At 50.3% G+C, this 57,671-nt stretch carries 53 protein-coding genes and 1 other annotated feature (1 of these 54 running past the window's edge); of the genes, 43 read left to right on the top strand and 10 right to left on the bottom strand.

Annotation, left to right across the window (positions count from 1 at the left end; all coding sequences use genetic code 11):
- Positions 1–84: 84 nt before the first annotated feature.
- On the top strand, positions 85–1,215 hold the full coding sequence (locus LI114_RS07760) for an AAA family ATPase (RefSeq protein ID WP_227220190.1): 1,131 nt from the start codon (positions 85–87) through the stop codon (positions 1,213–1,215).
- Positions 1,216–1,231: 16 nt separating this feature from the next.
- Entirely contained in the window at positions 1,232–3,010 is a 1,779-nt protein-coding gene (locus tag LI114_RS07765; RefSeq protein ID WP_227220191.1) for a DUF2357 domain-containing protein, read from the top strand.
- Positions 3,011–3,042: 32 nt separating this feature from the next.
- Here the strand turns inward: LI114_RS07765 and LI114_RS07770 are convergent, their stop codons facing one another.
- Positions 3,043–3,264 carry a hypothetical protein gene (locus LI114_RS07770; RefSeq protein WP_227220192.1) on the bottom strand — a complete coding sequence of 74 codons (222 nt, stop codon included), beginning with the start codon at positions 3,262–3,264 and terminating at the stop codon, positions 3,043–3,045.
- A 361-nt stretch (positions 3,265–3,625) separates the two neighbouring features.
- Between LI114_RS07770 and LI114_RS14305 the strand changes: the two genes are divergently transcribed.
- The 5 genes from LI114_RS14305 (at position 3,626) to LI114_RS07795 (ending at position 8,283) form a co-directional block, all read left to right on the top strand.
- On the top strand, positions 3,626–3,811 hold the full coding sequence (locus LI114_RS14305; RefSeq protein WP_227220193.1) for an NUDIX domain-containing protein: 186 nt from the start codon (positions 3,626–3,628) through the stop codon (positions 3,809–3,811).
- 618 nt (positions 3,812–4,429) lie between these two features.
- Positions 4,430–5,233, top strand: coding sequence for a class I SAM-dependent methyltransferase (locus tag LI114_RS07780; protein WP_227220194.1), 804 nt, complete (start codon positions 4,430–4,432; stop codon positions 5,231–5,233).
- A 167-nt stretch (positions 5,234–5,400) separates the two neighbouring features.
- Positions 5,401–5,814: an EamA family transporter gene (locus LI114_RS07785; RefSeq protein WP_227220195.1), complete on the top strand. Its 414-nt coding sequence runs from the start codon at positions 5,401–5,403 to the stop codon at positions 5,812–5,814.
- Positions 5,815–6,022: 208 nt separating this feature from the next.
- On the top strand, positions 6,023–6,805 hold the full coding sequence (locus LI114_RS07790; protein ID WP_227220196.1) for a ZIP family metal transporter: 783 nt from the start codon (positions 6,023–6,025) through the stop codon (positions 6,803–6,805).
- A 152-nt stretch (positions 6,806–6,957) separates the two neighbouring features.
- Positions 6,958–8,283, top strand: coding sequence for an alpha-amylase family glycosyl hydrolase (locus LI114_RS07795; protein ID WP_227220197.1), 1,326 nt, complete (start codon positions 6,958–6,960; stop codon positions 8,281–8,283).
- Between the two features lie 208 nt (positions 8,284–8,491).
- On the opposite strand, the gene LI114_RS07800 is transcribed toward LI114_RS07795, so the two are convergent.
- A complete protein-coding gene (locus LI114_RS07800) occupies positions 8,492–9,700 on the bottom strand; it encodes a trans-sulfuration enzyme family protein (RefSeq protein ID WP_227220198.1) in 1,209 nt (402 codons plus the stop codon).
- Between the two features lie 198 nt (positions 9,701–9,898).
- Here LI114_RS07800 and LI114_RS07805 point away from each other — a divergent pair, with 198 nt between their 5' ends.
- The 7 genes from LI114_RS07805 to yihA all read left to right on the top strand — a co-directional run bounded on the left by LI114_RS07805 (position 9,899) and on the right by yihA (position 16,427).
- Positions 9,899–10,441: a GNAT family N-acetyltransferase gene (locus tag LI114_RS07805; protein WP_227220199.1), complete on the top strand. Its 543-nt coding sequence runs from the start codon at positions 9,899–9,901 to the stop codon at positions 10,439–10,441.
- A gap of 192 nt (positions 10,442–10,633) precedes the next feature.
- A complete protein-coding gene (locus LI114_RS07810; protein WP_227220200.1) occupies positions 10,634–11,692 on the top strand; it encodes an RING finger protein in 1,059 nt (352 codons plus the stop codon).
- 157 nt (positions 11,693–11,849) lie between these two features.
- On the top strand, positions 11,850–12,140 hold the full coding sequence (rpsF, locus tag LI114_RS07815) for a 30S ribosomal protein S6 (RefSeq protein WP_022128592.1): 291 nt from the start codon (positions 11,850–11,852) through the stop codon (positions 12,138–12,140).
- 69 nt (positions 12,141–12,209) lie between these two features.
- Positions 12,210–12,728 carry a single-stranded DNA-binding protein gene (locus tag LI114_RS07820; RefSeq protein ID WP_022128591.1) on the top strand — a complete coding sequence of 173 codons (519 nt, stop codon included), beginning with the start codon at positions 12,210–12,212 and terminating at the stop codon, positions 12,726–12,728.
- Between the two features lie 49 nt (positions 12,729–12,777).
- The gene (gene rpsR, locus LI114_RS07825) at positions 12,778–13,014 is read left to right on the top strand and encodes a 30S ribosomal protein S18 (protein ID WP_022128590.1); all 237 of its coding nucleotides are present in this window, start codon (positions 12,778–12,780) and stop codon (positions 13,012–13,014) included.
- A 186-nt stretch (positions 13,015–13,200) separates the two neighbouring features.
- Complete coding sequence (gene lon / locus LI114_RS07830) at positions 13,201–15,684, top strand: endopeptidase La (RefSeq protein ID WP_227220201.1); 2,484 nt, start codon at positions 13,201–13,203, stop codon at positions 15,682–15,684.
- Between the two features lie 2 nt (positions 15,685–15,686).
- The gene (yihA, locus tag LI114_RS07835; protein ID WP_022128588.1) at positions 15,687–16,427 is read left to right on the top strand and encodes a ribosome biogenesis GTP-binding protein YihA/YsxC; all 741 of its coding nucleotides are present in this window, start codon (positions 15,687–15,689) and stop codon (positions 16,425–16,427) included.
- 48 nt (positions 16,428–16,475) lie between these two features.
- Here yihA and LI114_RS07840 read toward each other — a convergent pair whose 3' ends face one another.
- A complete protein-coding gene (locus LI114_RS07840; RefSeq protein ID WP_227220202.1) occupies positions 16,476–16,655 on the bottom strand; it encodes a DUF6774 domain-containing protein in 180 nt (59 codons plus the stop codon).
- A 179-nt stretch (positions 16,656–16,834) separates the two neighbouring features.
- Between LI114_RS07840 and LI114_RS07845 the strand changes: the two genes are divergently transcribed.
- A complete protein-coding gene (locus LI114_RS07845; RefSeq protein ID WP_227220203.1) occupies positions 16,835–18,097 on the top strand; it encodes a replication-associated recombination protein A in 1,263 nt (420 codons plus the stop codon).
- Positions 18,098–18,196: 99 nt separating this feature from the next.
- On the opposite strand, the gene LI114_RS07850 is transcribed toward LI114_RS07845, so the two are convergent.
- The gene (locus LI114_RS07850; RefSeq protein ID WP_227220204.1) at positions 18,197–19,120 is read right to left on the bottom strand and encodes a S1 RNA-binding domain-containing protein; all 924 of its coding nucleotides are present in this window, start codon (positions 19,118–19,120) and stop codon (positions 18,197–18,199) included.
- A 440-nt stretch (positions 19,121–19,560) separates the two neighbouring features.
- On the opposite strand from LI114_RS07850, the gene LI114_RS07855 reads away from it, so the two are divergent.
- The 19 genes from LI114_RS07855 (at position 19,561) to prfB (ending at position 39,001) form a co-directional block, all read left to right on the top strand.
- Positions 19,561–20,601, top strand: coding sequence for a fibronectin type III domain-containing protein (locus tag LI114_RS07855; protein ID WP_227220205.1), 1,041 nt, complete (start codon positions 19,561–19,563; stop codon positions 20,599–20,601).
- A 128-nt stretch (positions 20,602–20,729) separates the two neighbouring features.
- Positions 20,730–22,121: a tRNA (N6-isopentenyl adenosine(37)-C2)-methylthiotransferase MiaB gene (gene miaB / locus LI114_RS07860; RefSeq protein WP_227220206.1), complete on the top strand. Its 1,392-nt coding sequence runs from the start codon at positions 20,730–20,732 to the stop codon at positions 22,119–22,121.
- A gap of 43 nt (positions 22,122–22,164) precedes the next feature.
- Positions 22,165–22,572 (top strand): YlbF family regulator, encoded by a 408-nt coding sequence (locus LI114_RS07865; protein ID WP_227220207.1) that lies wholly within the window; start codon positions 22,165–22,167, stop codon positions 22,570–22,572.
- Positions 22,573–22,602: 30 nt separating this feature from the next.
- Positions 22,603–25,212 carry a DNA mismatch repair protein MutS gene (gene mutS, locus LI114_RS07870; RefSeq protein ID WP_227220208.1) on the top strand — a complete coding sequence of 870 codons (2,610 nt, stop codon included), beginning with the start codon at positions 22,603–22,605 and terminating at the stop codon, positions 25,210–25,212.
- Between the two features lie 57 nt (positions 25,213–25,269).
- Positions 25,270–27,405, top strand: coding sequence for a DNA mismatch repair endonuclease MutL (gene mutL / locus LI114_RS07875; protein WP_227220209.1), 2,136 nt, complete (start codon positions 25,270–25,272; stop codon positions 27,403–27,405).
- Between the two features lie 10 nt (positions 27,406–27,415).
- Positions 27,416–28,384 carry a tRNA (adenosine(37)-N6)-dimethylallyltransferase MiaA gene (gene miaA, locus LI114_RS07880; RefSeq protein WP_227220210.1) on the top strand — a complete coding sequence of 323 codons (969 nt, stop codon included), beginning with the start codon at positions 27,416–27,418 and terminating at the stop codon, positions 28,382–28,384.
- A gap of 79 nt (positions 28,385–28,463) precedes the next feature.
- Positions 28,464–28,706 (top strand): RNA chaperone Hfq, encoded by a 243-nt coding sequence (gene hfq / locus LI114_RS07885; RefSeq protein WP_227220211.1) that lies wholly within the window; start codon positions 28,464–28,466, stop codon positions 28,704–28,706.
- A gap of 15 nt (positions 28,707–28,721) precedes the next feature.
- Positions 28,722–29,987: an HlyD family efflux transporter periplasmic adaptor subunit gene (locus LI114_RS07890; RefSeq protein ID WP_227220212.1), complete on the top strand. Its 1,266-nt coding sequence runs from the start codon at positions 28,722–28,724 to the stop codon at positions 29,985–29,987.
- Positions 29,947–30,660, top strand: coding sequence for a YggS family pyridoxal phosphate-dependent enzyme (locus LI114_RS07895; RefSeq protein ID WP_227220213.1), 714 nt, complete (start codon positions 29,947–29,949; stop codon positions 30,658–30,660). Before LI114_RS07890 ends, LI114_RS07895 begins: the two co-directional genes overlap by 41 nt.
- Before the next feature lie 5 nt (positions 30,661–30,665).
- Positions 30,666–31,295, top strand: a complete 630-nt coding sequence (locus tag LI114_RS07900; protein WP_227220214.1) for a cell division protein SepF — start codon at positions 30,666–30,668, stop codon at positions 31,293–31,295.
- Complete coding sequence (locus LI114_RS07905; RefSeq protein ID WP_227220215.1) at positions 31,295–32,074, top strand: RNA-binding protein; 780 nt, start codon at positions 31,295–31,297, stop codon at positions 32,072–32,074. The genes LI114_RS07900 and LI114_RS07905 overlap by 1 nt, the downstream gene beginning before the upstream one ends.
- A 12-nt stretch (positions 32,075–32,086) precedes the next feature.
- Positions 32,087–32,872 (top strand): DivIVA domain-containing protein, encoded by a 786-nt coding sequence (locus LI114_RS07910; protein WP_227220216.1) that lies wholly within the window; start codon positions 32,087–32,089, stop codon positions 32,870–32,872.
- A gap of 70 nt (positions 32,873–32,942) precedes the next feature.
- Positions 32,943–33,467: a signal peptidase II gene (gene lspA / locus LI114_RS07915; RefSeq protein WP_227220217.1), complete on the top strand. Its 525-nt coding sequence runs from the start codon at positions 32,943–32,945 to the stop codon at positions 33,465–33,467.
- A complete protein-coding gene (locus tag LI114_RS07920) occupies positions 33,457–34,368 on the top strand; it encodes an RluA family pseudouridine synthase (protein ID WP_227220218.1) in 912 nt (303 codons plus the stop codon). The genes lspA and LI114_RS07920 overlap by 11 nt, the downstream gene beginning before the upstream one ends.
- Positions 34,369–34,380: 12 nt before the next feature.
- Positions 34,381–35,211, top strand: a complete 831-nt coding sequence (locus tag LI114_RS07925; RefSeq protein WP_227220219.1) for an HAD-IIB family hydrolase — start codon at positions 34,381–34,383, stop codon at positions 35,209–35,211.
- A gap of 22 nt (positions 35,212–35,233) precedes the next feature.
- Positions 35,234–36,073: a transketolase gene (locus tag LI114_RS07930; RefSeq protein WP_227220220.1), complete on the top strand. Its 840-nt coding sequence runs from the start codon at positions 35,234–35,236 to the stop codon at positions 36,071–36,073.
- A gap of 18 nt (positions 36,074–36,091) precedes the next feature.
- Positions 36,092–37,030 carry a transketolase family protein gene (locus tag LI114_RS07935; protein ID WP_227220221.1) on the top strand — a complete coding sequence of 313 codons (939 nt, stop codon included), beginning with the start codon at positions 36,092–36,094 and terminating at the stop codon, positions 37,028–37,030.
- A gap of 107 nt (positions 37,031–37,137) precedes the next feature.
- A complete protein-coding gene (locus LI114_RS07940) occupies positions 37,138–37,776 on the top strand; it encodes a sporulation protein YunB (protein ID WP_227220222.1) in 639 nt (212 codons plus the stop codon).
- Positions 37,777–37,864: 88 nt separating this feature from the next.
- A complete protein-coding gene (gene prfB, locus LI114_RS07945) occupies positions 37,865–39,001 on the top strand; it encodes a peptide chain release factor 2 (RefSeq protein WP_022128567.1) in 1,137 nt (378 codons plus the stop codon).
- Positions 39,002–39,063: 62 nt separating this feature from the next.
- Here the strand turns inward: prfB and LI114_RS07950 are convergent, their stop codons facing one another.
- From LI114_RS07950 to LI114_RS07960, 3 genes are read right to left on the bottom strand one after another with little or no spacing between them, the layout of a single operon-like run.
- Positions 39,064–40,050, bottom strand: coding sequence for an ATP-binding protein (locus LI114_RS07950; RefSeq protein ID WP_227220223.1), 987 nt, complete (start codon positions 40,048–40,050; stop codon positions 39,064–39,066).
- Positions 40,047–41,084, bottom strand: coding sequence for a DnaD domain protein (locus LI114_RS07955; protein WP_227220224.1), 1,038 nt, complete (start codon positions 41,082–41,084; stop codon positions 40,047–40,049). Before LI114_RS07955 ends, LI114_RS07950 begins: the two co-directional genes overlap by 4 nt.
- 56 nt (positions 41,085–41,140) lie before the next feature.
- Positions 41,141–42,295, bottom strand: coding sequence for a nucleotidyltransferase family protein (locus tag LI114_RS07960; protein WP_227220225.1), 1,155 nt, complete (start codon positions 42,293–42,295; stop codon positions 41,141–41,143).
- Between the two features lie 193 nt (positions 42,296–42,488).
- Between LI114_RS07960 and LI114_RS07965 the strand changes: the two genes are divergently transcribed.
- Complete coding sequence (locus tag LI114_RS07965; RefSeq protein ID WP_227220226.1) at positions 42,489–43,688, top strand: acetate/propionate family kinase; 1,200 nt, start codon at positions 42,489–42,491, stop codon at positions 43,686–43,688.
- Between the two features lie 67 nt (positions 43,689–43,755).
- On the opposite strand, the gene LI114_RS07970 is transcribed toward LI114_RS07965, so the two are convergent.
- Genes LI114_RS07970 through LI114_RS07980 form a run of 3 tightly spaced genes read right to left on the bottom strand, consistent with a single transcriptional unit; the run spans position 43,756 to position 48,863 of the window.
- Complete coding sequence (locus LI114_RS07970) at positions 43,756–45,993, bottom strand: DEAD/DEAH box helicase (protein WP_227220227.1); 2,238 nt, start codon at positions 45,991–45,993, stop codon at positions 43,756–43,758.
- A gap of 12 nt (positions 45,994–46,005) precedes the next feature.
- On the bottom strand, positions 46,006–47,325 hold the full coding sequence (locus LI114_RS07975) for an ATP-binding protein (protein ID WP_227220228.1): 1,320 nt from the start codon (positions 47,323–47,325) through the stop codon (positions 46,006–46,008).
- Positions 47,322–48,863, bottom strand: a complete 1,542-nt coding sequence (locus tag LI114_RS07980) for a TerB N-terminal domain-containing protein (protein ID WP_227220229.1) — start codon at positions 48,861–48,863, stop codon at positions 47,322–47,324. The genes LI114_RS07975 and LI114_RS07980 overlap by 4 nt, the downstream gene beginning before the upstream one ends.
- A 148-nt stretch (positions 48,864–49,011) precedes the next feature.
- Positions 49,012–49,223 (top strand) — a binding site (T-box leader).
- A gap of 61 nt (positions 49,224–49,284) precedes the next feature.
- On the opposite strand from LI114_RS07980, the gene ilvA reads away from it, so the two are divergent.
- From ilvA to LI114_RS08020, 8 genes are all read left to right on the top strand, one after another.
- Positions 49,285–50,484 (top strand): threonine ammonia-lyase, encoded by a 1,200-nt coding sequence (gene ilvA, locus LI114_RS07985; RefSeq protein ID WP_227220230.1) that lies wholly within the window; start codon positions 49,285–49,287, stop codon positions 50,482–50,484.
- 12 nt (positions 50,485–50,496) lie between these two features.
- Positions 50,497–50,946, top strand: coding sequence for an NUDIX domain-containing protein (locus LI114_RS07990; RefSeq protein WP_227220231.1), 450 nt, complete (start codon positions 50,497–50,499; stop codon positions 50,944–50,946).
- Between the two features lie 43 nt (positions 50,947–50,989).
- Positions 50,990–51,364, top strand: a complete 375-nt coding sequence (locus LI114_RS07995; protein ID WP_227220232.1) for a RidA family protein — start codon at positions 50,990–50,992, stop codon at positions 51,362–51,364.
- Between the two features lie 79 nt (positions 51,365–51,443).
- Positions 51,444–52,724, top strand: coding sequence for a chloride channel protein (locus tag LI114_RS08000; protein WP_227220233.1), 1,281 nt, complete (start codon positions 51,444–51,446; stop codon positions 52,722–52,724).
- A 175-nt stretch (positions 52,725–52,899) separates the two neighbouring features.
- Positions 52,900–53,913 carry an aldose 1-epimerase gene (locus LI114_RS08005; protein ID WP_227220234.1) on the top strand — a complete coding sequence of 338 codons (1,014 nt, stop codon included), beginning with the start codon at positions 52,900–52,902 and terminating at the stop codon, positions 53,911–53,913.
- Positions 53,910–54,599, top strand: coding sequence for a hypothetical protein (locus LI114_RS08010; RefSeq protein WP_227220235.1), 690 nt, complete (start codon positions 53,910–53,912; stop codon positions 54,597–54,599). Before LI114_RS08005 ends, LI114_RS08010 begins: the two co-directional genes overlap by 4 nt.
- A 38-nt stretch (positions 54,600–54,637) precedes the next feature.
- Positions 54,638–55,231: a hypothetical protein gene (locus LI114_RS08015; protein WP_227220236.1), complete on the top strand. Its 594-nt coding sequence runs from the start codon at positions 54,638–54,640 to the stop codon at positions 55,229–55,231.
- Positions 55,232–55,318: 87 nt separating this feature from the next.
- Positions 55,319–57,671: the 5' portion of a GH36-type glycosyl hydrolase domain-containing protein gene (locus LI114_RS08020; RefSeq protein WP_227220237.1), read on the top strand. 107 nt of this gene lie beyond the right edge of the window; the window shows 2,353 of its 2,460 coding nt (coding positions 1–2,353); its start codon is at positions 55,319–55,321; the stop codon falls past the right edge of the window.

Raw genomic sequence — 57,671 nt, forward strand, 5'->3', positions numbered from 1 at the left:
CTTTCTATTTTACTTCTTTGAGGTTGGAGTGTCAAGTTTTATTATACTATATCATTAGCATTTGATCCATTTATTTCAAATGAAATGATGAGGCAAGCAGCCTCATGGGAAACAAAAGAAGAAGATAGGCAATATAAAGAAAAGATAGACAGAATAAATTCAGTTACGCCTTCCGCATTAAGTGATGCTGATCTCATAGACTATATTGTAAATTATGTCAAGTCAAGACGTGAGTATAGCCGAAATGACATAATCAATATTTACATCAGTATTGCCCAAAACTTTATCACTATTTTCTCAGGTGAACCTGGCACAGGAAAAACGTCTATGTGCAATATCGTTGCTGAAACTCTTGGTTTGTTACATTATGGAGAAGAGTTAAACCGTTTTGTTTCTGTATCAGTAGAACGTGGTTGGTCTTCCAAGAGAGATCTTATCGGATACTATAATCCTCTAACAAGAAAATATGATAAGAGCAATGGCAAAATATATGATGCACTTCGAGTGCTTGATGTAGAAAGAGATAAATCCAAGTATCCGTTTATAATTATGCTTGATGAGGCAAATCTCAGTCCAATAGAGTATTATTGGGCAGATTTTATGCGTCTTACGGACAGATCATCATTGAATGATATGTACATAAATATAGGTGCAGAGCGGGAATTATATGTTCCTGAAACGCTTAAATTTGTTGCTACAATCAACACGGATCAAACTACTGAAACGCTGTCTCCACGTCTTATTGACAGAGCCTGCATCATAAAATTGCCAAAAGTTGAACCTAAAAATAATGATGATGCTTCATCTGTGTCAACAGAGATAATCACATGGGACAATTTCGTCAAGACGTTTTCAAAGACGGCAGAGTTGAATCCTATTACACAAAAAGGAATAAAAGAAATATACAAGCTATTCAATGACTATGGAATGAGCGTTAGCCCCCGTACACAATTAGGCATAAAGAATTATGTGGTGTCAGCACAAGAAATTATGGAGGACGAGCCTAACACACTTGCAAGAGAGAAGGCTCTTGACTTTGCGGTAGTACAAAAGTTGCTGCCTAAAATCAATGGTTATTATTCCGTTTATGAACGCTTCTTTGACTCACTGAAACAGTTGTGCAAGGAGTATAACCTTAGCATGACTGAAGATGCTGTCATGAAGATAATTGATGCTCAGGAGCGGAATATGGGTTACTGTCAGTATCTGATTTGAGTGAGGAGGGATTTCTTTGGATACAATAACACTAAAACTGACACCAAAGTATCATGAAGAAATAGAATTAATACTCAAAACAGACAAAGAAAGCGATTATTTTGATATACCAAATGGCAAAGAGGTAGTATATAATGACAATATTTATTCGTTTTTATTGTCAGGTGCTACTTCTATGCCATCAAAGGTATATATTAACGATGAAGCATATGATACTGAATTCTGCGGTGGAGGTGCAGAAGGGATTCGATTCAGTTTAAAAGGGTGCGACAGACCTTTCTTGCAGAGTTTCGGAGCTATTAAGATAGAAATGTGGTTAGACGGAAAACAGTATTACTCAAAAAGTATTGCTGTACTGGTGTCAGATTCTGAAATTAACAATGGCGTTGTAAATATGATAGAATATATATACGACAATTGTGAGGATTATCTTTATGAAGAACACAAGCATTCTTCAATAATGTCAGGTATCAAAGTCAATCAAACCATATCTCTTGAGGCAAAAATAGCATTTTTGGAAAAAACAGTTGAAATTTATAAAAAATCATATCAGTATCTGAAAACCAATCCATACTGTAAGCTTGAAAGGACAGAAGCAGTAGATTCATTCGACAAACTACAATCTGTTTCACAGAAAACTATACAATATATCACCAATAATATTGACGAACTTGCAGTCGTTAATTACGACACAGGAATAAGGTATAATAATCAATATTATCAACCAAACAGAGTTCTGGTGGAGAGAAACTCATATTCATATGATGTTTATGAAAACCGTATTATTATTGGTTTCTTAAAAACCCTCGCCTCAGAGATCAATTTAATGATTAAAAGTCTACTGGAAAAAACATATCTAAAAAGCAAAACTTCTGCACATGATGGATATATCGATTCCATGTATCAAATTTTTTCAAGAAGTATCAAACGAATCAATGGATATATAGAATCTCTCAAATCTCTGCAAAATAAATATCAACAATTGTATTATTTTTACACCAAACTATTCAGCATTTCAGCTGACACAGTTAGAACACTGCCTGTTTTTACTCCTGTGTTTCGTTCTATAAACGCTTATAGACAGGTGTATACAGTTATAAATAAGTGGTTTTCCGTTGGTAATTATGATCTTGGAAAAGACGAGTTGCTGTTAAGCTTTATTTCTACAAGTAAAATATACGAATACTATTGTCTGATAAAAATGTTGCACCATATAACCGAGAACACTGAGTATGCTTTAATAGAATCCAAACGTATTTCATATTATGTGAATAATAGTTACTATGAGAATACAAAATATAATAATACATTTATTTTAAATAATGGTGCTACTAAACTTACATTGTATTTTCAGCCTGTTATCTATAGTGATGGCAGAGCGTTCAATGGATTATATTTATTTCGAAACACATCATCAAGTGCTAAAAAAGATAACAATAACCGTGGAAAAACCTATACTCCTGACTATATTTTAAAAATCGAAAATAATGATAAAGCTGATTATATTATAATAGATGCAAAATTCAGTACACCTGATAATATTCGTTCTTATCAATTACAAGAATTGGTATACAAGTATTTGTTTTCTATTAGTACATTAAATGAAAAAGATCAGATAAAAGGATTATATATTCTTTGTGGAAAGAAACTTGGGAATGATGTTGAGGATATTATTCACGATTTAGCACAAAGGCTCGGACACAATGTTACTCCTTTTGCCGATATATTAGTTATGAATGGCGTTAAAACAGATGACTATTCTATGACTAGCAAGATATTTAATCATGTGATATAAACGGCTGCACCCGAAAGCACAGCCGTTGAACATCAAATATAAACCATACACTCAAACACGATCTCTCTCGCCATACCGACAAAGCAATTCTCCAGCCTGAGCATCTTCTCAGCAGCGCCACTGAGAACAGCTTTCTGATAGCAACTGTCGGTCTGCTTCCAATTAACAAGTTTGGAAATCTTGTCAGGATAATGAATATCAGTATCGAAGTGAGTAATCGTCACAGTATTGGTGTCAAGTCTCCAAATTGGCACAGTCTTTTTTCTGAGGAGTATGTGATCTATTTACTCTTGTATCTGCTCCTAAAATTATCCTCCATATCGAAATATCATACAAGGGTATGTCGAATGTTTTTTGTCCGCTATTTGTCCGCTAAGGGTGCAAAAACTTAGCCAAAAACAGCGTAAACGAATTTTTGTGTATTGTTCTGAAATGCCGTATTTTCGGGCTTTTCTGCATATCTCGACAAGTCATGAAAAGTGCGCCGAGATTTTCAATTCCCGTACGGGTCATTTTATCAAACGCAGATGATTTTTATATCGTCTGCGTTTTTTGTTGCCGTAAGATCAATTGACGTAATTGTTGACAAAGGTTCACCGAGCTGAACTGCTCGAAGTGAATGATCAAGCAGGAGATAATGGCTGCGTTTTGTTTGCCGGAAACGAGCCGGAGGATTACTATTATTCGATCGGCGGCGGGGTGCACATGGGCGAGAGCGCCGAGGAACCGGTCAAAAGAGAGGTGCTTGAAGAAACGGGCGTTTTCTACGCGGAACGCAGGAACTTCAAAGCAATAGCATGACATTTGGTGTGAAAGAAAATATAGCTTGGCTTCCGATAAAAGATCTGCATAAATACAAGGCGTTCCCGAGCTTTATGAAAGACTATCTGAGCAGGGAACACACTGGTATCGAGCATATCGTTACTGATGAAAGAAAATGATATAGTATATTATATATTGGCAGAAAAGTAAATTTAAAATATATTTTAGAGAGTGCAATAGCGTGGAGAAATATAACGATTTAAGTAAAACGATCTCGCATGTGATCGTTTTAAGTCACTATTCTGTTTGCTATGCTGACGCCGCACACTTGACTATCACAGTAAAATGTGCTATAATGATTTTGTGAAATTGCAGAGTTATTTTGCCAAATGTAGTTAGCTTAAGCTAACACAAGCAATGCGTATCTGAAAAAATCACGAGGTATCGTAAATATTAGCACTGCAAGTTGTACTTTTTTCTGCTGTGCTTTCTTATGGTTATGCTTGCGGTCAGAAATGACGATCCAAACTGCCGTTATATCTATCCGAAGGAATATACTGGTGAGGCGGTGAAGCGCGGGCTTGCCGGACGCGAGGAAGTCACGAAGGGGAGCAAACGCTTCATGATACCTTGTAAACTGAAAACGGAGATGTTCTAATGAGTGAAAAAATCAAGCCTGTGCTCAATGGCGCGGCAGAAACCATGCTCCAGAGCTTTTACGCTCGGGCGATGTACAGTAAAGATCCGAAACATAAATTTCATGACGCAAAAGCTGAGGAAATAGTTGCCAAACTCGACTATGATTTTAGCAATGCGCAGAATGACGCGGCGATGAGCGGAGGAGTTGTCGCGAGAACTATCGTTTTTGACGAGCTGGTCGGCGACTTTATAGCGAAAAATCCCGACTGCACGGTCGTAAACATCGCCTGCGGACTGGATACGCGTTTTTATCGCATGGACAATAGCAGGATAACCTGGTATAATTTAGACTTGCCCGAAACCATCGAAGTGCGCGATTCGGTCTATCACGAAACGGGCAGGGTATCGACGGTGGCTTGCTCAGCTTACGACCCAGCGTGGTCACAAATGATCGAGAAGCGCGGCAAAATGTTATTCGTTATCGAGGGACTTTCGATGTACCTCACCGCCGAGCAGGTGCGCGATATGCTCGCAATAATACGCGACAATTTCGACAATGCGACAGTGATGATGGAGTGTCTGTGCCCGAAATTTGTCAAAAAAGAGAGCCTGGAGCGCTCGATTCAGGCAACGGGCGCGAAATTCAAATGGGGCGCGAACAGCTTCGACGACCTCGGCGAGGCGGGAAGAGGCTTTCGCCGTGTGAAGGACGACAATATCCTGCGCGGAATGTGGACGCTCAGCCCCGCGTACAAACTCGTGACGTGGATACCGATCATGAAGACTTTTGCGCAGAAAATTCTGGTATTTGAAAAAACGTGACCGGTATTAACCTTACTTGATAATTAGTGATGATTGCTGCATGCCGAAGCAGTCCATTTTTCTGTACACGTAAGCAACGCTTGACAATTCGCATTTGCGGTGTTATACTATTATGAGTGCATAGCGGTTTGCTGTTTGTACAAACTATTTCTAGCGGAGATGTAATTATGTGGCTTGTATACGCATTGCTGTCAGCCATTTTTGCGGCGCTGACCTCTATACTTGCTAAGGTCGGAATCGACGGCGTTAATTCAAATCTCGCGACGGCGATACGCACTGTTGTGGTGGTCATGATGGCGTGGCTGATGGTGCTAATTACCCATTCTCAGGGCGGTATCTCTGAAATTGGCAGAAAAAGTTGGCTGTTTCTAGTGCTTTCGGGCTTGGCGACGGGCGTTTCGTGGCTCTGCTACTACAAGGCTATCCAGCTCGGCAGCATTTCAAAGGTCGTGCCGATAGATAAGCTCAGCGTTGTCATCACACTTGTGCTCGCGTTTATCTTTCTACATGAGGAATTTACTGTTAAATCAGTAATTGGCTGTATACTTATAGCGGCAGGCACATTGCTCATGGTACTCTAAACTACCCAAAATTGATTACGATAATCAGGCTTGCGAGCTTGGAAAATCGCTGTGATTTTATATCATAGGAGCAGACATACTGCACAAAAGCAGTGCGTCTGCTATTTTTTATAGACTATGTAAATTTGCGCATTGACAAACGACCTGCATTATGTTATGATGTAATTGGGTTAGTGTATGCAAACCAATTTGACGGAAAGGTAATAACATGAATTTTGAAATTTTTCGCGGTATTCTCATACCCTTTCTCGGCACATCGCTCGGCGCGGCGTGCGTGTTTTTCATGCGCAAAACGCTGCATTTCGGCGTTCAGCGCGCGCTGACAGGCTTCGCGGCGGGCGTGATGACAGCCGCTTCGGTCTGGAGCCTGCTTATCCCCGCGATGGAGCAAGAAAGCGGCATGGGCAGGCTGGCGTTTATTCCCGCGGCGGTCGGCTTCTCGCTCGGCATACTTTTCTTGCTGACGTTAGACCATATCGTGCCACACCTGCATATGAATTCCACCGAGCCAGAGGGCAAACGCAGCCGTTTAAAGCGCACGACAATGCTCGTTCTCGCCGTCACTCTGCACAATATCCCCGAGGGTATGGCGGTCGGCGTAGTGTACGCGGGGCTGGCGGCGGACAATGTCGCGATCAGCTCGGCGGGGGCGCTTGCGCTTTCGCTTGGTATCGCGATACAAAATTTCCCTGAGGGAGCGATAATCTCACTGCCGCTCCGTGCGGAGGGCATGAGCAAGCCAAAAGCGTTCGCCTGCGGGGTGCTGTCGGGCGTAGTTGAGCCGATCGGCGCGGTGATAACAGTGCTGCTCGTCGCTCTGATATTGCCTGTTTTGCCGTATCTACTCAGCTTCGCGGCGGGCGCGATGATCTACGTCGTCGTTGAGGAACTTATCCCCGAAATGTCCGAAAAGCCGCACTCAAATATCGGAACTGTCTTTTTCGCGGTAGGCTTCGTGGTAATGATGTCGCTCGACGTTGCACTAAGCTGATTTGTGCATATTAAATAAAACTGTTGAGAAAAATAAGTACAGATTTGATAATTGTATCTAAAGTAAAAGTGTGCTATAATAGTTAAGGTGACGAAAACTTTTCTCAGTCTGCAAAATTTTTCGCCGCCAAGACCACGAAGGGAATGATTACAATGGGAAACAACAATACAAATTGGGGCTATGAAGCCGTATTTTACCAGATATATCCGCTCGGATTTTGCGGCGCGCCTTTTGAAAACGATGGCGTGCAGGAGCACCGCATCTTGAAAGTGCTCGACTGGGTGGATCATATAAAGGAACTCGGCTGCAACGCAGTTTACTTTTCGCCAGTTTTTGAGTCGGACACACACGGCTACAACACCCGCGATTATTCGAAGATCGACTGCCGACTCGGCACGAACGAGGACTTCAAAAAGGTCTGCGACGCACTGCATGAGCAGGGAATAAAGGTCGTGCTCGACGGCGTTTTCAATCACGTCGGCAGAGGCTTTCCGCAGTTCCGCGACGTTGTCGAGAAGCGCTGGGATTCGCCCTATAAGGACTGGTTCAACATCAATTTCGACGGTAACAGCAACTACAACGACGGTCTGTGGTACGAGGGCTGGGAGGGTCATTACGACCTCGTCAAGCTTAACCTGCGCAATCCAGCTGTCGCCGACCATATTCTGAACGCCGTTAAGGGATGGATAGAAGAATTTGGTATAGATGGTATTCGCCTGGACGTTGCCTACTGCCTTGATTTCGACTTCCTCAAGCGCCTGCGTTCGTTCACCGACAGCCTTAAAGAAGACTTTTTCCTCGTCGGCGAGCTGCTTCACGGCGATTACTCACGCTGGGTAAATCCTGAAATGCTGCATTCTGCTACCAATTATGAGTGCTACAAGGGTCTGTACTCCAGCTTCAATTCGATGAATATGTTCGAGATCTGTCACTCGCTGAAAAACCGTTTCGGCCCTGAAAACTGGTGCCAGTACCGCGGAATGCACCTCCTTTGCTTCGCCGATAACCACGATGTTACCCGCGTCGCGAGCATCCTCACAGAGCCGCGCCACCTGCCGCTCATCTACACGCTGCTATTCGGAATGCCCGGAATTCCCTGCGTTTACTACGGCAGCGAGTGGGGCGCAAAGGCTGAGAAAAAGGATGGCGACCCCGCGCTTCGTCCCTCGTTCGATAAGCCCGAGAGCAACGAGCTTACCGCGCACATCGCCGCGCTCGCAAAGGCTCACCGCGAAACTAAGGCGCTCTGCTACGGCGACATCAAGATACCTGTTCTTACCAATAAGCAGTGCGTTCTCCAGCGCGATTTTGAGGGTCAGCGCGTGTTTGTCGCGATAAATGCCGACGATCAGCCGTTCACTGCGCATTTCGACGCAGGCTACGGACTTGCCGATGACCTCGTTACCGGCGAAACTCACGACTTTGGCGGCGGCAGCGAACTTGCTCCTTACTCCTCGCATATTTGGCTCTGCAAGTAAAGTGTACAGATTCTTGTACAGATAATTTGCTTACTTTTTAGTACAAATATTTGTACAATTAAAAACACGGTAGTGCACTAGTACGAATTTCAGTACAGTTAATTTGAATTGTAGCAAGTCCAATAAATCGTACAATTAAATTGAAGCATAAAAAAAAACCGCAGTCGATGAAAAACTGCGGTTATTGCTTTTATATAAGAATATGAACTTAGTCTACGGTCTCCAGACCCTCTGCCTTGAACGCCTGACGGAGGTCGTCAATGAGGTCTTTCTTGTCCTCGATACCGATAGCTACGCGGTAGAATCCGCCGTGGAATTCCTGCGGATAGAGGTACATTCTCTCGTCGTCCTCGCCGAGGAACACGATAAGGCTGGCGTCATGTCCCAGCGATACAGCCGATGTGAAAATATTAAGATGAGTTACGACTCTGTTGTAGAGATCGTGCTCGCCCTTCAGACCAAATGAAAGCACACCACCGAAGCCGTTCTTCATCTGCTTTACAGCAAGCTCGTGACCCTTATGGCTCTTCAGACCGGGGTACGCAACGAAGCTTACGCAAGGCTGCTTCTCGAGCCACTCGGCGATGGCGAGCGCGTTGTCGTTGTGCACCTGCATTCTCAGCGGGAAAGTAACCGCGCCGCGCATGATGAGCCATGCGTTGAACGGGCTGATAACGCCGCCAATATTTACCTGTGCCTGATAGCGGATCTTGTCCATGTCCTCGTGGTTGCCGATTATTGCGCCGCCCATCGAGTCGCCGTGACCGTTGATGTATTTGGTAAGGCTTTCCACAACAAAGTCAACGCCGTACTCCAGCGGACGGGTGTTGTAGGGCGAAGAGAACGTGTTGTCCGCCGAAACGAGAATTCCGTGCTCGTGCGCCAGCTTTACGATGCCTTCGATGTCGCAGATGCAGAGGGTCGGGTTGCCGGGAGTCTCAAAATGGATAAGCTTGGTATTCGGCTTAATTGCTGCCTTTACCTTTTCGAGGTCTGTGCAGTCAACTATCGAGGTTTCGATGCCCCATTTTTCAGTCCAAAGCTCGTTGAAAATGCGGTAAGTGGCGATATATGTAACGGTGGAGAAGATAACGTGGTCGCCCTTTTTCAGCTTGGTGAAGAAAAGCGCGGAAAGCGCCGCAACGCCGCTCGCCAGAACTACGCAGTCCTCGCCGCCCTCAAGATTAGCGATCTTTTTCTCCAGCAGACCCTGATTTACGCCGCCGTTGCGGGTGTAGATCTTGTCCTCGGAAGCCGACCAGTTCATGGTAGAAGGGTCGTAGGGAAGCAGGAAGCTGTTCGCCATGTTGATAGCAGGCTCTATAGCGCCCGTGCCGGGATCAGGCTCGTTGCCGACGTGGATAGCGCGGGTGGTGAAGCTCAGCCCATCGTAATTGTGTACTTTTTTTTCGCTCATATTTTTTCGTCCTTTCGCGTGTTTTTTGTAAAATTCGTAATAAACCAAATTATATTATATCATACTATCCCGCTATGTTTGTAAAGTTTTTCTGAATTTTACCCAAAGCTTGCCGCACATTTTCCCATTTGCTTGACATCTCGCCGCGCTTGTGATACAATTATTATTAAAATTTGAAAGCAGGTGCGTGCTATAAAAATGAAGAAAATTCGCGGTATTGTGGAGAATGCCCGCGCGGCGGCGCTGTATTTTGAAGCTTTTCCGCCCGAGGAACGTGCGCCGTGGCTTTTTCTCGCTAAAAAAGCCAGCAATGCAAACGCCGATAACTGGGGTATCTACGCCGACGGCAGATTTGCGGGTCTGATGTACGTTGTAAATCATGCCGATCTCTCCTATGTTTTCTATTTCGCAGTCAAAAAAGATTTCCGCGGAACGGGACTGGGCGCTCGCGCTCTGAAACTTGCCCGTAAGCACTACGCCGGCAGACGCTTTTTCCTCGCGATAGAGAGCTTAGACCCCGCTGCCGATAATTACGACGAACGTGTAAAGCTCCGTGATTTTTACCTGCGCGGCGGTCTTTTGCCGATGGGCATGAACGTTCAGGAGGGAAGCGTGGTCTACGAACTGCTCGGATGCGGCGGAAAGGTCGCGGCGGAGGAATACAGCGCCCTTATCGCCGAATACCTCTGCAAGACGGTTTTCAGAGGCGTAACGATGCGGATCTTGCCGCCCGAAAAATAGCTTATTTATAAGGTATACCTTAGGCACATTTTTCCTCTTGACACAGATCTGTCATTTGTTTGATACCATAATTTCAGATTACGGCGGTGAAAAATTTTTAAAAAGGGGTTCACATTCGCGAAAAAATGTGGTATAATAAAACTAAGTAAATGTGCGCGGTCGGCGACCTTCCGCGTGGAAAGGAAAGTAAAGATGACAAAATATATTGGCGCAAAATGCTCGGTCTGCGGCGAAATGTTCAAAGACGGCGACGACATAGTCGTGTGCCCCGACTGCGGCACGCCCTACCATCGCGCCTGCTGGGATAAAAATGGCGAGTGCATAAACCACGAGCTGCATGAGTCAGGCATGAGCTGGAGCGAAAAGATGGAAAACGAAAGGCTCGAAGCCGCCTCACACGGCGAACCGATACGCTGCATACGCTGCGGGACCGAGAACGACCCCGGCACGATGTTCTGCGTTGAGTGCGGAATGCCGCTCGCGCAGGGCAGGAACGAAGCGCGTCCCTTCAATGGCACGCAGGCTCAGTCCGACCAGTCCGACCAGTCCGAAGAACAACCGAATCAAAACGGCTTCTTCAATTACAGCCAGCCGAACGCCGACGCGCAGAGCGGGCAGGATCAGCAAAACCAGCAGGGCTTCTCGAACGGTTTCAATTTTGGCATACCCGTTCAGCCCGTTAAGCTCACCGAAGAGTCAGACATAGACGGCATACGTTTGGGCGATTTCTTCGATTACGCGGGCAGACGCTCGCTCTCGTTGATCGCAAACTTCGTGAAATTTGCCAAGACAGGCTCGAAAACTTCGATGAATATAGCGGCGCTTTTCTTCCCGCAGTACTATTTCTTTTACCGCAAAATGTATAAAAAGGGAATTTTGTTCATGCTGCTATGGTTTCTGACGGCTATTCCCACCTTGATACTTTACGGTCAGTCGGGCGTGCTGGGCATGGTCTTCTTCAATATGCCCTTCAATATCAAGTCGCAGGCGTTCCTCAACATTTGCAACATCGCCCAAATAGCCGCGACGCTCATGGGCATATTCGCCTGCCTGTACGCCAATTACTGGTACTACAAACAGGCACGGAACGACATTCAGAATATCCGCTCGCAGACCGACTTATCGGAGAACGAGATTCGCGCAAAGATAGCGCAGTCGGGCGGAACATCGTGGGCTAAGGTGATAATCGCGGGCGTTTCCGCAGTGGCAGTGAGCCTTGTTTTTCTGCTCGTGCTGACGATATTGTTCTGAGTTAACAAAAAATTTACGAATACCGCCGCGCCCGCTCTTGACAAGTTGGCGCGGTTTTGTTATAATAATATTGCTGTCTTTATGTGCAGCCGGCGGTTTTCCGCTGACCCTTGCTCGCAAATGCGGGCTTAATATCCACAAGGAGGTGTCATTTAAAATGGCGAAGATCAATGAAAAGTACGAAGCAGTAGTAGTATTCAGCTCTAAGAGCGGCGAAGAGAACGTTAAGGCTCTTACCGAAAAGTTCGATGAACTTATCAAGGCAAATGCAACTGACGTTACTATGAACGACTGGGGCAAGAGAAAGCTTGCTTACGAGATCAACTACGAGGCAGAGGGTAACTACGTTCTCTGGAACTTTACTTCCGTAACTTCTTTCCCTGCTGAGCTCGAGCGTGTACTCGGTATCACCGACGGCGTTCTGCGTTTCCTCGTTACTGTACAGTAAGTCGGTAACCTTTAGGGAAAAACCTGCTCTTTGCGCCGCGCGCAGAGGGCCGAGAAAGGAAGATAGATCATGCTGAATAAAGTTATTCTCATGGGCAGGATCACGCGCGATCTGGAGCTTAAAACTACTCCGAGCGGCGTTTCCGTGCTCACATTCTCTATTGCGGTAGACCGCAGCTTTGTCCGCCAGGGCGAAGAACGTCAGGCTGATTTCATCACCTGCGTAGCATGGCGCCAGCAGGCAGAGTTTATAAATCGCTATTTCGGCAAAGGCAGAATGATCGCCGTAGTCGGAAATCTCCGTACCCGCACCTATGATGATAAAAACGGTACTAAACATTACGTTACCGAGGTCTATGTAGACGAAGCTTCGTTTACAGGCGAGCCTAAGCAGCAGGGCGGTTACCAGGGCGGTTATCAGCAGCAGCCCTCTTACCAGCAGAATAACAGCTATCAGGGTTCTTATCAGCAGCAGCCTGCGCCGCAGCAGAATAATTATCAGAGCGGCAGACCCCAGCCCGATGATCCTATGAATATCGGCGATATTCAGGACTTCGAGGTATTCAGCGACGATGGCGTTCCTTTCTGACAAATTGTTGCATTTAAATTAATTGGTATTTCCGGTTAGGAGGATTGACATGGAAAGAAATTCAAGACCTATGAAGAGAGGCCGCAAGAAGGTTTGTATGTTCTGCGTAGACAGAGCTGAAAAGATCGATTATAAGGATATTGCTAAGCTCAGAAAGTGCATGACCGAAAGAGGAAAGATCCTTCCTCGCAGAGTTACCGGTACTTGCGCTTACCACCAGAGAGAGCTTACTTCGGCTATCAAGAGAGCGCGTCACCTTGCTCTGCTGCCTTACGTTGCAGACTAATTGCGCTATAAATTTATTTTAGCTAACAAAGGTATCCGATATGATGCGGATACCTTTTTGTTCTATAAATTTTTTCCTGCTGCTTGAAATATTACAGAAAATGTGGTATTATATTATTACCGACTTAAAAACTGACCGCTCGCTCATCTGCGGGCTTCGGCAAAATAAATGCTGAGAGGTGTAAACATGAAACAGGAGTTTGATTACAACGAATTTGATAAAAATTTTCCGCTGGGCGAAAGTTTTGAACTTCCCTGCATCCCCGCTAGGGACGTGGTGGTGCTGCCCGGCGAGGAAACTAATATAGATGTCGCGCGCCGCAGGACCGTTTATTCGGTAAAACGCGCTCTTAAAAACGACGGTTACGTCTTTATAACTATGCAGAAAGACTCTCTGGAGGAAAAGCCTTCCGCCGCCGACCTCTGCCATGTGGGCACTATCGCCTATGTGAAACAGGCGGTGGAAACTAATGGCAGCGTGCACCGTTGCTACATCATCGGCTGCGCACGCGCTGAGCTGGAGGATTTTTCTGCTGTGGGTGCCGGATTTTCCGCAACAGCCCGCCGCGTGCTCGATTATGAGGAGGATCCTCTCAACGAGCACCAGATACAGGCGATAATGCACGAAGTTCTCGACAGCTTCGGCGAGCTGCTCGACGCTATGAATAAGCCGCTTTCCGATGAAGAACGCGCAGTTTTCGCGATAAGAGATCCGTATGAGCTTTACGAAACGCTTGTCCAACTGCCGAATATATCGCCTGTTAATCGTCAGGAGCTTCATGAGCTGCCCTCATGCGGCGAAAAGCTGATGAAGCTTGCCGAGGTGCTCGCTTCTGAGGCTGATATTGTACGTCTGGAAGCTCAGGTGCACGCTAAGGTGCATGAGTCGATAAATCAGGGTCAGCGCGATTATTATATCCGTGAGCAGATACGCGTGCTGAAAGAAGAGCTTGGCGAGGACGACGATTATCAGTCGGACAGCGAGGAGTGCGCCGCTTACCGCGAAAAGCTCGCCGCTGTTCACAATATCTCTGATGACGCCCGCGCGCGACTTGCAGAGGAGATCGAGCGCCTTGCCAAAACGCCATCCTATTCGCAGGAGGCGGCTCTGCTGCGCTCTTATCTCGATGTATGCCTTTCACTGCCTTGGGATACCACTAGCGAGGACGTTACCGATATAGATTCGGCTGCGAAAATTCTCGATGAAGACCACTACGGTATCCGCAAAGTCAAGGATAGGATTCTTGAAAACATAGCCGTTCGCGAGCTTACGCCCGACGTTAAGGGACAGATAATCTGCCTTTCAGGCCCTCCGGGAGTCGGCAAGACCAGCGTGGCAAAGTCTATCGCCCGCGCACTCGGCAGAAAATTCGTCCGCGTTTCGCTCGGCGGCGTGCGCGATGAAAGCGATATTCGCGGCCATAGAAAGACCTACCTCGGCGCTATGCCCGGCAGGATAATTATGGCGCTGAAGCAGGCGGGAACTTCCAACCCCGTAATGCTGCTCGATGAGATAGATAAGATGGCGAACGATTTCCGCGGCGACCCCTCGTCCGCAATGCTCGAGGTGCTCGATTCTGAGCAGAACAGCCAGTTCCGCGACCACTATACCGAGATACCGTTCGACCTCAGCAACGTGCTTTTCATCACCACGGCGAACAACACCTCCGCAATATCCGCCCCGCTGCTCGACAGAATGGAGCTGATAGAGCTTTCCAGCTATACGCGCGAGGAGAAATTCCACATCGCGAAAGAGCACCTGCTGCCGAAACAGCTCAAAAAGCACGGCATAAAGGCTTCGCAGCTTCGCCTTGCCGACAGCGCTATCTACTCGCTGATCGACAGCTATACTCGCGAGGCGGGCGTGCGTACCCTCGAGCGCGAGATTGGTTCGCTATGCCGCAAAGCAGCTAAAAAGCTCGTTACCGGCGAGAAAAAGGTCAGCATAAAGGCTGCCAATATCGAGGAGTACCTCGGTCACAAGAAATTTACCGATGATTATTTCTCCAAAAAGCCTGCGGTCGGCTGCGTAAACGGCCTTGCGTGGACAAGCGTAGGCGGAGTTATCCTGCCCGTTGAAGCCCTCATTCTCGACGGCAAGGGCAAGGTCACGCTTACAGGTTCGCTCGGCGACGTCATGAAAGAGTCGGCAACGCTGGCTGTCAGCAACGCCCGCCGCCTCGCAAAGGCTTACGGCTACGACGCTGATTTTTACGAGAAAAAAGATATACATATCCACGCTCCCGAGGGCGCTGTTCCTAAGGACGGCCCTTCGGCAGGCGTTACGATGATAACCGCGCTGGTTTCCGCGCTCAGCGGTATAAAAGTGCGCTCAGACGTTGCGATGACGGGCGAGATAACCCTTACGGGCAAGGTTCTGCCGATAGGCGGTCTGCGCGAAAAGACCATGGCGGCGTACAAGGCTGGTATGCAGACGGTTATAATACCGCAGGGCAATAAGGGTGACCTCGACGACGTTGACGAAAAGGTGCGCGAAGAGGTGCAGTTCGTGCTCGCTGATAAGATCGAGGACGTGCTCGCAGTAGCGCTGATGGCGGGTGAAAAGAGCGGCGCTGACGAAAAGCCCAAGAAAAGAAAGCCCCGCGCCAAGCGCTCTGAGCACACCGAGCCTGCCGAGCCGGCCGAAGCCGCCGAAACAGGGAGGGCGTAAACATGAATTTTTCTAAGGCTGAATTTCTCACATCTTTCGGCAAGCTTTCGCAAATGCCGCCCTCAGACCGCGGCGAGATATGCTTTTCGGGCAGGTCGAATGTGGGAAAATCTACGCTGATAAATAAGCTGCTGAACCGCAAATCCATAGCGCGAGTAAGCTCAGTGCCCGGCAAAACGGTCACGATAAACTTCTTCACGCTCGATAATATCTACCTTGTAGACCTGCCCGGCTACGGCTACGCAAAGGTCTCTAAGGGCGAAAAACGCGGCTGGAGCAACCTTATAGGCGGCTATCTTGAGGACGACCGCCGCGATCTCGAGCTTGTGATACAGCTTATAGATATGCGCCACGCCCCCAGCAGGGACGATCTGCAAATGATAAATTTCCTTATAGAAAGAGAGCTGCCTTTTATAATAGTATTCACCAAGGCGGACAAGCTGAACAAGCGCGAGAGGGAAGAGCGAATGGCGGCTTTCGCCGAAGAGATACCATACTTCGAGGACATCACCTGCGTGCCTTTCTCGGCGGTAACGCTAGAGGGCGTAGAGCAGCTTCGCGGTATAATCGAGGAAGTATCGGAAGATTACGCCGACTTTCTCGAAAACGGCGCTTTGCTTGACGACGCAGACGATATTGACGGCGAAGAGGAAGATACTTCGGATACGTCAGAAGAGCCTGCCCAGCAGGAAAATACCGGCATTGACGCCGCGGGCTATCTTATCCCGAAAAACAGAAAGTAACTTATCAACGCAAAAACGCTTCGGTTTTCTAATACCCGAAGCGTTTGCTTATTTGCCGACATCGCCGCAGCATTTCGCCTGCATGGTGCGCCCCGCCGAGATGGTCTCAAGAGTGTCGCCAAGCTGAGTGAGCACAGCGCCCAGCAGGGCAAGCTCTTCATCGTCCAAGCGGCAGGCTATCGCGTTGGCGAGCGCGGTGACGGCGGCCGTGATCTCGCAGGCGTTCACGTCAGCACCCCCCGTTTATATAGTATGCTTTTCCGCCGCGCGCCGTTCGCCCTTGCAATTGCCGCGGAAATATGCTATACTATTTATAGGCAATACTGCACAACTATTGTGTGCACAAATCCGCTAGGCGGTAGTTGTGCGGTGTTGCCTTAATGTATATTTGAAAGGACTGAGCACTTATGGCAGCACCGCTTGCCGAAAGAATACGCCCGAAAACGCTTGACGAAGTAGTGGGTCAGCGCGACCTGCTCGCCGAGGGCAGACCGCTGAGAAAGATAATCGACGGCGGCAGGATACCGAATATGATATTCTACGGCCCTTCGGGCGTGGGCAAGACAACCGTTGCGCGGATAATCGCCGAAAATACAAATATGATGCTGCACAAGCTCAACGGCACTTCCGCCTCCACCGCTGACATCAAGCAGGTGATAGCCGATTCGCACTCTATCTTGGGGTGCAGCGGCGTGCTGCTCTACCTCGACGAGATTCAGTACCTCAACAAAAAACAGCAGCAGTCGCTGCTCGAATACATTGAGGACGGCAGCATAACGCTCATCTCCTCCACCACCGAAAATCCGTATTTTTACGTCTATAACGCGATAATCAGCCGCTCTACCGTCTTTGAATTCAAGCCCGTCACCCCGCAGGAAGCCGTGCCCGCCATTCAGCGCGCTTTTAAATTTCTTGCCGACGAGTGGGGCTTGAAGCTTGCGCTGGAAGACGGCGTTTGCGAACATATCGCGAGCGGCTGCGGCGGCGATGTGCGAAAGTCGATAAATACCGTAGAGCTTTGCGTGCTTTCCGCCGATAACGATGGGCAGACTATCTCAGTTTCGCTTGAAAACGCGGCGGCGCTCACTCAGCGCAGCAATATGCGCTACGACCGCGGCGGCGACCAGCATTACGATATTCTCTCGGCTCTGCAAAAGTCTATCCGCGGTTCGGACGAAAACGCCGCACTGCACTACGCCGCGCGCCTTATTGAAGCGGGCGATATTATCTCGCTCTCGCGCCGTTTGCTCGTCATCGCGAGCGAGGATATTGGTCTTGCCTACCCGCAGGCGGCGAGCATCGTGAAATCCTGCGTTGACAGCGCCATGCAGCTGGGCTTGCCCGAAGCACGCATCCCCCTCGCCGAAGCGGTGATACTTCTCGCGACTGCGCCGAAATCCAACAGCGCCGAAGCCGCCATCGACGCCGCATTGCAGGATCTAAAGACCTGCGGAGCGCTCGATTTTCCTCGACAACTTCAAAACAAACATTTCGACGGAGCGGAAGCGAAGGTCAAGGGTCAGCATTATCTGTATCCGCACGATTATCCTAACCACTGGGTAAAGCAGCAATATCTGCCTGACGCTTTGAAAGACCGCGTTTACTACAATTTTGGCGAAAACAAGAACGAGCAGGCGGCAAAAGCCTACTGGAGCAAGATAAAAAAGTGAATATAAACAACTCAAGCGCACCTGCCGAGCAACGGTAAGTGCGCTTTTTTACTGTACTAAAATATGTACTGCTGACTATAATTGTACATATATTTGTACTTATACGAATGTTGAGATCATTTGCTTTCGGCAGTTTTCGGGCGAGTATTCCCACCTTTGCAGATTGCCCGCACTGAGGAAATACCGCAGCTTTCGCGCCGTCGGCGGAGAGCTGAGTACGTCCACTATGCCGAGCTTTATCTTCATTTTTTCGGGTATCATCGCCTTGATGTTCACTATCGCCGACTGCCCCGCGTATACGTTTTCCTTAGGCTCGGCAAGTCCCGCCAGGTTCGGCGCAAGCTCGATGAAAATGCCGTAACTTTCTACCGAGCGCACTATCCCCGCGACCGTTTCGCCCGTGTGGAAAGCAGCGCAGTTTTCCTCCCAAGTGCCCAGCAGCTCTTTGTGCGAGAGGAATATCCTTCCTTCCTGTATATCTTTTACCACAGCGAAAATGTCCTGCCCGTTGTAAAAACGGTCGGCGGGGTGTGATATTCGCGAAACGGAGATCATGTCGATAGGTATCATCGAGGGCACGCCGCAGCCTATGTCTACGAAGGCGCCGAACGGCTCTAGGTGGGTCACCCGCGCGGGGATAATGTCGCCGCGGGTAAGGCGCGAAATGAAGTTCGTCATGCACTCCTCCTGAGCGGCGCGGCGCGAAAGCGTATAGAGGGGCGCGCCGTCCTCGCCGCGCGATATGTCCTCTATTATGAAGCATACGGGACGGTTGACTTTTGATAATATGGCGATGTCGCGCGTAGTGCCCTCGGCTATACCGAGCGCCCCCTCTTCACGCGGGATAATGCCGTGAGCGTTCGGTAAATCGACTATCAGGTCGTGCGCAGCGTCGCAGAGTATCGCCGTAGCTTCTAGTATCGTGCGCTGTTCATACGCTTCGCGCAGCAGGCTCTCGGAATTTAAAATATCTCTGTTTCGGCGCGTTTGAAAAAACTTTCCTTCGGGGTAGTATGGGTTCATTTTTGTTACCTCTTTCTGGCATTTTTGCGATAAAAAAATCGTTTTCCGCCAATGTTTTTTACGGTAGCAAAAGCGTATTTTTTCGCTCAAGATCAGGCTCAAAACACGCCTTTTACCGCTTGTTTTAACTATATGCCGTACAAATCAGATTTATGAAATATGCAATAAATGTTCATACTTTTCCGTTTATGGTGCACAAAAAAAACAAAAATCTTTGAGCTGATTGTGCATGGTAACCAAAATTTTGGGCTTTCACTTGACATTTTGAGAAAAACGTGTTACAATAACGTAGTGATTTGTAATCAACTTGTAACTTTTAAGCTGGTTGGTTACAATTCGAGAATAAATCGTGACAAAACCGAATAAATTGTTCTATACGTTTTTTGGGACTTGTTTCAAAACGTAAAAAACCAACGAAAGGGTGTGTAAAGATCACGCTTTTGGCTCACCCCGAAAGCGCTAAGATCCGTATCATGACAAATTCAAAGACAGAGATTTCATTAACTAAAAAAGTTTTCGCAAAAATAGTTTCGGCTGTATCCGCTATTGCGCTCGCAGTTTCCCTCGCAGGCGCTGTTTCCGCTGAGGAGTATACCGAAAGCTATGACGCTTACGCTGATAATGGTACTGCGGCGGTTCAGTCGGCAGATGACGCAGCAACTGCACAGTCCGCTGACGTAAAGGTCGCGGGCGCAGTTGCCGAAAAGCCTAAGCTCGATCAGGTAAAGCTGATAAGAGAGACCAAGTACAGCGACGCTACCCACCCCTATAACCGTCAGACCAGCGCTATCACCGTAAACTGGAACGCCATAGACAACGCGCAGAAGTACGAAGTTTACATGAAGACCAAGCAGAAGGACGGAACTTACGGCACAAAGTGGAAGCTTATGGGAACTACTGCCGGCGAAACATCTTTTACCGTTACAGGTCTGAAAAGAAACTGGAGCTACGCTTTCAAGGTAAGGGCTAAGGCTTCGGGCTACAAGACCGGCAAGTGCTCTAAGGTGCAGAAAATCAATACCGCAAGGATCGACTATGACAGAGCGGGCTGGAAGGCGATGTGCCGTATAGTTTACCACGAAGTAGGCGGCATCAACGACTCTATGTGGGACGCTCCCATAGTTTACGTTTCCGACTGTGTTGTAAATCAGTATGAGGCTGCTAAGTATCTTAACGATTCGCTTTGGGCACCATATTACAGAAGATACAGCTCTATTCAGGACGTTATCTATCGCAGCGGCGGCTTCATGAGCGACGCAGGTCTTGCTTACGACGGCGCTACATACGGCAGAGTTACCGATAAGGTAAAGAAGGCTGTATACGGTGCGGTTTACGATAAGGTGACTGTAAGCGGTATAGATCACGACGACGGCGTTTACTACTGGTGCAACACCAGTTACCGCCCCAACAGCTACAAGGTAGCGTATTCCTACAAGATCCCTTGGGGATATTTCAACATTTGGACTGAATACTGGGGCTGATAACAAAACTATGAGAGGCGTTTTTTGCGCCTCTTTTTTATTGACCGCAAAACTTGACAATCTGCGATAAATGTAGTATAATTAGTAGGAATGTATTATAGCGCTTTGCGCGGAAAGAGGATACCCCTATGACGTTTGCAACCGCAGGCTTTGCCGATAAAAGTACCGCCCTGCAATATCTAAGAGAATATACGGCGGAGTATAAGCAGAAAAACGGCCACGCGCCGCTTTGCTACCTTCATTCTTTCGGCTGTCAGCAGAATGTGAGCGACGGTGAAAAGCTTAAAGGCGCGCTTACCCTAGCGGGCTATGGCTTTACCGAGATATACGACCGCGCTGCGCTGATAATCTTCAATACCTGCGCTGTCCGCGAAAACGCTGAGGACAAAGTATACGGCGTTATCGGCGGGCTGAAACATTTCAAAGAACAGCACCCCGAAACTATCATCGGCATTTGCGGCTGTATGGCGCAGGAGAAAAAGGCTGCCGACCACATAAAGTCTACTTACAGGCAGGTAGATCTCGTTTTCGGCACGTTCGCTTTCTCAAAGCTTTACGAAATGCTCGCCGAGGTGCTGAAAGAGAAAAAGCGCGTTTTCAATATCGAGGAAAACGCTTCCGAGATCGACGAGGATTTTTACCAGCTTCGCGAAAACAAATTCTCAGCATTCGTGCCGATAATGTACGGCTGCAATAATTTCTGCACCTACTGCATAGTGCCATACGTCCGCGGAAGAGAGCGCAGCCGCACGCCGCAGGCTGTTTACGACGAGGTGAAAAAGCTAGTCGGCGAGGGCTATAAGGAGATAATGCTGCTGGGGCAGAACGTAAATTCTTACAGCTACGGCTTTCCCGCGCTGCTGCGCAAGCTCAACGAGATAGAGGGCGATTTCCGCCTGCGCTTCATGAGCAGCCACCCAAAGGACGCGGGCAGCGACCTCATCGACGCGATACTAGAGTGCGATAAGGTCTGCAAGCACCTGCACCTGGCTCTGCAATCGGGCTGCGACAGAGTGCTCAAAGAGATGAACAGGCGCTACACCGCCGCCGACTACATGAAGATAGTAGATTACGCGCGCGGCAAAAAGCCGGATTTCTCATTCTCTACCGACCTGATAGTGGGCTTTCCGGGCGAGAGCTACGAGGAATTTTGCGAAACGAAAGAGTTTATTAAAAAGGTAAAATTTGACAATATCTACTCGTTCGTATACTCGCGCCGCAGCGGCACAAAAGCTGCGGAGATGCCCGACAATATCTCAGATAAGCAAAAGGGCTTGTGGCTGCGCGAACTGCTTTTAGAGCAGCGCGAAGTTTCGGAAAAATGGCTCTCGCGCTTTATAGGTAAAAAATGCCGCGTGCTTGTCGATGGAAAAGGCAAGGAAGAAGGTATGCTCACGGGCAAAAATGACGAGAATATAATCGTGAACTTCCGCGGCGGGGAAGAGCTAATAGGCAATTTTGCCGATGTCGCAATTACAAACGCCATGAACTGGGCGCTGAAAGGCGAGCTTATCGGCTAAAATAAATTTAAACAGCAAATAATTTTTTAAGGAGTTTTTTATTATGACTATCATCGAACAGGCAAGAGCGCTCGGCGCAGCTATCCAGCAGGACGAAAGATACACCAGATACAACGAGGCTGCTCAGAAGAGCGATACCGATACCGCTATACAGAACAAGATCGGCGAATTCAATATGCTTCGCCAGCAGCTCAACGTAGAAATGTCGAAGCCCGATAAGGACGCCGACAAGATGACCGAGCTTGACAAGAATATCAGAGAGCTTTATGACGAGATAATGGCTATGCCCGCAATGGTAGAGTTCAATTCCGCTAAAGAAGATCTCGACAAGCTGCTCCAGAGCGTGAACTATATCATCACCTGCGCGGCTAACGGCGAAGACCCCATGACCTGCCCCGAAGAGCCCCCTCATTGCAGCGGAAGCTGCGCCAGCTGCGGCGGCTGCCACTGATACCGATAGATACGGAGCGTGACGTTTAGTATGCAGGAGATCGACGAAAGCAAGCTTTCACCGGGTATGCAGCAGTACATGGCTGTAAAAAAACAATATCCCAAGCATATAGTGCTTTACCGGATCGGCGATTTTTACGAGATGTTTTTCGATGACGCCATTACTGTATCGCGCGAGTTGCAGCTTGTGCTTACGGGCAAGGACTGCGGTCTGCCCGAGCGCGCGCCTATGTGCGGGATACCCCACCACGCCGCCGATGTTTACATCAAAAAGCTGGTGGATAAAAATTTCATGGTGGCCGTGTGCGAGCAGACCGAAGACCCCGCTAAGGCGAAGGGTCTGGTAAAGCGCGAGGTGGTAAAGGTGCTGACCCCCGGCACTATCACCGACGGCGAGCTGCTTGACGAGGGCGCGAACAACTATATCTGCTCGTTTTACGCAAGAGCGGACGAGTGCGCGCTCTGCTTTGCCGACGTTTCAACCGGCGAGGCCAGACTTTACAGCTTTTCGGGCAAGCAGATGACCGACCGCGCAATAAGCGAGCTTTCGCGCTATATGCCATCTGAAATGCTTATAAACGAGGGCTTTCTGACGCTGAAAGACGTGAGCACTTTCGTAAGAAAAACGCTGAAGACCACCGTGCAGCTGCTGGACGAAAACGACTTTCTGCCCGATATACACGCTGACGAAGCGCTTTCGCAGTTTTCGGCAGATTCTTTCGACGAATTGGAGATAAACCCCCTCTCGGTAGGCGCGTACGCCCTCTGCGGGCTTTTCGCCTATATACATTCCACGCAGCTCGCGCTGGTAAAGCGCTTTACAACGCTTATCAAAAACGACGGCGACCCCGCCATGACGATAGGCTTCACCGCGCGCAGAAATCTGGAGCTTACCGAAACGCTGCGCACTAAGGAGAAAAAAGGCTCGCTGCTTTGGGTTCTTGATAAGACCAAGACATCTATGGGCAAGCGCCTTATGAAAAAATACCTCGAGCAGCCGCTCATAAACCCCGCCGCGATAATCGAAAGGCTCGACGCGGTAGAGGCTTTTGTGAACGACCCCGTGCTGCTGGGCGAGATAACCGAGCAGCTCTCGGGCATATATGACATCGAGCGCCTTATGACGCGCGTAATGTATCAGACCGCCACCCCACGCGACCTGAAATCGCTCTCGCTGACGGCGCTGAAACTGCCCGACCTCAAAAAGATGCTGGCGGAAGTGCCCGCTAAGCTGGTGGACAAGCTCAACCGCAAGATGTCTACCCTAGAACCTATCTCAAATCTGATAGAAAACGCGCTGGTAGACGACCCGCCCGCCGTGCTCAAAGACGGCGGAGTTATCCGCGAGGGCTATAATGAAGAGCTTGACGGTCTGCGAAATATCATTACCGGCGGCAAGGATATAATCGAGGACATAGAAAAGCGCGAGCGTGAAAAGACGGGAATAAAAAATCTGAAGATCGGCTACAACCGAGTTTTCGGATACTACATAGAAGTCACCCGCTCGAACTACGACCTTGTGCCCGATAATTATGTAAAGCGCCAAACGCTGAAAAACTGCGAGCGCTTTATAACCGAAGAGCTGAAAATAGCTGAGAACACGATCCTCGGCGCAAATGAGAAGATAGTAACGCTGGAAACTGAGATATTCTCCGAGATACGCAAGGCCGTGGCGGCGCGGCTGGAGCTGGTGCAGGACACCGCGGCTTCGATAGCGGCGGCAGACGTGCTTTGCTCATTCGCAAACATCGCCGTTGCCAATAATTACACAAAGCCCGACATCGCGATAGACGGCGTAATAGACATCAAAAACGGCAGACACCCCGTGGTAGAGCTTATGCAGAGCGACGAGGTATTCGTGCCGAACGACACTTACCTAGACCTCACCGACAACAGAATGGTGATAATAACAGGCCCGAATATGTCGGGTAAATCGACGTATATGCGGCAGACCGCGCTGATAACGCTCATGGCGCAGATAGGCTCTTTCGTGCCCGCAGACTACGCCAAGATCTCGGTAGTAGATCAGATATTCACGCGAATAGGCGCTTCCGACGATCTCACCAGCGGTCAGTCAACATTCATGGTAGAGATGAGCGAGGTGGCGGATATAGTAAAGCACGCCACAAAGCAGAGTCTTGTTATACTCGACGAGGTGGGCAGAGGTACTTCAACCTATGACGGCATAAGTATAGCGCGGGCTGTATGCGAGTATATATGCAATTCGCGCGGACTGGGCTGCAAGACGCTTTTCGCAACGCATTACCATGAGCTTATAGACCTTGAAGCGGGCATGAGCGGCGTGAAGAATTACTCGATAGCCGTAAAGCGCAAGGGCGACGATATAAAATTCCTGCGCAAGATAGTAGAGGGCGGCGCCGACGACAGCTTCGGTATAGAGGTAGCCAAGCTGGCGGGCCTGCCGCAGAAGATAATCGCCCGCGCAAAAACGCTGCTGGGCGAGATGGAGAGCGAGGATAAGAAAACGCGCCTCGCCGCCGCTGCCGCCGAAGCCGACCAGATCTCGTTCGAGGCGATAGGAGACACGGTGATACGCTCGAAGCTGAAAGAGACCAGCGCCGACGAAATGAACGAGCAGGAGCTTCGCAGCTTCGTAAAAGATCTGCAAAAATATATCTAAGGCGAGCCTGATCGCCTTTATCAGCGCCGATAGCGGCGTTTAGGAACGGAGGAAAAAATGGCGGCTATAAGTCTGCTAAAAAAAGAAGTTTACGAGCTGATAGCGGCGGGAGAAGTAATCGACCGACCCGCTTCGGTGATAAAAGAGCTGCTGGAAAACGCAGTTGACGCGGGCGCTGATTCTGTCACCGTCGAGATAAAAAACGGCGGCAGGACTTTTATGCGCGTTACCGATAACGGCAGCGGAATACCTTTTGACCAAGTGCCGACGGCATTTTTGCGCCACGCTACCAGCAAGGTCGCCGAGAAAGCCGACCTCGAAAAGATCAGCACATTGGGCTTCCGCGGCGAAGCGCTCGCTTCGATATGCGCGGTTTCAAAGACCGAGGTGCTCACCAAAACGCACGATTCTCAGCTTGGCACGCGCTACGTCATAAGCGGCGGCGAGCAGCGGGAGTATGAGGCTGCGGGCTGCCCAGACGGCACGAGCGTTATCGTGCGCGACCTTTTCTACAACGTTCCCGCGCGGCTGAAATTCCTCAAAAAGGACGCTACCGAAGCCAACCGCATACAAGACCTGATGGGCAAGCTCGCCGTTTCTCACCCCGAGATCTCGGTAAAGCTCATCAAGGACAACGCGCAGGTATTCGTGACCGCGGGTGATGGCAAGCTTTACACCGCCGTATATTCCGTGTTCGGCAGAGAGTTCGCGAAGAGTATGCTCGAAGCGGACTATGCTTCCGAGGGCGTGAGCGTGCGCGGATTTGTTTCCAAACCGCTGACCTCTAAAAACAACCGTAAGTTCCAGATTTTCTATGTGAACGACAGATACATACGCTCCGAGGTCTGCTCGCAGGCGCTCGAGGAAGCGTACCGAAACAGCATAATGGTCGGCAGATTTCCCGCCTGCGTGCTGAATATACATATCGACCCCGATATGATAGACGTAAACGTGCACCCCGCAAAGACGGAGATACGTTTTTCCGACAACCGCTTTGTTTACAACGCCGTGTATTTCGCGGTGAAGCAGGCGCTTACCGAAAAGGACGTACCAACCCGCATGACCTTTGATAAGCGGCGCAATTTCGACCCCGAAAAGCTGTATGTAGAGCCTGAGGAAAGCAAGGCTGTGCAGATGGCTTTCGCTCCGCCGCGCACCGAGCGCGTGGAAAAGGCTGAAAAGCCCGTGCGGGAGCACACCGATGATCTTTTTTTAAGCTCGCTGGAAAGCCCCGCGCCGCAGGATAATGCGCAAAAGCCGCTTTGGAGCGGTGAACTGCCGCCCGCCGCGCCCGAGGAAGCGCCCGCGGAAAAGGCGGAGGATAGTAATGATCCGTATGACGATGACGCGTTTTTTCGGCTTTGTGAAAATTATAACGCTTCCTGCGCAGGAGATGGCGAAGCCAAGGCGAAGACAGAGCCTGAGCCTGCCGAAGATACAGAGCAGGATAACGTTGCCGATATTGCCGACATCGAGCCTAAAGATACCGACCTGCCGCAGAATTACGGCGAGGATACCGAGGCTGAAAGCAGCGGACTTTCAGAGGACTTCATGTTCGTAAAGACTTCTGATTTTGAGAAGCGCTACGACGTTCCGCAGCCCGCCGAAGAGCTGCCCGAGCCTGAGAAAAAGCCCGTGGTGGTCGGCGAGCTTTTCAAGACGTACATAGTCGCCCAGCGCGGAGATGAGATGCTGCTGATAGATAAGCACGCCGCTCACGAACGCTACATTTTCGAGAACATAAAAAGCGACAGCCGCAACCTTTCGTCGCAAACGCTGCTAGAGCCGATAATGGTCATGCTCTCATACGATGAGTACGACGCGCTGGCGGCGAACACCGATAAGGCGGCGAAGCTGGGCTTTATAATAGAGCCTGACGTTGCGCCAACTGTGGCGGTGCTGGGACTGCCGATGCTTCTGCGCGACGAGAACCCTACGGACATCGTTACCGAGATAGCGCACAAGCTGCTCATGAACGAGCGCGACCCCGCCCCCGAGCTTTACGACGACCTTTACCACACTATGGCGTGCAAAGCGGCGATAAAGGCGCACGACGACTCGAGCATACAAGAGCTGCAAAAGCTGGTGGACTCAATAGTAGACTGCGACATACGCTATTGCCCGCACGGCAGACCCGTTATGATAACCATGCCGAAGCGCGAGATCGAAAAGCAATTTAAGAGGATAGTTTGATTTTAAGGAGATGAACGATTTGCCCGAAAAAATACCGCTTTTAGTGATATGCGGCCCGACCGCTTCGGGCAAAACGCGCCTTGCCGTGGACTTAGCGCTCGCTTACGACGGCGAGGTGGTTTCGGCAGACTCTATGCAGATATACAAAGAGCTTTCCGTGATAACCGCTAAGGTAACGCCTGAGGAGATGCGCGGTGTTCCGCACCATTTGGTAGATTTTCTGCCGCCCGAAAAATCATTCTCGGTGGCGGATTACGTTCAGGCGGCGGGCGCGGCGATAGCCGATATACACGCGCGCGGCAAACTGCCGATAGTCTGCGGCGGCACGGGGCTTTACATCAGCTCGTTGGTGAAAAACGTGCAGTTCGATGACACGGGCGCTGACCCCGAGCTTCGGCGAGAGCTGGAAAATTTTGCGCAGGAGCACGGCAAACACGCGCTTTGGGAACGGCTGAACACCATCGACCCCGAAGCGGCGGCGCAGATACACGAGAACAACCTGGTACGCGTAGTCCGCGCGATAGAGATCTACGAAAAGACGGGGCTTACGCTCACCCAGCAAAAGATAAACAGTCTGCGTCAGGGAAGCCCTTACAACGCCTGCGTTATCCAGATAGGCTTTCGCGATAGGGCGGAGCTTTACGAGCGGATAGATAGGCGTGTGGACGAGATGATGGAAAACGGTATGCTTGAAGAAGCGCGCCGCGTGTATGAAACATCAGACCCCGCGACGGCGCATCAGGCGATAGGATATAAAGAGCTGATACCATATCTGAAAGGCGAGGCGGAACTGGCGGACTGCGTTGAGAAAATAAAGCTTGAAACGCGCCACTACGCTAAGCGCCAGCTGACGTGGTTTCGCAGAATGGATAATGTTACCACGGTTTATGCAGAAAAATCAGAAGAATATAAAATTTTTTTTGAAAATGTGCAAAAGAGTATAGCCAAATCGGAAATAATGTGCTATAATAAAGAATAAGGCAAAGAATAAGACAACGTATTTTTTGCCCGCAGATAGAGAAAAAAACAAACTTACGCAACTTCAGGAGTGTATGAAAATGAACAGAAACTTAAATCTTCAGGACGTATTTCTTAATCAGGCAAGGAAGGAAAAAATACCCGTAACTATGTTTCTTATGAACGGCTATCAGTTCAAGGGAATGGTAAAGGGCTTCGACAGCTATGTAGTTATCCTCGACTGCGAAGGCAAGCAGAACGTAGTTTACAAGCACGCTATATCCACCATCTGCCCCGCTCGCCAGATAAATATTCTCGAGCCTGCGGATATGTCGGCTGAATAAGGCGGATAAAGCTTTATGAGATCGGGCGTATTCAATAACATTACCGCCAAGGTCCTCATACTTCTGATAACCGCGCTGCTGCTGACAATGGTGGGCAGCCAGGCGTACCGCATACTTAACGACAGGCACGATACGCAGGAAGCGGTGCTTTACAGCATAAACGAAGACATAGATTTTCAGGGCGTGATAGTGCGCGACGAAACACCCGTTACATACAGCGGCGGGGGAGTGGTGAGCTACTCTTACTCCGACGGCAGCAAAGTATCTACGGGAAATGCCGTGGCGCAGATATTCGACTCGGAAGAGGCGGTATCGGCAGCGCGCAGGCTCGAACAGGTAGAAGAGGAGATAGCGCAGCTAAAACGCGCGCAAAATCCCGGCACTACCGATTACGTTCAGCCGGAATCTATAAGCGGTAAGATAGACGATTATTACAAACAGCTGCTCTCTTACAAAAACGAGGGCGAGTTTGAGAATTTCAGCGGCGTAAAAAGTGATATGTCGCTGGTAATGAATATCTACAACATAATATCGGGCATATCTTCGGATTACGATTCTAAGATAGCCGAGCTTCAGCAGGAGGAGATACAGCTGAAAAGCCAGACTGACAAGGCGAAGGACACGGTCGCCGCACCGCAGACGGGCTATTTCGTATCCTACTGCGACGGCTTTGAGGACAAGCTGAACAAGCAGAACGCCGAAAAGCTGGACGAAAGCGAGATAAACGATATTGTGAATTCGGCGGCAGCTCCGCAGGACAACACCAACTCGAACTACGTTGGAAAAATGTTTACTGATTACAGCTGCTATATTGTGGGCGTTATCGACACAGACAGCCGCGTCGCGCAGGACGCGAATTTGCAGCTTACGCTCGACTCCTCCGACACCGTTTACAACGTTACGGTAGAGTCGGTGAAAAAGGCGGACAGCGAAGGCAAGTCGGTAGTTGTGCTCTCTTGCGACAGCCTTGACGAGGCGCTTGTGGGCAGAAGAGTGCAGTCGATGCAGCTTATTTTTGACGAATATCAAGGACTTAAAGTGCCCAGATCTGCCATAAGATTTCAGGGAGATCAGAAAGGCGTTTATGTCATACTCGGTCAGGACATCACGTTCAAGAAGATAGACGTGATCTACGAGGGCAGCGATTTCGTGCTCTCGCGCAATACCTCAGACGAGGACTGCCTGCTGCTGTATGACCAGATTTTGTTGGAGGTGGTATCTGAACAAGATGTGCAGCGAAGTGAAAGCAGCAGCGGATCAGACATTTCCCGAGGTGCTTGAAAATATAAAGGAGATCCGCTACAATGTTGAAAATACCGCGGCAAAATACCGCGCCGGAGAGCCGGTAAGGATAATGGCGGTAACGAAAACGGTAGCACCTGAAAAGATAAATTTTGCGGTGAAAAACGGCTTTGACCTGCTTGGCGAAAACCGCGTTCAGGAATATCTTTCTAAGAAAGACTTTTACGACAGATCCGCAGAAGTACAATTTATCGGACACTTACAGACTAACAAGGTGAAGTACATAATCAACGAGGTGACGATGATACAGTCGGTAGACAGCCTAAAGCTTGCCGCCGAGATCGACCGCCTTGCTGCGAAAAACGGCAGAGTTATGAACGTGCTTCTTGAAGTGAACATCGGCGAAGAGGAGAGCAAGAGCGGCGTCAGCGCAAAGCAGCTGCTTGAGCTTGCGGAGCAGGCGGCCGAGCTGAAAAACATCAGCATAAAAGGCCTTATGGCCATACCGCCGCGCGGCGCTGACGAGAGCGTTTTCGCGCATATGCACGAACTGTTCCTCACGCTGAAAGAGAAAAATTCACCGCGCGTCAGTATGGAAATACTTTCCATGGGAATGTCGGGCGATTACGAGCTGGCCATAAAGCATGGCTCAAATCTGGTAAGAATAGGAACTGGGCTTTTCGGAGCCAGAAATTATAATACGGAGGGGTAAATAAAATGAGTTTATGGGACGGCTTTAAAAGCATTTTCGTCGGCGAAGAGGACATAGAGCAGGAAAGCTATGAAACATACCGCCAGCCGCCGAAAAAAGAGCCTGCGCCGCGCGCCGAAAGAACCGAGTACCGCGCTGAGCCCAGACCCGAGGATATACGCTACGAGGAGCCTGTAAGACCCGAGCCGGAGCCGCAGCCTGAGAGAGCAAGTACCCAGCGTACTGCGCCCAGACAGCAGCACCAGTCTGCCAATAACAGACAGAGCAGACAGACAAGCTCGGTGAGAAATGCCAATACAAGACAAAATTACAATAATAAGAGAGAGAAGGAAGTTGAAATGTCTACTACCGAACAGTCATCATTCGATCTGGTACTTGCAAGACCTAACAATTACAGAGATGTAAACGCCATCGGCGACGACCTGAACGCAGGAAAGACCGTTATTCTCAACCTTGAAATGGTAAAGCAGGAGGACGCCACCAGAATACTTGATTTTCTTTCGGGTGTAGCTTATGCTAACGATGACGAGATCAAGATGATGGCGCAGAAGACCTACGCTATCATGCCTGCGACCGTAAACTTCTCGGGCGTTGACTTAGTAAGCGAGCTGGAGAACAACGGTTACAATTTCTGATGAAAAAAACGCTCGCGTTTTTGGGGGATATTTCCGACGAGGACAGGATATTCGCAAACTCGGTTGCCGATAAAGTGCGTGCAGCGCAGGAGAGATACCGCGATTCATACACGTTTTTTCTTGGCGAGGGCAGTCAGGAGCTGGCGCGAAAGGTGTTGGCTTCGCAGCAGCATGAAAACTTCGCATTTTTTGGAGGATACGAGGGCGCAGACCGAAAGGTCTTGGGCATTTTCGGTGAATATTCGCTGCCGCAGACGGAAGATTTCCCTGTAAAGGCGCTTACATTTACATACAGCAAACGTGAAAAGCTTACCCACCGCGATTTTCTGGGGGCGCTGATGTCGATGAACGTTGCTCGCGAAACTGTCGGCGATATACTGGTGAACGAGGGCAGCACGACTGTTTTCCTGCTGAATACAGCCGCGGGCGAAGCTATGCGCACCATCGCAAAGATCGGCAGGACGGGTGTTCAGATAAACGAAGGCTTTGACGAGGACAGCCTGCCCGAGCAGAAATTTTCTGAGATAACGGGCACGGTATCGTCGCTGCGGGCGGACTGCATAGTCGCGCTGGCGGCCAGGTGCTCGCGGACAAAGGCGGAACAGCTAATTTCGGCTGGATCGGTGAGCGTAAAAGGCGTGCCGCTGACTGACGGCGCAAAAAAGCTTAGCGAGGGCGACGGCTTTTCGGTGCGCGGCCATGGAAAGTATATTTTTAGCAAAATTGGCGGAAGTACGAAAAAGGAAAGAACTTTTATAGAGTTAAAAAAATTCATTTAGGAGGCATTTATTATGTTGGAACCCGAAAAGATCAGAAGCAAAAGATTTGCTACCGTGAAAAACGGCTGCAATCCTGCCGAGGTTTCTTCATTTTTAGCGGAGATAGCTGACGAGATAGCAGCTTTGCAGTCCGCTAATGCAGACAGTGAGGAAAAAATTGTAAAGTTAGTTGAGAAGATAAATCAGTACCGCGAGGACGAAGAAGCGATAAAGTCTGCAATGGTTTATGCCCAGAAAGAATCGAACAAGCTCATAAACGACGCTAAAGCGAAGGCACGAGACATGATAGAGTCGGCTAAGACCGAGCAGGTGCGCCTTTCGGAGCAGAGCGCTGCCGAGTGCGAAAAGATAATAGAGGAGCACAAGGCGAAATGCGCTGAGCTGATACAGCAGCAGACCGAATCAACGCAGGCTGAGATCGTTGCGATACAGCAGGAGTACGACGACGAAAAGGCGGCGCTTGACGATCTGCGCGCGCAGGTGACCTATTTCAAGTCTCAGCTTACCGAGCTTTACACCAAGCAGCTCGCGCTCATCATGGACATTCCGCAGATGGACAGCGACGAACTTGCCGAGTATGAAGAGGGCTACGACGAATACGCCGACGATGAATATGACGATTACGACGAAGAGTACGACTACGATGAGGAGTACGAGGATGAGTATGAAGAGCCAGCGGAGGACGAAAAGACCGCGGAGCAGAAGCATATCGACGAGGTGCTCAACACAGCTTCATTCGAGCCGATAATCCCCAAGCCCGATTCGGCAGACCTTCTTTTCGGTAAAAACACCAAGTAATATCAGGGCTTTGCGGAGAATATCTGCAAAGCCTTAGCTATACTGCGCGTGCCGCAGGGAAAGAGTTTTAATGTTAGTTATCTCACTTATCATCGCCGCAGTCATCGCGGCGGCAGACCAGCTCATAAAATACGCTGTAGTGCAAAATTTCGCGCTGGGCGATGTAAAAGAGCTGATACACGGCGTACTCAGCCTTACGCACATACGCAATACCGGCGCGGCGTGGAGCATGATGGCAGGCAAAACATGGTTTTTGATCGGTATGCCGCTCGTTATAATCGTGTTTGCGCTGGGCTTTATTTACAAAAACCGCCATGGCTCGAAGCTCGGGCTGATCTCTATGGCGATGGTTCTGGGCGGCGGCATCGGTAATCTTATCGACAGGATACGGCTGAAAGAGGTCGTGGACTACATCAGGGCAGATTTTATAAATTTTCCGATATTTAACTTTGCAGACATTTGCGTCGTTATCGGCGCGGTACTGTTCTGCATTTACATAATATGTAGTGAAGAGTCCGAAAAAAAGGACAAAAAAGCCGAACAGTCCGCAAAAGCGGACAGTAACGACGGCGGAGATATTTCAGATGGCGAGTGAAAGGCTGACGCTTGAGGCGGCGAACGAAGCTGCGGGCATGCGTATAGACAAGTGGCTCGCAATGCAGTTGCCCGAGCTTTCACGCTCACGGATTGAAGCACTGATAAGCGGCGGCGGCGTTGTCGTGAACGGCAAAAATCCCTCAAAAAGCTTGAAATTAAAGGGCGGCGAGCAGATAGAGCTTGAGATACCCGAGCCGCAGGAATTGGAAGTTTTGCCGCAGGATATTCCGATTGAGATAGTCTACGAGGACGACCAACTTTTGGTAGTCAACAAGCCGAAAAGCATGGTGGTGCACCCCGCGCCTGGCAACCCCGACGGTACGCTCGTCAACGCGCTGCTGTACCACTGCAAGGGCAGGCTATCTTCGATAAACGGCATTATCCGCCCCGGAATAGTGCACCGGATCGACAAAATGACGAGCGGACTGCTGATGGTCGCGAAGACCGACGCGGCGCACCGCTGTTTGGCGGAGCAGATAAAGCAGCACAGCTTTACGCGCGAGTACATGGCAGTAGTCTGCGGAGCGTTTTCGCCCGAGAGCGGAACGATCAGCGCGCCGATCGGCAGAAGCAAGTACGACCGCAAAAAAATGTGCGTGACGGAGCATTGTGCAAAGCCCGCAGTGACGCACTACGAAACCATCGAGCGGCTGAAAGGCTGGTCGGTGATGCGCTTTCGGCTGGAAACTGGCAGAACGCACCAGATACGCGTGCACTGCGCCTACTCGGGCCACCCCGTGCTTGGCGACGAGGTGTACGGCAAGCCTTTCAAGGGCATAGAGGGGCAGTGTTTGCATGCAAAAAAGATCGGCTTTATCCACCCGAACGGGGAGTACATGGAGTTTGACAGCCCGCTGCCCGAATATTTTGAGGCGGTACTGCGAAACCTCAGAAAATAGGAGGGATCTTATTTGTTTGAAAATATTTCCAAAACTGTATTGATAACGGATATGGACGGCACATTCCTGCCCGCTAGCAAAGTGCCCACCCGCAAGTGCCTAGAAGCGGTAGAGCGTTTTGAGCGCGCGGGCGGCAGATTTTCCATCGCGACGGGCAGAGCCATACAGGCGGCGAACCAGTATTTCGGCATGGTGGAGGTCAACTGCCCGATAATCATGTGCAACGGCGGAATGGTCTACGATATAAAAAGCGGCGAGCACATCTACGATGTATTTCTGCCGCAGGACGTTCGCGGGCTGGTGAAAGAGATACTCGCCGCGAACCCAGAGATAGGCTGCGAGGTGCTGACGGCGAACGCCGTTTACGTCCCCGCTATGACGCCGATGGAGGCGCGCCACAACGAAATTTGCAAGGTAACGCCCGTGATATGCGGCGTTGACGAGATACCCGAAAGCGATTGGTACAAGGTGCTTTTCGCAGCTGACCCCGCTAAGCCCGAGATGATGAAAAAGCTGATAGCATTCGTCGAGGAAAAGGGCTACGACGGAGTAGATTTCGTGCGCTCGAGTTTGGAGTATTACGAGATACTGCCTTTGAACATCTCAAAGGGCACGGCGCTCGGCGAACTGCGAAAGGCCTGCAGTATGCAGGATTACACTTTCGTTGCGGCGGGCGATTACAATAACGACATCGAACTTCTGCAAGCGGCTGACGTGGCGGTGTGCCCATCGAACGCGACGGAAGAAGTGAAAAAGGTCGCCGATATAGTCTTTGAGCAGTCCTGCGAGGAAGATTTTATAGCGGCGGTAATAGACTATATATTTAAAAAACTGGAAAAATAATATGTTATTTGGAGGTAAAAACATGGACGCTACTTTGAAAAAACAGCTTGAGATCACAGCCTGCAAGGTGCGAATGGGAATAATCGAGGGCGTGCACAGCGCCAAGTCGGGTCACCCTGGCGGCTCGCTTTCGATAGCCGACACGCTGACTTATCTTTATTTCGCAAAGATGAACGTGTACCCCGATAAGCCTGAAGAGCCGCAGAGAGACCGCCTTGTGCTCTCAAAGGGCCACACCGCACCCGCGCTTTACTCGACCCTAGCGCAGAGAGGATTTTTCCCCGAAGAGGAGCTGAAGAGCCTGCGTCACATCGGCGCTATGCTTCAGGGTCACCCCTGCATACACATTCCCGGCGTGGATATGTCTTCCGGCTCGCTCGGTCAGGGCATTTCGGCGGCTTGCGGAATGGCGCTTTCGGCTAAGGTCTCTTCCGACACTTACAAGGTCTACACCATTCTCGGCGACGGCGAGATCGAAGAGGGTCAGGTTTGGGAAGCGGCGATGTTCGCGGCGCACTACAAGCTCGACAACCTTGTTGCTATAGTTGACAACAACGGCCTGCAGATCGACGGAAAGATCGAGGACGTAATGTCCCCCTACCCGATAGTTGATAAATTTAAAGCTTTCGGCTGGCACGTTATCGAGATGGACGCGCACGATTTCGACTCCATCGAAGCGGCTTTCAACGAAGCGGAGAGCGTTTCGGGACAGCCCGTTGCGATAATCCAGAAGAGCGTTAAGGGCAAGGGCGTTTCGTTTATGGAAAATAATGTTTCATGGCACGGCTCTGCACCTAACGACGAGCAGTACGAGCAGGCAATGGGCGAGCTGAAAGCAGCGCTCGCGGCACTTGAGGCATAAAGAAAGGAACGAATAAAAATGGCAGAAGTTAAAAAGATTGCTACCAGAGAAAGCTACGGCAACGCGCTTGCAGAGCTTGGCGATAAGTACGAAAACCTTTACGTTCTCGACGCTGACCTTGCCGCGGCTACCAAAACAGGCATTTTCAAGAAAAAGTTTCCCGATAGATTTTTCGACTGCGGCATAGCTGAGGCTAACATGATGGGCGTTGCGGCAGGCATGGCGGCTACGGGCAAGATTCCCTTCGCCTCCACATTCGCGATGTTCGCGGCGGGCAGAGCTTTCGAGATCGTTAGAAACTCCATCGGCTACCCCCACTTGAACGTCAAGATCGGCGCTACTCACGCGGGCATTTCGGTCGGCGAGGACGGCGCTACACACCAGTGCAACGAGGACATCGCGCTGATGAGAACTATCCCCGGTATGACAATAATCAACCCCGCGGACGACGTTGAGGCGAAAGCTGCGGTAGAGGCGGCTATCCTGCATGAAGGCCCCGTTTATATGCGCTTCGGCAGACTTGCGGCGCCTGTTTTCAACGACGCTGACACATACAAATTCGAGCTTGGCAAGGGCATAAAGCTGCGCGAGGGAAGCGATATTTCGATAATCGCGACAGGACTGATGGTTTCCGAAGCTCTCAAGGCGGCTGAGATACTGGCGGCTGAGGGCGTTTCCGCCGAGGTCATCAATATCCACACCATCAAGCCGATCGACAAGGAGATGATCACCGCGACCGCTGCAAAGACCCGCAAGGTTCTGACGGTAGAGGAGCACAGCGTTATCGGCGGACTCGGCTCGGCAGTATGCGACGTGCTGGCTGAGACCTGCCCGACGAAGGTCGTAAAGATCGGCGTGAACGATGAGTTCGGTCACTCCGGCCCAGCTGTAAAACTGCTCGAAGAGTTCGGACTTTATGCTGACAACATCGTGAAAACGGCTAAGGCAATGGTCTGATATACACATAAAAATTTTTAGCGGACGGTGAATGCTGTCCGCTTTTTTGTACACTTGCACTCTTTCATCGGCTGCGGGATATTATGTAATGAAAGGGGGCGGCAGCTTTGCGGTATGGAAAAGACAGGCGTTTCGGACGGCTTAGGGGCGCGATTTTGTGCATAGCGGCGGCGGCGGGTCTGATCTGTGCGGTTATCTACCTGCAAATGGTAAAGCACATGAAAGAGATATGCGAGTACAAGGGTCGGCAGACGGCGAACGCACTGGTGGCGCGGGCGGTGGACGATTGTATGCTGGGCGAAAACGGTGATTATTTGCAGATAGAGTACGCGGAGGACGGCGGGATAGCGGCGATAACGTCGGATACATACAGGATAAACGCGCTGGAAAACAGTCTGCGGCGGCAGATAAACGAGGAGTTTTCGCACATTGAGGACAACGAAATGGGTGTGCCGCTGGGAACGCTTAGCGGGATAACGGCGCTGAGCGGGCGGGGCGCGGAGGTGCGTATAAAGCTTCATCAGGTCGGCGCGGTGGACGTTTCGCTGAAAAGCGAGTTTGAGTCTGCAGGGATAAATCAGACTCGTCACTGTCTGAAAGTGGTAGTAAAGTCGGAACTTTCCGCGATACTGCCGGGGCACTCGACCGATATCACGGCGGAGGACGAATATTTGATAAGCGAAACGGTGATAGCGGGCGAACTGCCGCAGGGGCTTTGGAATACGGCAGATCTGCTCGAGAATTGACGTTTGTAAGCTGCCGCACTTGACATAACGGCGCAAATGTGTTATAATAAAAAATAATGCGTAATTATGTATAAGGAGAAGTTAATATATGGTATTTCTGGAAAATCTGAAATCACAGCTTGAAAGCTTTAGACCTAAAATAAAAGAGCTTCACGACGTTTTCGACATCGAAAACAGCAAGGAGCGCATACTCGAACTGCAGGAAAAGGCTGCAGAGCCAGGCTTTTGGGATGACCCCGAGAAGAGCCAGCCCGTGCTGAAAGAGACCCGCACTCTGGAGGGACACATTGAAAAGTACGAAAAGATAACCTCGGCTTTCGACGACATCGAGGTAATGATCGAGATGGCAGCTGAGGAAGAGGACTCGGAGGAGATAGTTGCGGAGATCGAGCAGGAGATCGAGGCGCTCGGCAAGAACATCGAAGAGCTCACCCTCGCTTCGCTGCTGACGGGCGAGTACGATAAGAGCAACGCGATACTTAACTTCCACGCGGGCGCGGGCGGAACTGAGGCGCAGGACTGGACTGAAATGCTTTTCAGAATGTACACGCGCTGGGGCGAGCTGCACGGCTTTAACGTCAAAACGCTCGATTATCTCGAGGGCGGCGACGCGGGACTCAAGAGCGCTTCTATAATCGTTGAGGGCGAGAACGCTTACGGCTACCTCAAGAGCGAGTCGGGCGTACACCGCCTGGTGCGCGTTTCGCCTTTTGACGCTTCGGGAAGCCGCCACACTTCGTTTTCGGCGATCGACGTAATGCCCGAAATGGACGATTCGATAAACGTCGAGATCAACCCCGCCGACATCGAAATGCAGGTTTACCGTTCGTCGGGCGCTGGCGGTCAGCACATCAACAAGACATCTTCGGCAGTCCGCCTTATCCATAAGCCTACCGGAATTGTAACATCCTGCCAGACCCAGCGTTCGCAGTTCCAGAACCGCGACTACGCTATGAAAATGCTGGTAGCGAAGCTGGTCGAGATCAAGGAGCGTGAGCACCTCGAGAAGATCGACGACATAAAGGGCGTTCAGAAAGAGATCGCTTGGGGCGCGCAGATACGTTCATATGTTTTCATGCCGTACACGCTGGTAAAAGACCACCGCACAGGCTACGAAACGGCTAATGTCAACGCGGTAATGGACGGCAATATCGACGGTTTTATCAACGCATACCTCAAATCACTCTCGCTCGGCAATCTGAACGAAGAGGATAGAAAAGACTGATAATTGCACATTTAGGCATAAAGAAAACGGCTCAGAAACGAGCCGTTTTTTGTTTCATATTTTTATACTTTGCGCTGATTTTTCGTCAGCCTGTTCTCCATTTTCTGCTGGCGAATATCGTTGCCGACGAACTGTATCGGCAAAAATTCGTTGAGCAGACGCGTGCAGATTCGCTCGTTGTACTTGTTATTAAGCTCAGCTTTGGTCAAATTAGTGGTAATAATTGTAGGCTTTTTCTGATTTATCCTGCCGTTTATCACGCTGTAAAACGCAGCTTCGTAAAACGGGCTGGAGAATTCCGAGCCGAGGTCGTCGATGATCACAAAATCTGCCTGCAAAAGCGTGTCGAGCGTATTGCCCTCGCTTCTGCCAAAATGCTCGTCCTCGATCTTTCGCATGAAGTCGGAAACGCTGCCGATCGCCACGCTAAAGCCATCGCTCGCAAGTTTTTTCGCCATGCAGGAAGCAAGGAAAGTTTTACCAAGCCCCGTTCTGCCGATGAAGAGCATCGGGCGTGTGCCGCGTGGAAATTCGCGGCAGTATTTCAGCAGGTAGCTGTAAATTTGGTTCATGTGTTTGCGCGGGTCGCCCTCGGGGTAAAACTCGGGGCGGTACTCGTCGAAATCGCGCAGCGCGATGGTCGAGCTTTCGTTCAGCTCCTCAGCGGCGTAAGTCCTCAGCAAGTCCTCGAAACAACTGCACCGCACGCCCTCGACGTAGCCTGTGTCGCGGCACTTTTCGCAGACGAAGCGCGGTTTGAGGTAGTCGGCGTCGCCCGTCAGATTTTTGACCAGCATGGTGATGCGCGCCTGAGTGGCGAGGTTATTGTCGCGCACGATCTCTGCCGCCGATTTGGCGTTTGGCTCGTGGTTGGCGACCAGTTTCACCAGCTCAAAATACGAGCTTTGTATTTTGTTTTCAAGCGTTTTGACCTCGGGCATTTCGGCGTAAACGCGCTTGCGGCGGCGTTCGAGGTCGGCAGCCGAGTCCTTGCGGCGCTGCGAAAGCACCGCCTCCGCCTTGTCAAAAGTTTTTTGCGTGTATTTCAAATGTCGTCATCCTCCTCAAAGCCGAGCGTATTCGGGTCAAAATTGTCTGCCATTTGCTGCCAGCGATCGAGGTCGTAGGAGGGCTTTTCCTGCTCAATCTGCCTGCGCCGCGCGATCTCCTGCCGCTCGACGTCCTCGGGCGTGGCAATGCCGCTCTCTTTCCAGCGCTTTAGAATGCCGTTTATGTAGCTTACGCTAGTCTTGTTCTTGTTTTCGCGGCAACGTTCACCTGCAAGATCTACCATATCTGCACTGAATCCCCATGAGTTCCACTCTGCAAACATCTCTTCCTGCTTCTTGGTAAGCTTGCCTTCGATGCCCAACACCCTCGCGAACCGCACGTTGACATCGTGCTGTTTCTCCTGTTCGGCGATCTCGCTTTCTACCTGTGCGTATGTGCAAATGCCCCTCGAGAACCAGTCCTTGGCAACAGTTTCTATGTATGCGATGCGTGGTTTGCCGATGGAAACGCAAAAATCGATGAGCATGAGGATCGAGGGCACGTCGTAGCCGTAGTATTCGTAGAGGTTGAGAAGCCCCGCGGTCTCGCTGCCGTTTATCAGCCTGCCAAAAATGCGTTCGGCCTGGTCGAAAAGAGTTTTCAGCTCGGCATTTTTCTTGACCTTTTCCATTATTTCCTTGTTGGAGTAGCGCATGATCGACTTCGCTGCGGCGGTGTTCTTCATCGGGTTCACAGCGTCGGTAACGCAGACGGGCGCTGCGGGCGTTTCATGCTTCGGCATGATCGGCGCGCTGGTCGGTTCGGCTTGCTTCGGTGCGCTTTCTCCGACAGTTTCCGCTGAGATAACTCCGCAATTTTTCCAAAAAAGTATGCCATCGGCAGCGGTCGAAATGTTCTTGAACCCGCATCGCTCAGCAATTTCCTGCTCGTCGGCGATGTCGCTGTCCGCACACAGCAGACACATCAGTACTTTAAAGTAGTCCGCATCGGCAGTTTTGATGTATTTGTCAACAGCGCTGCATGGAACGCTGAAAAATCTCCCCACTCTAGGTAAGTCTATCCTGTATTTCATGACATTCATTCCTTAAATGATCTTAGCTTTAATTATATCACAAATCGCCGAGTTAGTCAATCGGCGGGCACGATTTTCCGCGTGTACTCGTTCTCGAAAATGCCCGTGTTCATCTGCATCAGCCGTACCGCGCGGTTCTCTATTGTCGCAATGTGCGCCGCCTGCGTCGAGCTTTTTTCCAGCTTTCGCAGCGATGTCGAGATCGGCAGATCGCCTTTCGCCCGCGCGATGATCTCCGCTCCGCGCTTGTTGAACGCCAGTATCCGCAGGCATGGCACGCCGTCAGTAAAGTCCGCTTTTTTCGCGCCGATAGCGAGATGCAGTGCGCTTCGGCGTATCCGCGCGAGCGTGAAATTTCGCGGCTTGACTTGTGCAAGAAACGTTTGCAAGTTTTCGGCGGGCTGTTCGGCGGCGCGCAAAATCCTGTCCGCCAGATTTTCATTGATCTCGGGTGATCGCAAAAGCTGTTCGCGCGTGGCGGTCAGCAGGCGGTAATATATGGCGTTCTCGGCGGCGTGCGGGTGTTTTGGCGGCGCGATGTTTACGCCGTTCGGCAGATATTCTAGTGCATTACCCCCGTTTTGGATAGCCCCTCGCAGATATGAACCGCTTGCAAATCCGTCCTGCGGAGGAAAATCGTGCCCCGCGCCGATACGCTTTATAGGGATAATTTCTGCGTTAGGTGCATATTTTGACAATGCAGTTATATATTCACAGGCAAGCGTACTGTTCGGCGACGAAACCGCGGCGGCTATCTCTTCACCGTAGATCTCCAGCGTGGCGGCTTTGAGCGCGGCAGGGTAGGAAAGCCCTCCCGCAAGCGCGCGCTTTACCGCTTCACTGTCTGACAAATTCTGCATAGCGTTTGCGGTGTTTTTCAGTAGTTCGGCGCTTTCAAATTCGCTTCCGAACGCGAGCGCGTCAATGTTCAACTGTACTAAAATTTGTACAGCTGAGTCGGCAAACCAAGGCGCGGCAGAGCATGAAAACGGCGCGGGAAGTTCGATAACAAGGTCTGCACCGTTTGCGACCGCCGCCGCCGCACGCTCGTGCTTTGAGCATATCGCAGTTTCGCCGCGCTGTACCGCCGCACCGCTCATGGCTACGGCGATGTGGCTTGCCCCGCGCCTGCGCGCCTCGGCTATCAAATATGCGTGCCCCTTGTGAAAGGGGTTGAATTCCGCTACGATACCTGCTGTAAACACCGACATTTCCTCCGTGAATAATTTTACATTTAATGACTAAAATCGGCGGCAAAATTTGTGCAAAACGTCGAAGATGGGAAATGCACTTGAAAAATCGCCGCAAAGTTGCTATAATAATAGTATATTGGATTTTTGCGTCCTTGTCAAGGGCGCAGGCGTACAAATCCGTAAGAATAATTCCGAAAAGGGGTCTTTAAAAATGAAAATATTGGTTGTAAACGCCGGTTCTTCATCGCTGAAATATCAGCTTCTCGATATGACCGACGAATCAGTTATCGCAAAGGGCAACTGCGACCGTATCGGCATCGGCGGACACATCTCGCATAAGACCGGCGACGGCAGAAAGATCGAGCAGGACTGCGATTTCCCTACCCATACCGAGGCTTTTGAGAAGCTAGTTGAGGTGCTCACCACCGGCGAGGGCAAGGTTCTCGACTCTATGAGCGAGGTTTCGGCTGTCGGCCACAGAATAGTTCAGGGCGCTGAGGTTTTCAAGGAAACCTGCATCGCTACCGACGAAGTTATCGACAAGATCGATGAGCTGGCTGAGCTTGCTCCCGTACATAACCACCCCCACGCGCTCGCCCTGCGCGCCTGCAAGGCAGTTCTCCCTGAGGGCGTTCCGCAGGTAGTAGTTTTCGACACCGCGTTCCATTCCACCATGCCCCGCAAGGCTTATCTCTATGGTCTGCCTTACGAGTGCTATAAAGATCTGCACGTTAGAAAATACGGCTTCCACGGCACTTCTCACAGATTTGTTTCGGCTGAGCTGGCTAAGCTGATGGGCAAGAAGCCCGAGGAGCTGAAGATAGTTTCCTGCCACCTCGGCAACGGCTCTTCCATCACCGCAGTTGACGGCGGCAAGAGCGTTGATACCACTATGGGCTTCACCCCCCTTGACGGACTAATCATGGGTACTCGCTGCGGCTCTGTTGACCCCTCGGCTATCGACTTCGTTGAGAAAAAGAAGGGTTTCACCCCCGACGAAATGACCTCTTACATGAATAAGAAGTCGGGCTTCCTCGGAATCTCCGGTGTTTCTTCCGACAACCGCGACATCAGCAAGGCTGCGGAAGAGGGCAACGAGCGCTGCAAGATGGTAAACGAGATGTTCACCTACGAGATCAAGAAGTACATCGGCGGTTATGCGGCTGCTATGGGCGGTCTTGACGCTGTACTTTTCACCGGCGGTATCGGCGAAAACGACGCTCCTACCAGAGCAAATTCCTGCGAGGGTCTTGAGTTTCTCGGAATAAAGATCGACCCCGAAAAGAACAAGGTAAGAGGCGAAGTTTGCAAGATCTCTACCGATGATTCTAAGGTTCAGGTTTGGGTAGTTCCGACTAACGAAGAGCTGCTTATCGCAAGAGATACGCTCGCTATCGTTGAGAAGATGTAATTTCGTACAATAATTATACGCAATAATTCAAGAGCCATTCACTTTTTTCGGGTGAATGGCTCTGTTTTTATTTGATATTTCCGTTCATATTTTCAATTCGCGCTAACATTTCTGAGATGTTCAGCACGCCGTAAGCAAAGCCCTTGCGCACCAGCTCGTCGGGCACATACTGATCGTACTTTTCAAATTCAGGAACTTCGCCGGGGTAAAGCAGCTCCATCGGGTCAAGCGGTTTGGCGGCTTCTTCGTGCAATATCTGCCAAAATTCCTGCTCGCTGACTTTCATTTTAAACTGTATGAAGTACGGGCGGGAAGAGTCCATGCCTTTTAGACCCAGCCGCGCGCCGCACCGCAGTTTTAAGAAGCGCTCCATCGCGAGAAATGCGTATGTTCCCAGCCATGGGAATAAGCACCACATATCTCCGCCCAGGCAGATCAGCGGTTTGTACGCCGAACCAGAATTATCTGCACTATGACGCGCCTGCTGCAAGCGCGCCGCGGCATTTTTCATGAGGTAGGGGAAGCTTTTTTGCTCGCGCAGCACCTGCCGCATACGCTCGAGGATCTTCGTGTTGATGTCGCCGGGGCATTCGCCGAAATAGGCGGGCACTTTGCCTTTGACTTGCTCGCAGTAGACGAGCTTGCGCTTGCGGTCAACTTCCTCAACTATCCAAACGTGCCCCGCAATGGCGATCTTGTCGCCCGCAGGCGGCGGCTTCACGATAGTTCCCAACTCGTGCGAACCGCAGCGGACGGTGTATTCTTCATTTTCTTGGAAAACCGCATAGAATTTGAAAGAGTTGACGATTCGCTCACCCGCAATGCCGACTATCAATCCGCCGCGCTCGGTGCGCTGTATGTGATCGTTTTCCAGCATATGGCGCAGTAATATCTTGTAATCGTCGCGAGAGATACACTTGAATTGGTTGAGCGTCAGCACGCGCGAAGCCAGCTCCGCCGCCGTCATCTCGCCGCAGGAAGCCAGCGTGCTCATCGTTTGGTGGAAAAGCAGGCTGAACGGCAGTTTGCCCTCGGCGGGCGGCTCTACCCAGCGTTCCTCAAGGTAGCTTTGCACCAACGCGATGCCTTGCAAAAGTTTCCACGGAATGGTGGTCGGCAGCATGGCGCGCGCTTCGGGCATTTCCTCGCGGATAACGAACCACATTTCGGGCGGCAGACCTCTCCTGCCAGTTCGTCCCATGCGCTGTAAAAATGAGGAGACCGTAAACGGCGCGTCCAGCTGAAAGGCGCGCTCAAGCCTGCCGATGTCTATGCCGAGCTCGAGTGTGGCGGTCGTGACGGTTGTCTGAAACTGCTCGTCGTCTTTCATTATCTCCTCGGCGGTCTCGCGGTATGAGGCGGAGAGGTTGCCGTGGTGTATCAAAAATCGGTCGCGCTCCTGCTTCGCCTCGCAGTATTGCCGCAGGGTAGTGGTGACAGCCTCGCATTCTTCGCGCGAGTTGACGAAAACAAGGCACTTTTTGCCGCGCGTGTGCTCGAAAATGTAGCCGATACCGGGGTCGGCGGAGTCTGGTGCGCGGTCGGTGACGCTGTCAAGCTCGGGCAGAGCGTTCGCAATAGGTTTGCCGTCGGAAGCCTGCGGGCCTTGAATATAAAAATGCTCCATCGAAAGCCGCCACTTCGTGCCTTTGCTCTCGATCTTTGGGACGATCGTGCCCCTGCCCGTGCCCGCCGAGAGAAATTCGCCCGCCTTTTGCGGGTCGCCAATGGTCGCCGAAAGCCCTATTCTCCGCGGGTTCACGCCCGCCATTCGAGAAAGCCGCTCGATAAGGCAGAGTGTCTGTCCGCCGCGGTCGCCGCGCATCAGCGAGTGCACCTCGTCGATCACGATGAACCGCAGGTCGCCAAAAAGTCTTGAAATTGCAGCGTGTTTGCGTAGCAGCATCGCTTCGAGCGACTCGGGCGTGATCTGGAGAATGCCCGAGGGATTTTTCAGCATTTTGCTTTTGTGTGACTGTGAAACGTCGCCGTGCCAGTGCCAAACGGGTATGTCCGCCTCGGCGCAGAGGTCGTTCAGCCGTGTGAATTGGTCATTGATGAGCGCTTTTAGCGGGCCGATGTAGATCGCGCCGACAGAGGTCGGCATATCTTCGGAAAAGAGGGTGAGTATCGGGAAAAAAGCCGCCTCGGTCTTGCCCGAAGCGGTCGAGGCGGAGAGTAAAACGTTTTCGCTGGTGTTGAATATTGCGTCGCCTGCCGCCATCTGTATCGCCCGCAGAGATTCCCAGCCGTTTTGGTAGATAAAATCTTGTATAAAAGGTGCGTATCTGTTAAAAATGTCCATAAGTCACAGCCCTCAGATCTCAAATTCCGCGAAATCTTCCGCCGTCTGCTGCGCCTGTTCCTCAAGCGCAGGCTTTGCAAATTCAAATTTCTCAGAATTTAGCAGACTGCGAACGTCGAGCTGCGGGTTTTGATAGGTGATGTCGAGCAGCTCGATGAAGTCGCGAATGACCTCGCGCGGCGTGATGTTCGTGTCTGCGCCGACTCGGCTGTACTCGATCTTAATAAAATCTATCAGATCTTCTTGCTGTAACCTGTTCTCGTAGCCGAAAAGCCCCGAGTGAATGTCCTCCAGTTTCTCGATCAGCACCAGCATTTCCTCGTAAGTCAGCGGCGAAAGCTTGATGACTGGCGCGAGCATATCGCTTACCTCGCCTCCAAACCGCCCCTCCGCAAGCCGTGAACGCAGCGCCTCGTAGCTGTAAACGCCGCGCCGCGTGTCCTCAATGCACTGCGGCGTGCCGCACATGATTATGCCGATGTACTTCGCCTTGCCTTGAAGCGTATCGTTGTACATTGTCAATATTTTTTCATAATTGTACTGACGCGTTATGCTGTTGGGTATTTTGTAAATATTGACCAGTTCGTCAATCAGTATAAGCATTCCGGAATATCCTGCCATTTTCAGAAAAGCCGAGAAAAGCTTGATATATTCGTACCAATCTTCGTCAGTAATGATGATGTTCACGCCCAGCTCGCTTTTCGCTTCGGTTTTTGTTGCGTACTCGCCGCGAAACCACTTGACGACCTTGCCTTTAGTTTCGTCGTCGCCCTCGGCAAACGCGCGGTAGTAGAGGGTCAGCAGGCGCGAAAAATCGAAGCCGTGCACCATTTCGTTCAGCGAATTGATGACCGCGTAGATCTTCTTCTCGACCGCCTTTTCAAACTCGAGCGAGTCGGGAGTAAGGTCGCTTTCGGCAGCGGTTTCGGTCTGCACGGCGTTTATCCACCTGTCCAAGATCAGCGTCAGCGCGCCACCCTCGGGACGTGTTTTCGTGGAAATATTTCGTATGAGTTCATTGTAAGTGGCAAGGCCTTGACCCTTCGTACCCTGCAAACGTCTTTCGGGCGAAAGGTCAGCGTCGCAAACTACGAAATTTCGGTCCATAACGTAATTTCGTATAGTTTGCAGCAGGAAACTTTTACCGCTTCCGTACTTGCCCATTATAAATCTGAACGAAGCGCCGCCGTCCGCGATTATGTCAACATCGTGCAGCAGAGCGTTGATCTCGTTTTCCCTGCCGACCGTGATGTATGGCAGACCTATTCTCGGCACAACGCCGCCTTTGAGTGAATTTATTAAAGTTGCCGCAATCCTCTTAGGTATCTTCATGGCTTTATCAGTCCTTTCAGCTCCTCAAGATAGTCCTCAATAACGTTAGGAATGTCGCTTTCAAATTCTAATACTGTATCGTCAAACATATCAAAAAGCTTATCGTTTATACTGTCTGCAATTACTGAGATCATAAGCATTCTACTCTTTGCAAAATCTCTAACGCTTTTCTCATCTTTATATATAATTAGTTTCAAAAATTCGTATTCATTATCATCAAGCGGCAATTCATCGCTTGCCAATTTATCATCATTCATCTGTTCAGCAGAAATATCATCAATGTTAATATCTTCGAGTTCAGTTTTGTCAAACGCCTCTTCTTCGGTGATAAGCTTCTCGCAAGTAACGTCCGCAGCAGCGCGAATTTGCCCGAGTTTTGAAATGTCTATCGTGATCTCGCGCGGCGGCTCAAGCTCTTTTTCAATAGTCTTTTTAACACTCAAACTGCTTCTTTCGCTGATAATTTTTTCAATGATCTGCTCGAACGTTTTCGTTATCTTGTCGGGCTTTAAGTATGGTTCAACGCCTAATTTCACGCGCAGAGCACGGTCAACAGCCTTGACGAGCGTGCCAAGTTCGGTGCTTTTCTTGCGGCTTCCGTAATATTTTTCGCAAGTCCAGAAACCGTTTTCGCAGCGGTATTTCTGCACGCCGCTTACCGAATATTCGTAATTATCGCGTTTTATGCGGTCGAAAAACACCGCCGAGCTGAACATATAGTACGAGATCGAAGCACGTTTTCCGAAAAGTTTTTCGCAATATCCGTGTTTTCGGTTCTTTGCGTAGTATTCGCAGACTTTTCTGAACACCTCGCAGATCGCTTTTTCGGCGATGTCTGAGTAGTTCTTGTACAGCTTAGAGCGGTCGATCCGATAGTTCGAAAGCTCTGTAATTGCTGAGAAAAGTGTATCGTCATCCGTATCCGCACAGTTCTCCAATGCAAGCACGTTTTTGTCAAAATCGGTGCGCGCAAGGTCGGTGATAAGTTGCGGGTCGAGGTCGTAATAGACAGCGAAATCGTTTAACCAAAGCTTCATGTAATTCTCGATACGGTTGTCGATCTTGCCGAAATTTTCACGAAAATCCTGCAATTTTACGAAACCGTCTTTCGGTTCTGTTGAGCCGATGCCGTTCAGAAGTTCATAAATGTAGACGAATGCGAACGCAAGCGGCGCAGGATCATACTGCCCATGGCGAATTTTAGTGCGCCATGAAAAATATCCACGCAGTTGTTCGTCGTTCATATCGCGATACGTAGGGTAATATCTTACAAAATCACCGTAATATTCATAATCGTCCTCGAAGGCTTCCATAAATTTTGCCTGTTTATAGAAGATTTCGGCGGTCGACATATCCAATGAATGGTAGCTTCGCGCGATAGCCTTCATTTTGCGGTACTTAGGCGGCGTGAAATTTTTCATCTTCGAGGCGGGTATAAGTATAGGCTGGTCGGTGTAGACTTTTTCGGAAAAGTTTCGGCTGTTATTCTGTCGCAAGTCTTCCATTATCTTGCTGATTATCTCTTTTGTGTCTGCCAATTCTGTCCACCTCCGCTCGCGATATACCTTATATATTATAGCACCCTTGCGTGCAAATGTCAACATATGTTCGCGGTTGCTCGGGCGAAAAAAATTCATAAAATATCTATTGACAACCTTAAAATCAGAGAGTATTATATTAGTATATTCAAAAGCTGCGACGGGAACGGAGCAGGGAAATGCCTTACAGAGAGCGGCAGTCTGGTGTAATGCCGCAGGAAAGCCCTGAGCAGATCATCCCCGAGCCTGCGGAGTGAATGTTTTTCTTTAGCTTCGCACGTTTCCTGCGTTAAAGGATAATGAGTGGCTGCATTTTGCGGCAAACGAAGTGGTAACACGGAGAATTTTTACGTCTTCGCCTTCGATTTTTATCGAGAGCGGAGATTTTTTATTTTGTATGGAAAGGTATTGGTGGTAATTTATGCTGACTCTGGATAAAGTCTATAAGGCTTCTCACGTTCTGAAAGAGGTGCTCGCGCCTACTCAGTGCATCAAAGCAAAAAAGATCAATCCTGACGCTGACGTTTACCTCAAAACGGAAAATTTGCAGGTAACAGGTTCGTTTAAGGTGAGAGGTGCGTATTTCAAAATTTCCCAGCTTACAGATGAGGAGAAAGCAAGGGGAGTTATCGCCTGTTCCGCTGGAAACCATGCTCAGGGCGTTGCGCTTGCCGCTAAAAAGAATGGCATAAAAGCCGTAATTTGCCTGCCAGACGGCGCGCCGATCTCTAAGGTCGAGGCGACCAGAAGCTATGGCGCTGAGATCTGCCTTGTTCCGGGCGTTTATGACGACGCTTACAACAAAGCGCTCCAGCTTAAAGAGGAAAATAATTACACATTTATACATCCCTTTGACGACGAAAACGTTATCGCAGGTCAGGGAACTATCGGCCTTGAGCTGCTCGAACAGCTTCCCGACCTTGACGCAGTAGTCGTTCCCGTCGGCGGCGGCGGACTTATCTCGGGCGTTGCCTTCGCGCTGAAATCGCTCAATCCTAACATTAAGGTCTACGGCGTTCAGGCAACTGGTGCACCTTCTATGGTAAATTCTCTCAAAGACGATAAGATCGAGTGCCTCGATTCTGTTTCGACCATCGCAGACGGCATCAAGGTAAAAGAGCCGGGCGAGCACACTTTCGAGCTTTGCAAGAAGTACGTTGACGACGTTGTTACCGTTAGCGACGATGAAATTTCCTCGGCTATCCTCGCGCTGATCGAGCAGCATAAGCTTATCGCAGAGGGCGCGGGCGCGGTCTCCGTTGCGGCGGTAATGTTTAACAAAGTTCCCGTAAAGGGCAAAAAGGTCGTTTGCCTTGTTTCGGGCGGCAACATCGACGTTACTATCCTTTCGCGCGTCATCAAGCGCGGTCTGCTCAAGTCCGGCCGCTCCGACACACTCACTATCCAGCTAGAGGACAAGCCCGGTCAGCTGAGAGATGTTTCCAAACTCATTGCAGACCTCGGCGGCAACGTTGTTTCCGTTCACCACGAGCGCGCCAGCGAGGACAGCGACATCACCGACTGCATACTCCGCATAGTTCTCGAAACCAGAAATTACGAGCACAAGGCTGAGATAAGAAAGGCTCTTACCGATGCAGGCTTCAAGCTAGTAAACAAGTAATAGGCGGCAGATATGGCAGAAAATTGGCAGAAATCAGTTGCCGCGATAGTCGAGCGCGATGGCAAAATTCTCCTCGTCCGCCACACTTACGGCGCGGGCAAGGGTCGGCTTATAATCCCGGGCGGCTATCTGAAAGATAACGAAACTCCCCAGCAGGCTTGCGTGCGCGAAGTGCTGGAGGAAACAGGCATCACGGCTGAGCCGAAGCGGCTTGTCGGCGTTCGCTTTAATCTCAAAGATTGGTATGTCGTTTTCGCGGCGGACTATGTTGGCGGCGAAGCACATTCCGACGGCGACGAAAACAGCGAAGCGGTGTGGGTCGATATTGACGAAGCCCTCGCCCGCGACGATGTTCCCGACCTCACGCGTAAGCTCATCGCCGCGTATAAAAACGGCAGCGCGCTTGAGTACACCGAGTTCGTCAGCCGCGAAAATCACGGTACATATTCACTTTACTGCTGATCGGCAGTATGTTCAAATATCAAATATAAAGGAGTAGATCAACATGGCAGAAACAGTTTACACCAAGAATGCACCTGACGCGATAGGCCCTTATTCGCAGGCTAAAAAGGTCGGCGGACTAATCTTCACTTCGGGTCAGATAGCTATCGACCCCGCAGTAGGCGACGTTACAGCTAAGACCATCGAAGAACAGACCGAGCAGGTCTGCAAGAACCTTGCAGCTGTACTCGAAGCGGCAGGAAGCAGCCTCGATAAGGCTGTAAAGACCGTATGCTTCCTTAAAGAAATGTGCGATTTTGCTGCATTTAACGGCGTTTACGGAAAGTATTTCACTTCCAAGCCCGCACGTTCCTGCGTTGCTGTAAAGCAGCTTCCTAAGGACGTTCTCGTAGAGGTCGAGGTTATCGCAGAAGCTTGATCTTCACAAGATATTGTCAAAAATTTTTAAAAGGCGGATATTTCTCCGCCTTTTTTCATGAACGAAAGGGGCTGCTGAAATGCTTGTCAGAAGGCTGAAACGCAGATTGATAGCAGAGTCGGAGTCGGCGGGACATTATATGTTCATATTTTTTAGATGGACAGTCATCGCGGCGGTCACGGGCGTGGTCGGCGGAGTTGTCGGCGCGCTCTTCCACATGGCGGTGAACGCCGCTACCGAGTTCCGCGGGGAGCACGGCTGGGTCATCTTCACGCTGCCCGCCGCTGGCGCGCTCATCGCGCTGATCTACCACATTTTCGGCTTCGATAACGACGGCGGCACGAACCTTATAATCAGCTCGATACGCACGAAAGACCACGTTCCACTGCGAATGGCGCCGCTGATATTTGTCGCTACGGTGATAACTCACCTTGCGGGCGGTTCGGCGGGACGTGAGGGCGCGGCGCTCCAGCTCGGCGGCAGTATCGGCAACCGCATAGGCGAGCTTTTCGGCGTTAAGGAGCAGGACATCGGGCTGGCGGTGATGTGCGGCATGAGCGCGCTTTTCTCAGCGCTTTTCGGAACGCCGCTTACCGCCTGCTTTTTCGCGATGGAGGTCATAAGCGTTGGCGTTATCTACTACGCGGGGCTCGTTCCGTGCATCGCCTCCTCGCTTACGGCTTACGGGATTTCGCTGCTCATGAAAGCCGAGCCGACTCGCTTAAATATCAGCAAATTCGTGCCGCACCTCTCGTTCGGCTCAGTCGTGCGGGTCTGCATTCTCGCGGCGGTCTGTGCGGTGATAAGCATATTTTTCTGCGTTGCGATGAAAACGGCGAACAAGTGGTTTTCGCAGATTTTTGAGAACAAATACCTGCGTGCGGCGGTCGGCGGAGCGGTGATACTCGCGCTGACTTTGCTCCTGCGGACTACTGATTACAACGGTGCGGGAATGAACGTTATCGAAAACGCCGTGTTAGAGGGTAAGTCGCACCCCGCCGCGTTTCTGCTCAAGATCATCTTCACCGCGGTGACTATCGGCTGCGGATTTAAAGGCGGCGAGATAGTTCCGACAATGTTCATTGGCGCGACCCTCGGCTGCGCATTTTCCCCGCTGATAGGGCTTGACGCACGTTTCGCGGCGGCGGTCGGCATTGTCGCACTCTTCTGTTCGGTGGTGAATTGCCCTACGGCTTCGCTTTTCCTGAGCTTAGAACTTTTTGGCAGCGAGGGCATAGTTCTCTTCGCGGCGGCGTGCGGCGTGAGCTATATGCTTTCGGGCTATTACGGACTCTACTCCAGCCAAAAAATAGTATATTCCAAGCTGCACACCAGATACATAAATAAACGTACAAAGTAGCCATCTAAATCGTTTTCGGTCAGTTTTGACAAATAAAAAATTAAAAATTGTACAAAAAACTATTGCTATTTAGAAATAAATATGCTATAATTACAAATGAGAAGTTGCTCTGAATAAAAAACGAAAACGTTTAAGCAACTTCGCGGAAACTATAAAAATAAGGGTGAGAATTCATATGAATAAAAAGATAACTGCCAAAGAGGGCTTTGTGATGAAGGGCGTTTTATGCGTTTTGCTTGAATATGGAAAATATTCTGCGGTGATCTCGCCCGAGTACGGCTCTTCCGTTTGGCGTATGCGCGATGAAGAGGCGGGTATCGAGGTTTTTAGATATTCCGATAAATGTTCCGCGGCGCAGATAGATAAGGCCCGCGAAATATGGGGTCTGCCTACGCTTTATCTGCCGAACCGCTTCGACGGCGGCCTGCTGAAGACTTCCGATGGCGCTTATCATCTGCCTGTAAACGAGGTAAAGCTGGGCAACCATCTTCACGGTTGGGTGCATAAGCGTGCGCATAAAATAGAAAAGGTCGCTGCTGAGGAGGACAAAGCCGTTCTCGTGACATCGTTTACACACGGCGCAGAAGACCCAATGTATCAGTATTTCCCTATAGATTTTAAGATAACTTACACGTTCGAGCTTTCGGACAACGGGCTTACCCATAAGGTAAAGCTGGAGGATCTCTCTGATAAAAAGCTGCCCGTTTCTATCTGCACACACACCTGCATAAATGCGCCCATTACCGACGGCGGCAGACAGAAGTCGCTGCGCCTGAGCGTGCCGATAGTTGAGCGCTGCGAGTTGGACAAGCGCTGCCTGCCTACCGAAAAGCTTCTGCCGCTCGGCACCAAGGATATGCGCTACAAAAACGGCATTATGCGCCCCGTCCTCCACCAGATCTCGAACGATATGTACACCGCCTGCGATAACGAGCTTGACGGCAAGCCTTTCTACGGCGTAGTCATCACCGATAAGGATACTGGCAAGCGTCTTTGCAACGAGGTGTCTAAAGAATACAAATTCTGGAATATGTGGAACGACCGCGGCGGCAACGGATATTTCTGTCCCGAGCCTATGACGGCAATGATAAACTGCGCGAACTTAAAGCTCAGCGACGATGTTACAGGCTATAAAGAGCTTGCAAAGGGCGAAAGCTTTGAATGTTGGCAGCGCTTCTTTACAATATGAATAGAGAAGATATAAACGAAGCTCCGATCATCGACGACGATCAGCCGTTCACGCCAGAGGAAGAGAAATTTCTCGACCAAAAGATGAAGTGGCGGGCGCTATTCCTGCTCAGCGCGCTGATCAGTATGCTTGTGTTCGAGTTTCGCGATAAAGCGGGCAAGAAAGTAGACGTGCTCAGCGGCAAGGAAGCGATACGCATTTTCCTGCGCAATAACCGCATAGGGCTTGTGTTGGCGCTGATAATGCTCGCGGTGCTGATAGTGGCGCTGATTTGCGAGCGCGGCTTTCACCGCAGCGATTCTTCGGCGAAAGTATACGGCTTTTTAGGCAGCGCGGGTCTGATGATCTACACCGTTGTGGCGTTTATTTTAAGCGGCAACCATATCTACGCCGATTACCAAGGCGTTACGGTCGCTGAGCCGTATGAATATGTGCTGAGTACTCAGTCGGGCAAATATTTCGTCGGCTTTGAGGATAAAGATGAATTCGTTCAGCTGCAGATCCCCAAGAAAACCTACTCACAAATGCAGCAGGGCGAAATAGTTTCTGACGATACCGGCGAGATCTATTCTATGGTAAAAGATAATGGATATAAAGACGCCGTGCTTTACAGCGGCGGATTTGAGATAAGCTACTATTTTTATTCGGCAATATTCAGCAGCGCGAAGCCTGTTTCACAGCGCTGAGTTTATAAAAGCAGCTTATTACGGGGAGATCTTATGATATGACAAGAAGGAAAATATCGGCAATGATGGCTGCTTCGGCTGCGGTGCTCTGCTTTTGCGCCTGCGGAAATTCTGCTGAAAGCGGTGCTTCTTCCGCCGAAAGCTCTTCTGCCGCGGCGGTCACCACGACGGCTACGGCGGAGCAGCCCGCGGCTACCATAACGGCTGTTATGACAGAAGCGGCGGACGAGTCCTCCGAAACGGAAACTCAGCCTGCCGAGCCGAATGAGATCGACTTGCAGGGCAGGGCGATAGAGTATTGCGACGGCGCGCGCGACGTTATAACCCGCTGGTACAGCTATATGGACAGCGGCGATTATGAGCAGGCGACGGCGCTTATGACAAAGACCGCCGCGAAAGCATTGGATATAGATTCATATTCCAAGACCGAAACGGGCGGGGTGACAACTGTTGAATTCGGCAAATGCACCCTCAGCAAAAGCGGCGACGGCGCGAATATCAGCGTGGAGACCAACGTTTCTTACGACTCGCAGGCGGATACCGTGATGCAGCGCAGGATACTTGTGCATTTCGACGGGCTGGATTATATCATTTCCGAAATTACCGATGAGGGTATCAGTCTTTACGGCTGAAAATTTTTACAAGCAAGGCTCGCATATTTGATGTGCGGTGTTGCCTTAAAATAAAATCATAATATATCGAAAGGTGGATATTTAAACATGAAGTTTGGCTACTTTGACGACGCGAACAAAGAGTACGTCATCACAAACCCCAGAACTCCATATCCGTGGATAAACTACCTCGGAACACAGGAGTTCTTCTCGCTCATCTCCAACACAGCGGGCGGATATTCTTTCTATAAGGACGCAAGACTGCGCCGTATAACAAGATACCGCTACAATAATGTGCCGATAGATATGGGCGGAAGATATTTCTACATAAAAGACGGCGAAACTATCTGGAACCCCGGCTGGTCACCTGTAAAGACAGAGCTTGACTTCTATGAGTGCCGCCACGGTATGGGCTATACCATCATCACAGGTAAGAAAAACGGTCTGAAAGCCGAAGCTACTTTCTTCGTACCGCAGAATTACGCGGGCGAAGTACAGCAGGTAGTTCTTACTAACGAGAGCGACGCAGAAAAGACCTTCTCCTTCTTCTCTTTTGCAGAATGGTGCCTTTGGGACGCGCAGGACGACTGCACCAATTTCCAGAGAAACTTCAGCACAGGCCGCGTAGAAGTAGTAGGTTCTACCATATACCACAAGACTGAGTATAGAGACAGAAGAGATCATTTTGCATTCTATACAGTAAACGACGAGATTGACGGCTACGATACCGACAGAGATTCTTTCATCGGTCTTTACAATGGTTTCCATAACCCGCAGGCTGTACTTTCCGGCAAGGCTAACGACTCTTTCGCTGACGGCTGGTCGCCAATCGCTTCTCACTACAAGAAGATAACCCTCGCTCCCGGCGAGTCTAAGACCCTCGTATTCATTCTCGGCTATGTTGAAATGCCCGTTGATAAGAAGTTTGAGGCTGACGGCGTAACTATCAATAAGGAAAAAGCTCTCGCAATGATCGAGCAGTACAATACTCCCGAAAAGGTAGCCGCTGGCATGGCAGAGCTGAAAGCAACTTGGGACAGACTGCTCAGCGTTATCAACGTTGACACTCCCGATGATAAGGTAAACCGCATGGTCAACATCTGGAACCAGTACCAGTGCATGGTCACCTTCAACCTTTCGCGCTCCGCTTCTTACTTCGAGAGCGGTATCGGCAGAGGTATGGGCTTCCGCGATTCCAACCAGGATATTCTCGGCTTCGTTCACCAGATCCCCGACCGCGCAAGAGAGCGTATAATCGACATCGCTTCCACCCAGCTTCCTGACGGCGGCTGCTACCACCAGTATCAGCCCCTTACCAAGAAGGGCAACCTCGACATCGGCGGCGATTTCTCCGACGACCCGCTGTGGATGATCCTTTCCGTTTCCGCATACATCAAGGAAACAGGCGACTGGTCTATCCTCGACGTAATGGTACCTTACGATAACGATGAGTCGAAGGCTAAGCCGATGCTCGACCACCTCAAGGTATCTTTCTACCGCGTAGTTAATAACGTAGGCCCTCACGGTCTGCCGCTCGCTATGAGAGCTGACTGGAACGACTGCATCAACCTTTCCTGCTACTCTGACACTCCCGGCGAAAGCTTCCAGACTTACACCAACCCGAAGTTTGCTGCTGAGGGCGGCTACTCTAAGGTAGCTGAGTCTGTAATGGTAGCTACGCTCTTCACCTACACCGGCCCGAACTACGTTGCTATACTCAAGCACCTCGGCAAGGACGATGAAGCTGCTGCTGCTCAGGCTGAGATCGACAAGATGAAGAAGAACGTTATGGATTCCGCATTCGACGGCGATTGGTTCCTCAGAGCTTACGACTCCACAGGCGCTAAGATGGGCTCTAAGGAGTGCGAAGAGGGCAAGATCTTCATCGAGCCGCAGGGCTTTGCCGTAATGTCTGAGATAGGCAAGGACGAGGGCGCTGACATCAAGACCCTTGAGTCTATCGACAAGTACCTCAATACCAAGTACGGCCTTGTTCTGAACAACCCCGCATTCTCCAAGTACTATATCCAGTACGGCGAGATCTCGACTTATCCCGGCGGATACAAGGAAAACGCCGGTATCTTCACCCACAACAACGCATGGATAATCTGCGCTGAGGCTTACGCCGGCAGAGGTGATAAGGCTTTCGAGTATTACAGCAAGATCGCTCCCGCGTTCAACGAAGAGATCTCCGACCTGCACAAGACCGAGCCTTACGTTTACGGTCAGATGATCGCAGGTAAGGACGCAAGCAGATTCGGCGAGGGCAAGAATAGCTGGCTGACAGGTACTGCCGCATGGAACATGGTAGCTATCTCCCAGTACATCCTCGGCGTACAGGCTGATTTCGACGGTCTGAAGATCGATCCTTCCATTCCTCACGAGTGGAACGGCCTTACCGCTACACGTCAGTACAGAGGCGCTACCTACAACATCACCGTTAAGAACCCCGAGCACGTTT

The sequence above is a fragment of the Ruminococcus sp. 210702-SL.1.03 genome (assembly GCF_020559915.1).
In the GTDB taxonomy this organism is placed as follows: Bacteria; Bacillota; Clostridia; order Oscillospirales; family Ruminococcaceae; genus YE71.

What these genes read in the sequence shown, in the direction of transcription:
- LI114_RS08000 (WP_227220233.1), top strand. Translation starts at nt 51,444, where the DNA reads ATGCTTGTCAGAAGGCTGAAACGCAGATTGATAGCAGAGTCGGAGTCG.
- LI114_RS07890 (WP_227220212.1), top strand. Translation starts at nt 28,722, where the DNA reads ATGAGATCGGGCGTATTCAATAACATTACCGCCAAGGTCCTCATACTT.
- LI114_RS07900 (WP_227220214.1), top strand. Translation starts at nt 30,666, where the DNA reads ATGAGTTTATGGGACGGCTTTAAAAGCATTTTCGTCGGCGAAGAGGAC.
- prfB (WP_022128567.1), top strand. Translation starts at nt 37,865, where the DNA reads ATGGTATTTCTGGAAAATCTGAAATCACAGCTTGAAAGCTTTAGACCT.
- LI114_RS08015 (WP_227220236.1), top strand. Translation starts at nt 54,638, where the DNA reads ATGACAAGAAGGAAAATATCGGCAATGATGGCTGCTTCGGCTGCGGTG.
- hfq (WP_227220211.1), top strand. Translation starts at nt 28,464, where the DNA reads ATGAACAGAAACTTAAATCTTCAGGACGTATTTCTTAATCAGGCAAGG.
- LI114_RS07800 (WP_227220198.1), bottom strand. Translation starts at nt 9,700, where the DNA reads ATGAGCGAAAAAAAAGTACACAATTACGATGGGCTGAGCTTCACCACC.
- rpsF (WP_022128592.1), top strand. Translation starts at nt 11,850, where the DNA reads ATGGCGAAGATCAATGAAAAGTACGAAGCAGTAGTAGTATTCAGCTCT.
- miaA (WP_227220210.1), top strand. Translation starts at nt 27,416, where the DNA reads ATGAACGATTTGCCCGAAAAAATACCGCTTTTAGTGATATGCGGCCCG.
- LI114_RS08005 (WP_227220234.1), top strand. Translation starts at nt 52,900, where the DNA reads ATGAATAAAAAGATAACTGCCAAAGAGGGCTTTGTGATGAAGGGCGTT.
- LI114_RS07810 (WP_227220200.1), top strand. Translation starts at nt 10,634, where the DNA reads ATGACAAAATATATTGGCGCAAAATGCTCGGTCTGCGGCGAAATGTTC.
- LI114_RS07955 (WP_227220224.1), bottom strand. Translation starts at nt 41,084, where the DNA reads ATGAAATACAGGATAGACTTACCTAGAGTGGGGAGATTTTTCAGCGTT.
- LI114_RS07965 (WP_227220226.1), top strand. Translation starts at nt 42,489, where the DNA reads ATGAAAATATTGGTTGTAAACGCCGGTTCTTCATCGCTGAAATATCAG.
- LI114_RS07960 (WP_227220225.1), bottom strand. Translation starts at nt 42,295, where the DNA reads ATGTCGGTGTTTACAGCAGGTATCGTAGCGGAATTCAACCCCTTTCAC.
- LI114_RS07795 (WP_227220197.1), top strand. Translation starts at nt 6,958, where the DNA reads ATGGGAAACAACAATACAAATTGGGGCTATGAAGCCGTATTTTACCAG.
- mutS (WP_227220208.1), top strand. Translation starts at nt 22,603, where the DNA reads ATGCAGGAGATCGACGAAAGCAAGCTTTCACCGGGTATGCAGCAGTAC.
- LI114_RS07850 (WP_227220204.1), bottom strand. Translation starts at nt 19,120, where the DNA reads ATGAACCCATACTACCCCGAAGGAAAGTTTTTTCAAACGCGCCGAAAC.
- LI114_RS07970 (WP_227220227.1), bottom strand. Translation starts at nt 45,993, where the DNA reads ATGGACATTTTTAACAGATACGCACCTTTTATACAAGATTTTATCTAC.
- LI114_RS07930 (WP_227220220.1), top strand. Translation starts at nt 35,234, where the DNA reads ATGGACGCTACTTTGAAAAAACAGCTTGAGATCACAGCCTGCAAGGTG.
- LI114_RS07935 (WP_227220221.1), top strand. Translation starts at nt 36,092, where the DNA reads ATGGCAGAAGTTAAAAAGATTGCTACCAGAGAAAGCTACGGCAACGCG.
- LI114_RS07990 (WP_227220231.1), top strand. Translation starts at nt 50,497, where the DNA reads ATGGCAGAAAATTGGCAGAAATCAGTTGCCGCGATAGTCGAGCGCGAT.
- LI114_RS08010 (WP_227220235.1), top strand. Translation starts at nt 53,910, where the DNA reads ATGAATAGAGAAGATATAAACGAAGCTCCGATCATCGACGACGATCAG.
- mutL (WP_227220209.1), top strand. Translation starts at nt 25,270, where the DNA reads ATGGCGGCTATAAGTCTGCTAAAAAAAGAAGTTTACGAGCTGATAGCG.
- LI114_RS07760 (WP_227220190.1), top strand. Translation starts at nt 85, where the DNA reads ATGATGAGGCAAGCAGCCTCATGGGAAACAAAAGAAGAAGATAGGCAA.
- LI114_RS07905 (WP_227220215.1), top strand. Translation starts at nt 31,295, where the DNA reads ATGAAAAAAACGCTCGCGTTTTTGGGGGATATTTCCGACGAGGACAGG.
- LI114_RS07845 (WP_227220203.1), top strand. Translation starts at nt 16,835, where the DNA reads ATGGCAGCACCGCTTGCCGAAAGAATACGCCCGAAAACGCTTGACGAA.
- LI114_RS07995 (WP_227220232.1), top strand. Translation starts at nt 50,990, where the DNA reads ATGGCAGAAACAGTTTACACCAAGAATGCACCTGACGCGATAGGCCCT.
- lon (WP_227220201.1), top strand. Translation starts at nt 13,201, where the DNA reads ATGAAACAGGAGTTTGATTACAACGAATTTGATAAAAATTTTCCGCTG.
- yihA (WP_022128588.1), top strand. Translation starts at nt 15,687, where the DNA reads ATGAATTTTTCTAAGGCTGAATTTCTCACATCTTTCGGCAAGCTTTCG.
- LI114_RS07865 (WP_227220207.1), top strand. Translation starts at nt 22,165, where the DNA reads ATGACTATCATCGAACAGGCAAGAGCGCTCGGCGCAGCTATCCAGCAG.
- ilvA (WP_227220230.1), top strand. Translation starts at nt 49,285, where the DNA reads ATGCTGACTCTGGATAAAGTCTATAAGGCTTCTCACGTTCTGAAAGAG.
- miaB (WP_227220206.1), top strand. Translation starts at nt 20,730, where the DNA reads ATGACGTTTGCAACCGCAGGCTTTGCCGATAAAAGTACCGCCCTGCAA.
- LI114_RS07820 (WP_022128591.1), top strand. Translation starts at nt 12,210, where the DNA reads ATGCTGAATAAAGTTATTCTCATGGGCAGGATCACGCGCGATCTGGAG.
- LI114_RS07790 (WP_227220196.1), top strand. Translation starts at nt 6,023, where the DNA reads ATGAATTTTGAAATTTTTCGCGGTATTCTCATACCCTTTCTCGGCACA.
- rpsR (WP_022128590.1), top strand. Translation starts at nt 12,778, where the DNA reads ATGGAAAGAAATTCAAGACCTATGAAGAGAGGCCGCAAGAAGGTTTGT.
- LI114_RS07805 (WP_227220199.1), top strand. Translation starts at nt 9,899, where the DNA reads ATGAAGAAAATTCGCGGTATTGTGGAGAATGCCCGCGCGGCGGCGCTG.
- LI114_RS07910 (WP_227220216.1), top strand. Translation starts at nt 32,087, where the DNA reads ATGTTGGAACCCGAAAAGATCAGAAGCAAAAGATTTGCTACCGTGAAA.
- LI114_RS07785 (WP_227220195.1), top strand. Translation starts at nt 5,401, where the DNA reads ATGTGGCTTGTATACGCATTGCTGTCAGCCATTTTTGCGGCGCTGACC.
- lspA (WP_227220217.1), top strand. Translation starts at nt 32,943, where the DNA reads ATGTTAGTTATCTCACTTATCATCGCCGCAGTCATCGCGGCGGCAGAC.
- LI114_RS07780 (WP_227220194.1), top strand. Translation starts at nt 4,430, where the DNA reads ATGAGTGAAAAAATCAAGCCTGTGCTCAATGGCGCGGCAGAAACCATG.
- LI114_RS07920 (WP_227220218.1), top strand. Translation starts at nt 33,457, where the DNA reads ATGGCGAGTGAAAGGCTGACGCTTGAGGCGGCGAACGAAGCTGCGGGC.
- LI114_RS07975 (WP_227220228.1), bottom strand. Translation starts at nt 47,325, where the DNA reads ATGAAGATACCTAAGAGGATTGCGGCAACTTTAATAAATTCACTCAAA.